Annotated in this window: 53 protein-coding genes, 1 tRNA gene and 1 pseudogene; 27 read left to right on the top strand and 28 right to left on the bottom strand. The window is 54.5% G+C overall.

The features are described from left to right. Positions 1-94: 94 nt before the first annotated feature. The 3 genes from ABDW13_RS09410 (at position 95) to ABDW13_RS09400 (ending at position 2,871) form a co-directional block, all read left to right on the top strand. Positions 95-463 carry a helix-turn-helix domain-containing protein gene (locus ABDW13_RS09410; RefSeq protein WP_101762352.1) on the top strand — a complete coding sequence of 123 codons (369 nt, stop codon included), beginning with the start codon at positions 95-97 and terminating at the stop codon, positions 461-463. A 194-nt stretch (positions 464-657) separates the two neighbouring features. Beyond that, positions 658-1,548, top strand: a complete 891-nt coding sequence (locus ABDW13_RS09405; protein WP_343552296.1) for a LysR family transcriptional regulator — start codon at positions 658-660, stop codon at positions 1,546-1,548. A 111-nt stretch (positions 1,549-1,659) separates the two neighbouring features. Continuing rightward, the gene (locus tag ABDW13_RS09400) at positions 1,660-2,871 is read left to right on the top strand and encodes an MFS transporter (RefSeq protein ID WP_343552295.1); all 1,212 of its coding nucleotides are present in this window, start codon (positions 1,660-1,662) and stop codon (positions 2,869-2,871) included. 58 nt (positions 2,872-2,929) lie between these two features. On the opposite strand, the gene ABDW13_RS09395 is transcribed toward ABDW13_RS09400, so the two are convergent. Together ABDW13_RS09395 and ABDW13_RS09390 are read right to left on the bottom strand one after the other, a co-directional pair. Beyond that, positions 2,930-5,320, bottom strand: a complete 2,391-nt coding sequence (locus ABDW13_RS09395) for a glucose/quinate/shikimate family membrane-bound PQQ-dependent dehydrogenase (protein ID WP_343552294.1) — start codon at positions 5,318-5,320, stop codon at positions 2,930-2,932. Between the two features lie 284 nt (positions 5,321-5,604). Beyond that, positions 5,605-6,204, bottom strand: coding sequence for a hypothetical protein (locus ABDW13_RS09390; RefSeq protein WP_343552293.1), 600 nt, complete (start codon positions 6,202-6,204; stop codon positions 5,605-5,607). A 415-nt stretch (positions 6,205-6,619) separates the two neighbouring features. Between ABDW13_RS09390 and ABDW13_RS09385 the strand changes: the two genes are divergently transcribed. Next, complete coding sequence (locus ABDW13_RS09385; protein WP_343552292.1) at positions 6,620-7,858, top strand: MFS transporter; 1,239 nt, start codon at positions 6,620-6,622, stop codon at positions 7,856-7,858. A gap of 100 nt (positions 7,859-7,958) precedes the next feature. On the opposite strand, the gene ABDW13_RS09380 is transcribed toward ABDW13_RS09385, so the two are convergent. Next, positions 7,959-9,116 carry a Gfo/Idh/MocA family oxidoreductase gene (locus ABDW13_RS09380; RefSeq protein ID WP_343552291.1) on the bottom strand — a complete coding sequence of 386 codons (1,158 nt, stop codon included), beginning with the start codon at positions 9,114-9,116 and terminating at the stop codon, positions 7,959-7,961. Between the two features lie 266 nt (positions 9,117-9,382). Here ABDW13_RS09380 and ABDW13_RS09375 point away from each other — a divergent pair, with 266 nt between their 5' ends. Together ABDW13_RS09375 and ABDW13_RS09370 are read left to right on the top strand one after the other, a co-directional pair. After that, the gene (locus ABDW13_RS09375; RefSeq protein WP_343552290.1) at positions 9,383-10,261 is read left to right on the top strand and encodes a BadF/BadG/BcrA/BcrD ATPase family protein; all 879 of its coding nucleotides are present in this window, start codon (positions 9,383-9,385) and stop codon (positions 10,259-10,261) included. 18 nt (positions 10,262-10,279) lie between these two features. Beyond that, positions 10,280-11,401 carry an ROK family transcriptional regulator gene (locus ABDW13_RS09370; protein WP_343552288.1) on the top strand — a complete coding sequence of 374 codons (1,122 nt, stop codon included), beginning with the start codon at positions 10,280-10,282 and terminating at the stop codon, positions 11,399-11,401. 198 nt (positions 11,402-11,599) lie between these two features. On the opposite strand, the gene ABDW13_RS09365 is transcribed toward ABDW13_RS09370, so the two are convergent. Beyond that, on the bottom strand, positions 11,600-12,691 hold the full coding sequence (locus tag ABDW13_RS09365; RefSeq protein ID WP_343552285.1) for an ABC transporter ATP-binding protein: 1,092 nt from the start codon (positions 12,689-12,691) through the stop codon (positions 11,600-11,602). Between the two features lie 13 nt (positions 12,692-12,704). Next, complete coding sequence (locus ABDW13_RS09360; RefSeq protein WP_343552283.1) at positions 12,705-13,304, bottom strand: GNAT family N-acetyltransferase; 600 nt, start codon at positions 13,302-13,304, stop codon at positions 12,705-12,707. Positions 13,305-13,835: 531 nt separating this feature from the next. On the opposite strand from ABDW13_RS09360, the gene ABDW13_RS09355 reads away from it, so the two are divergent. The 3 genes from ABDW13_RS09355 to ABDW13_RS09345 are packed head-to-tail and all read left to right on the top strand — an operon-like array spanning position 13,836 to position 16,915. Next, positions 13,836-15,176 carry an extracellular solute-binding protein gene (locus ABDW13_RS09355; protein WP_343552352.1) on the top strand — a complete coding sequence of 447 codons (1,341 nt, stop codon included), beginning with the start codon at positions 13,836-13,838 and terminating at the stop codon, positions 15,174-15,176. A 51-nt stretch (positions 15,177-15,227) separates the two neighbouring features. Continuing rightward, positions 15,228-16,100, top strand: coding sequence for a sugar ABC transporter permease (locus ABDW13_RS09350; protein ID WP_343552282.1), 873 nt, complete (start codon positions 15,228-15,230; stop codon positions 16,098-16,100). Continuing rightward, complete coding sequence (locus ABDW13_RS09345) at positions 16,100-16,915, top strand: carbohydrate ABC transporter permease (RefSeq protein WP_343552281.1); 816 nt, start codon at positions 16,100-16,102, stop codon at positions 16,913-16,915. The genes ABDW13_RS09350 and ABDW13_RS09345 overlap by 1 nt, the downstream gene beginning before the upstream one ends. Positions 16,916-17,035: 120 nt before the next feature. Here ABDW13_RS09345 and ABDW13_RS09340 read toward each other — a convergent pair whose 3' ends face one another. Then, a complete protein-coding gene (locus ABDW13_RS09340) occupies positions 17,036-18,106 on the bottom strand; it encodes a tartrate dehydrogenase (protein ID WP_343552279.1) in 1,071 nt (356 codons plus the stop codon). A gap of 85 nt (positions 18,107-18,191) precedes the next feature. Here ABDW13_RS09340 and ABDW13_RS09335 point away from each other — a divergent pair, with 85 nt between their 5' ends. Further along, a complete protein-coding gene (locus ABDW13_RS09335) occupies positions 18,192-19,106 on the top strand; it encodes a LysR family transcriptional regulator (protein ID WP_343552278.1) in 915 nt (304 codons plus the stop codon). A 134-nt stretch (positions 19,107-19,240) separates the two neighbouring features. Here ABDW13_RS09335 and ABDW13_RS09330 read toward each other — a convergent pair whose 3' ends face one another. Further along, complete coding sequence (locus tag ABDW13_RS09330) at positions 19,241-21,196, bottom strand: sigma 54-interacting transcriptional regulator (protein WP_343552277.1); 1,956 nt, start codon at positions 21,194-21,196, stop codon at positions 19,241-19,243. Positions 21,197-21,393: 197 nt separating this feature from the next. Here ABDW13_RS09330 and ABDW13_RS09325 point away from each other — a divergent pair, with 197 nt between their 5' ends. The 5 genes from ABDW13_RS09325 (at position 21,394) to ABDW13_RS09305 (ending at position 26,426) form a co-directional block, all read left to right on the top strand. After that, the gene (locus tag ABDW13_RS09325) at positions 21,394-22,416 is read left to right on the top strand and encodes a Gfo/Idh/MocA family oxidoreductase (RefSeq protein WP_343552276.1); all 1,023 of its coding nucleotides are present in this window, start codon (positions 21,394-21,396) and stop codon (positions 22,414-22,416) included. Then, a complete protein-coding gene (locus ABDW13_RS09320) occupies positions 22,416-23,195 on the top strand; it encodes a TIM barrel protein (protein ID WP_343552274.1) in 780 nt (259 codons plus the stop codon). Before ABDW13_RS09325 ends, ABDW13_RS09320 begins: the two co-directional genes overlap by 1 nt. 91 nt (positions 23,196-23,286) lie before the next feature. Then, complete coding sequence (locus tag ABDW13_RS09315) at positions 23,287-24,201, top strand: substrate-binding domain-containing protein (protein WP_343552273.1); 915 nt, start codon at positions 23,287-23,289, stop codon at positions 24,199-24,201. Positions 24,202-24,405: 204 nt separating this feature from the next. After that, entirely contained in the window at positions 24,406-25,170 is a 765-nt protein-coding gene (locus ABDW13_RS09310; protein ID WP_343552271.1) for a glycosyltransferase family 25 protein, read from the top strand. A gap of 14 nt (positions 25,171-25,184) precedes the next feature. Further along, positions 25,185-26,426 carry an O-antigen ligase family protein gene (locus ABDW13_RS09305; RefSeq protein WP_343552351.1) on the top strand — a complete coding sequence of 414 codons (1,242 nt, stop codon included), beginning with the start codon at positions 25,185-25,187 and terminating at the stop codon, positions 26,424-26,426. Between the two features lie 10 nt (positions 26,427-26,436). Here ABDW13_RS09305 and ABDW13_RS09300 read toward each other — a convergent pair whose 3' ends face one another. Then, positions 26,437-27,363 (bottom strand): glycosyltransferase family 2 protein, encoded by a 927-nt coding sequence (locus tag ABDW13_RS09300; protein ID WP_343552269.1) that lies wholly within the window; start codon positions 27,361-27,363, stop codon positions 26,437-26,439. 236 nt (positions 27,364-27,599) lie between these two features. Between ABDW13_RS09300 and ABDW13_RS09295 the strand changes: the two genes are divergently transcribed. After that, the gene (locus ABDW13_RS09295; protein WP_343552268.1) at positions 27,600-29,051 is read left to right on the top strand and encodes a methyl-accepting chemotaxis protein; all 1,452 of its coding nucleotides are present in this window, start codon (positions 27,600-27,602) and stop codon (positions 29,049-29,051) included. A 32-nt stretch (positions 29,052-29,083) separates the two neighbouring features. On the opposite strand, the gene ABDW13_RS09290 is transcribed toward ABDW13_RS09295, so the two are convergent. From ABDW13_RS09290 to ABDW13_RS09280, 3 genes are all read right to left on the bottom strand, one after another. Next, entirely contained in the window at positions 29,084-29,374 is a 291-nt protein-coding gene (locus ABDW13_RS09290; RefSeq protein WP_343552267.1) for a DUF1330 domain-containing protein, read from the bottom strand. Further along, on the bottom strand, positions 29,374-30,255 hold the full coding sequence (yghU, locus tag ABDW13_RS09285; protein ID WP_343552350.1) for a glutathione-dependent disulfide-bond oxidoreductase: 882 nt from the start codon (positions 30,253-30,255) through the stop codon (positions 29,374-29,376). The genes ABDW13_RS09290 and yghU overlap by 1 nt, the downstream gene beginning before the upstream one ends. Positions 30,256-30,357: 102 nt before the next feature. After that, the gene (locus ABDW13_RS09280; RefSeq protein ID WP_343552265.1) at positions 30,358-31,377 is read right to left on the bottom strand and encodes a LacI family DNA-binding transcriptional regulator; all 1,020 of its coding nucleotides are present in this window, start codon (positions 31,375-31,377) and stop codon (positions 30,358-30,360) included. A 100-nt stretch (positions 31,378-31,477) separates the two neighbouring features. Between ABDW13_RS09280 and ABDW13_RS09275 the strand changes: the two genes are divergently transcribed. Then, the gene (locus tag ABDW13_RS09275; protein ID WP_343552264.1) at positions 31,478-32,482 is read left to right on the top strand and encodes a Gfo/Idh/MocA family oxidoreductase; all 1,005 of its coding nucleotides are present in this window, start codon (positions 31,478-31,480) and stop codon (positions 32,480-32,482) included. Positions 32,483-32,681: 199 nt separating this feature from the next. On the opposite strand, the gene ABDW13_RS09270 is transcribed toward ABDW13_RS09275, so the two are convergent. Together ABDW13_RS09270 and ABDW13_RS09265 are read right to left on the bottom strand one after the other, a co-directional pair. Then, entirely contained in the window at positions 32,682-33,563 is an 882-nt protein-coding gene (locus tag ABDW13_RS09270; protein ID WP_343552263.1) for a sugar phosphate isomerase/epimerase, read from the bottom strand. Positions 33,564-33,579: 16 nt separating this feature from the next. Continuing rightward, complete coding sequence (locus tag ABDW13_RS09265; RefSeq protein WP_343552262.1) at positions 33,580-34,617, bottom strand: Gfo/Idh/MocA family oxidoreductase; 1,038 nt, start codon at positions 34,615-34,617, stop codon at positions 33,580-33,582. A 308-nt stretch (positions 34,618-34,925) separates the two neighbouring features. On the opposite strand from ABDW13_RS09265, the gene ABDW13_RS09260 reads away from it, so the two are divergent. The 3 genes from ABDW13_RS09260 (at position 34,926) to ABDW13_RS09250 (ending at position 38,290) form a co-directional block, all read left to right on the top strand. Beyond that, positions 34,926-35,954, top strand: coding sequence for a LacI family DNA-binding transcriptional regulator (locus tag ABDW13_RS09260; protein ID WP_343552261.1), 1,029 nt, complete (start codon positions 34,926-34,928; stop codon positions 35,952-35,954). A 232-nt stretch (positions 35,955-36,186) separates the two neighbouring features. Then, the gene (locus tag ABDW13_RS09255) at positions 36,187-37,110 is read left to right on the top strand and encodes a TIM barrel protein (RefSeq protein WP_343552259.1); all 924 of its coding nucleotides are present in this window, start codon (positions 36,187-36,189) and stop codon (positions 37,108-37,110) included. Positions 37,111-37,120: 10 nt separating this feature from the next. Then, a complete protein-coding gene (locus tag ABDW13_RS09250; protein WP_343552258.1) occupies positions 37,121-38,290 on the top strand; it encodes a Gfo/Idh/MocA family oxidoreductase in 1,170 nt (389 codons plus the stop codon). A 97-nt stretch (positions 38,291-38,387) separates the two neighbouring features. Here ABDW13_RS09250 and ABDW13_RS09245 read toward each other — a convergent pair whose 3' ends face one another. The 6 genes from ABDW13_RS09245 to nac form a co-directional block, all read right to left on the bottom strand. After that, on the bottom strand, positions 38,388-39,125 hold the full coding sequence (locus tag ABDW13_RS09245; protein WP_343552257.1) for an amino acid ABC transporter ATP-binding protein: 738 nt from the start codon (positions 39,123-39,125) through the stop codon (positions 38,388-38,390). 9 nt (positions 39,126-39,134) lie between these two features. After that, positions 39,135-39,890 carry an amino acid ABC transporter permease gene (locus ABDW13_RS09240; RefSeq protein WP_343552256.1) on the bottom strand — a complete coding sequence of 252 codons (756 nt, stop codon included), beginning with the start codon at positions 39,888-39,890 and terminating at the stop codon, positions 39,135-39,137. A 5-nt stretch (positions 39,891-39,895) separates the two neighbouring features. Next, positions 39,896-40,591 (bottom strand): amino acid ABC transporter permease, encoded by a 696-nt coding sequence (locus ABDW13_RS09235; protein WP_343552255.1) that lies wholly within the window; start codon positions 40,589-40,591, stop codon positions 39,896-39,898. A gap of 12 nt (positions 40,592-40,603) precedes the next feature. Further along, positions 40,604-41,356, bottom strand: a complete 753-nt coding sequence (locus ABDW13_RS09230) for an SDR family oxidoreductase (RefSeq protein ID WP_343552253.1) — start codon at positions 41,354-41,356, stop codon at positions 40,604-40,606. A gap of 107 nt (positions 41,357-41,463) precedes the next feature. After that, on the bottom strand, positions 41,464-41,883 hold the full coding sequence (locus tag ABDW13_RS09225) for a biotin/lipoyl-containing protein (protein ID WP_343552252.1): 420 nt from the start codon (positions 41,881-41,883) through the stop codon (positions 41,464-41,466). A 109-nt stretch (positions 41,884-41,992) separates the two neighbouring features. Continuing rightward, entirely contained in the window at positions 41,993-42,916 is a 924-nt protein-coding gene (gene nac / locus ABDW13_RS09220) for a nitrogen assimilation transcriptional regulator NAC (RefSeq protein WP_343552251.1), read from the bottom strand. Between the two features lie 335 nt (positions 42,917-43,251). Here nac and ABDW13_RS09215 point away from each other — a divergent pair, with 335 nt between their 5' ends. Beyond that, positions 43,252-44,454, top strand: coding sequence for a pyridoxal phosphate-dependent aminotransferase (locus ABDW13_RS09215; protein WP_343552250.1), 1,203 nt, complete (start codon positions 43,252-43,254; stop codon positions 44,452-44,454). 35 nt (positions 44,455-44,489) lie between these two features. Here the strand turns inward: ABDW13_RS09215 and ABDW13_RS09210 are convergent, their stop codons facing one another. The 4 genes from ABDW13_RS09210 to ABDW13_RS09195 are packed head-to-tail and all read right to left on the bottom strand — an operon-like array spanning position 44,490 to position 47,818. Next, positions 44,490-45,260 carry a 5-oxoprolinase subunit PxpA gene (locus tag ABDW13_RS09210; RefSeq protein ID WP_343552249.1) on the bottom strand — a complete coding sequence of 257 codons (771 nt, stop codon included), beginning with the start codon at positions 45,258-45,260 and terminating at the stop codon, positions 44,490-44,492. Positions 45,261-45,280: 20 nt separating this feature from the next. Next, positions 45,281-46,267, bottom strand: coding sequence for a biotin-dependent carboxyltransferase family protein (locus ABDW13_RS09205; RefSeq protein ID WP_343552248.1), 987 nt, complete (start codon positions 46,265-46,267; stop codon positions 45,281-45,283). Continuing rightward, the gene (gene pxpB, locus ABDW13_RS09200; protein WP_343552247.1) at positions 46,264-46,974 is read right to left on the bottom strand and encodes a 5-oxoprolinase subunit PxpB; all 711 of its coding nucleotides are present in this window, start codon (positions 46,972-46,974) and stop codon (positions 46,264-46,266) included. Before pxpB ends, ABDW13_RS09205 begins: the two co-directional genes overlap by 4 nt. A 4-nt stretch (positions 46,975-46,978) precedes the next feature. Then, entirely contained in the window at positions 46,979-47,818 is an 840-nt protein-coding gene (locus tag ABDW13_RS09195; RefSeq protein WP_343552246.1) for a transporter substrate-binding domain-containing protein, read from the bottom strand. 238 nt (positions 47,819-48,056) lie between these two features. On the opposite strand from ABDW13_RS09195, the gene ABDW13_RS09190 reads away from it, so the two are divergent. The 3 genes from ABDW13_RS09190 to ABDW13_RS09180 all read left to right on the top strand — a co-directional run bounded on the left by ABDW13_RS09190 (position 48,057) and on the right by ABDW13_RS09180 (position 49,881). Further along, positions 48,057-48,974 (top strand): DMT family transporter, encoded by a 918-nt coding sequence (locus ABDW13_RS09190; protein WP_343552245.1) that lies wholly within the window; start codon positions 48,057-48,059, stop codon positions 48,972-48,974. Between the two features lie 255 nt (positions 48,975-49,229). Next, a complete protein-coding gene (locus ABDW13_RS09185; RefSeq protein ID WP_343552243.1) occupies positions 49,230-49,595 on the top strand; it encodes a type II toxin-antitoxin system RelE/ParE family toxin in 366 nt (121 codons plus the stop codon). After that, positions 49,582-49,881, top strand: a complete 300-nt coding sequence (locus ABDW13_RS09180) for a helix-turn-helix transcriptional regulator (protein ID WP_343552242.1) — start codon at positions 49,582-49,584, stop codon at positions 49,879-49,881. Before ABDW13_RS09185 ends, ABDW13_RS09180 begins: the two co-directional genes overlap by 14 nt. An 88-nt stretch (positions 49,882-49,969) precedes the next feature. Here the strand turns inward: ABDW13_RS09180 and ABDW13_RS09175 are convergent. The 5 genes from ABDW13_RS09175 to aspA form a co-directional block, all read right to left on the bottom strand. Next, a tRNA-Phe gene (locus tag ABDW13_RS09175) sits at positions 49,970-50,045 on the bottom strand. A gap of 108 nt (positions 50,046-50,153) precedes the next feature. After that, positions 50,154-50,732, bottom strand: coding sequence for a transcriptional regulator (locus ABDW13_RS09170; RefSeq protein WP_343552241.1), 579 nt, complete (start codon positions 50,730-50,732; stop codon positions 50,154-50,156). Positions 50,733-50,798: 66 nt separating this feature from the next. After that, the gene (locus tag ABDW13_RS09165) at positions 50,799-52,499 is read right to left on the bottom strand and encodes a protein-disulfide reductase DsbD (RefSeq protein ID WP_343552240.1); all 1,701 of its coding nucleotides are present in this window, start codon (positions 52,497-52,499) and stop codon (positions 50,799-50,801) included. A gap of 83 nt (positions 52,500-52,582) precedes the next feature. Continuing rightward, on the bottom strand, positions 52,583-53,884 hold the full coding sequence (locus tag ABDW13_RS09160; RefSeq protein ID WP_343552239.1) for an anaerobic C4-dicarboxylate transporter: 1,302 nt from the start codon (positions 53,882-53,884) through the stop codon (positions 52,583-52,585). Between the two features lie 117 nt (positions 53,885-54,001). Then, positions 54,002-55,438 carry an aspartate ammonia-lyase gene (gene aspA / locus ABDW13_RS09155; RefSeq protein ID WP_343552238.1) on the bottom strand — a complete coding sequence of 479 codons (1,437 nt, stop codon included), beginning with the start codon at positions 55,436-55,438 and terminating at the stop codon, positions 54,002-54,004. Between the two features lie 376 nt (positions 55,439-55,814). Here aspA and ABDW13_RS09150 point away from each other — a divergent pair, with 376 nt between their 5' ends. From ABDW13_RS09150 to groEL, 3 genes and pseudogenes are all read left to right on the top strand, one after another. Continuing rightward, complete coding sequence (locus ABDW13_RS09150; RefSeq protein WP_343552237.1) at positions 55,815-56,267, top strand: FxsA family protein; 453 nt, start codon at positions 55,815-55,817, stop codon at positions 56,265-56,267. A gap of 192 nt (positions 56,268-56,459) precedes the next feature. Beyond that, on the top strand, positions 56,460-56,753 hold the full coding sequence (locus ABDW13_RS09145; RefSeq protein ID WP_100704387.1) for a co-chaperone GroES: 294 nt from the start codon (positions 56,460-56,462) through the stop codon (positions 56,751-56,753). 46 nt (positions 56,754-56,799) lie between these two features. Beyond that, a pseudogene (gene groEL, locus ABDW13_RS09140) lies at positions 56,800-56,966 on the top strand (chaperonin GroEL); the annotation flags it as partial.

The raw sequence follows: 56,966 nt of genomic DNA, 5'->3' as shown, positions 1-56,966 counted from the left end.
TTGCTAATTCTGCGCTAATTTTCTGCTAATTAAGGGATAAATTTAACGCGCTATTGTGGCTGCACTGGACATATTGCCAACGCAGGAGAATCCCATGAATCAGCGCGAATTTATCCGTAGTTTGTTGGACTGGATAGAGAACAATTTAGGGCACGATCTGCATCTGGATGAAGTAGCACGCCGCTCGGGATACTCCCGCTGGCACCTGCAACGTCTGTTCCGCCAACACACTGGCTTCTCGCTGGCCGAGTATATTCGTCAACGCCGATTGACCGAATCTGCACTGACGTTAATTAACAGTGATGAGGCGATTTTGCAGGTGGCGATGAGTTATGGCTTTGATACCCAGCAGGCCTACACTCGCACCTTCAAAAACTACTTTATGGTCACGCCAGGCCAACTGCGCCGCCAACGTCGCGTCGAGCCGGATCGTTTGTTGTTCCCATTGGCGATGGCGAGTTGAGATACCTACACCGATATTTCACATCGCACGCTTCGTAGCGGCGCAATTTATTGCGCAATGCCAGGATGGGCTTCATGCCTGATTGGGCAAGGTCAACACAACGCGATAAATCGCGCCGCTACGAAATATGCGGTGACTGATAACCGGTTTTACTTTTAAGCTACTGTTCTCACTTATTTCGTCTGCCAGAGAACATGGATAACAGCGACAATCTCACCGCCATGATGCTGTTTGCGCGCGTTGTGGAACGGCAAAGTTTCAGCGAAGCCGCGCGCACCCTGGGCGTCTCCAAATCGCACGTCAGTCGCGAAGTGGCGCGGCTGGAAGTGCGGCTCGGCATCAAGCTGCTGCAACGCACCACGCGCAAAGTGGTGCTGACCGAACTCGGCCAGGCGTACTATCCGTTTTGTACCCGCATGCTGGAAGAGATGCATCGCGCCGATGCCTTTGTGCAGCAAGTACATCAATTACCCGCGGGCAATGTGCGCTTGCAGGCACCGATCACCTACGGTTGCCAATGCGTGGTGTCGACGCTGAATGACTTTATCCGCCGCCATATTCACATCAATGTCGATCTTGAACTCACCACCAGCGATGATCCGCAACCCAACGCCGATGTGGCGATTGTGATTCGTGCGCGCGCACCGGATGCCCCGAATTATCGTGAACTTAGCAGCATTGATTGGGGTTTATACGCCACGCCGGATTATCTGGCGGCGCATACGCCTATCGACCATCCCGAACGCCTTACTCGCCATGATTTGTTGCTGTTTCACGGCCCGGCGCACACCGCTGCATTGCCGTTCCGCCGCGACAAACAGCGGCTGGCGCTGGATGTGCATAGCCGTTTTCGTGCCAATAACAGCATGGCACTGCTGAATGCCGCATTGGCGGGTACAGGTATCGCTTATCTGCCGGCTTACATGACGCAGGAAGCGTTAGCGCGCGGCGAAATCCAGCAGGTACTGCCGGAATGGCAAATGGATCGTCTGCACAGCTATCTGCTATTGAAAGAGCAGCCGCAACCCTCTTCGCCGGTGACCTTGCTGTGTGATGCATTGATTAACGCACTCAGCAGTCATTGATTGTTGTTGTTTGACAACAATAAGACGCCGCCTGGCAATTATCTGCTTAACCCTGTTTTCTGTGTTGGCTGGCTGTTAGCCTGCTAAAAAAGCAAAAACAGGTATATCACCATGCAACAACCGTCAATCGCGTTAGCGCCCGAACAGCAACATTGGAAGCGAAATTTATTTGTCTGTGTGCTGGGTTCGTTCAGCACCATTGTGGCGATGACGCTACTGTTGCCGTTTCTGCCCCTCTACGTGCAGCAACTCGGCGTGCAGGAACCGGCGGCGATTGCGCGCTGGTCGGGCGCAGCGTATGGCGCCACCTTCCTCAGCGCGGCGTTAACCGCGCCGCTGTGGGGCAAATTGGCCGATCGCTATGGCCGCAAACTGATGTTGATTCGCGCCAGCCTCGGCATGGCGATTGCGATGTCGCTGATTGGCATGGCAACCGCGCCGTGGCAGTTGGTGGCGCTGCGTTTATTGGCTGGTTTACTTGGCGGCTATGCTTCGGGATCGACCATTCTTGTGGCGGCGCAAACGCCAAAAGAACAAACCGGCTGGGCGCTGGGCGTGCTGTCATCCGGCATCATGGCGGGTAACGTGGTGGGCCCGCTGCTCGGAGGCGTTTTACCGCCGCTGATTGGCATCCGCCATACTTTCTGGCTGACCGGCGCGGTGATTTTCCTCGCTTTCCTCGCGACCACCTTTTTACTTAAAGAAGTGCCGCGTGCCGCGAAGAAGAACAACCAACCCAGCGCGGTAGCGGATGAGACACCCGCTAATTTGCCCGTGGTCCGCTTGATGTGGCTGTCTGGCATGTTGCTGATTTTCGCTAACATGTCGATTGAACCGATTATCACGCTGTACATCGGCCAGTTTGTCAGCGGCGATCATGCCGTCACGGTAACGGCGGGATTGGTGATGGCAGCCGCCGCGCTCGGCAGCATTCTCTCCGCGCCGCGTTTGGGACGTTTAGCCGATCGAATTGGACATGGCCGCGTGCTGGTTTACGGTTTACTGGCCTGCGCGCTGCTGCTGATCCCGCAGGCGTTTATCACTGAAGCGTGGCAATTGGTGGTATTGCGTTTCCTGATGGGCATGGCGTTGGGTGGTTTGATGCCGTGCGTCACGGCGCTGATTCGCCACAGCGTACCGCAATCGCAGGTGGGTAAAATGCTGGGTTATTCCACTTCGGCGCAGTATGTCGGCCAGGTTTCCGGTCCGCTGTTCGGCGGCTTCATTGGCGGCGCGTTGGGTATGCGCCCAGTGTTTCTCGCGACCTGCGTGATTATGGCGCTGTGCGCCTTCCTCAATGCACGGGTATTACGTAAGCGTTAAACGCCACAAAAAAAGCGAGCTTTTCAGCTCGCCTTTCTCATCACATCAATGCGAAAACTTACTTCGCATCTGGCAGTGCGTAAGCAATCACATAATCGCCCAGCTTGGTGCCAAACGAACCGTGACCACCAGCCGCGATAACAACGTACTGCTTGCCATCCACTTCATAGGTCATCGGCGTTGCCTGGCCGCCTGCTGGCAGACGTGCTTGCCACAGCATCTCACCGGTGTTGGTGTCGAATGCACGCAGGTAGTTATCGGCAGTCGCACCAATGAAGAACACGTTACCGGCGGTGGTGATTGGGCCGCCCAACATCGGCATACCCATTTTGAACGGTACTGGCACTGGCGCGCTATCGCGAACGGTACCGATACGTTTTTTCCACACGGTTTCGTTGGTTTTCAGGTCAACCGCTGAGACATAGCCCCATGCCGGTTGTTTACACGGCAGACCAAACGGTGACAGGAACGGATTCAGCTCCACGCCGTACGGTACGCCGTACTGTGGCTGGATGCCGGTTTCAGTACCTGAACCGCCTTTGTCGTCAGCCGGTGGCTCGATCGGGTTGCCCGGACCGCGTGGAACCAGCTTCGAAACAAACGGCAGCGCCATTGGGTTAGCAATCGCAATCTGACGATGTGGATCTACCGCGATACCGCCCCATTCGAACATGCCAAGGTTACCTGGGAATACCAGCGTGCCTTGTTCAGACGGCGGAGTGAACGGACCTTCGTAACGCAGACGCTTGAAGATCACGCGGCATACCAATTGGTCATACATAGTCGCGCCCCACATGTCCTTGTCCGTCAGATTCTGTTTCGGACGGAAGGTCAGTTCGGAGTACGGCTGGGTAGGAGAAACGTGGTCGCCTTTGGCTGCGCCCTGTGGAACCGGGGTTTCTGGTGCAGGAACCACCGGCTCACCGGTGCGACGATCCAGCACGAAGATGTTACCGGTTTTCGCAGGTGCATAAATCACCGGCACGGTTTTACCATCTTTATCAGTGATATCGGCCAGCGTCGGCTGCGACGGCAAGTCCATATCCCACAGATCGTGATGCACGGTCTGATATGACCACACCAGCTTACCGGTGGTGGCATTCAGCGCCAGAACGCTACTTGCATAACGCTCCTGCTCTGGGGTGCGATTGCCGCCCCAGATATCTGGCGTTGAAACACCCATTGGCAGGTAAACGGTATCCAATTTCGGATCGTAAACCGCCGGTGCCCACGAGTTCGGTGAGTTCATGGTGAAGGTGTGTTCATCAGCCGGAATCGCGTTAGGATCTTTCGCGCCCGGATCGAATACCCACAGCAGTTTACCGGTGTTGACGTCGAAGCCACGGATGGCGCCAGACGGCTCACGGGTTGAGTAGTTATCGGTGACCGCACCGGCAACCACGATGGTGGTATCGGTGATGATTGGCGGAGAAGTCGGCTCATACTGACCCGGCGTCAACACCGGTTGTTTGTGTTGCAGATCCAGTTCGCCGTTGTTGCCAAAGGCAGGGCAACGCGCACCGGTATCCGCATCCAGCGCGAACATACGACCATCATTCACCGGCAGGTAAATGCGACGTGAGCACAGCGCAGGTTGGGTGTTAGACGCATCCGCCGCCGCTGGCACTTCGTGGTAAGAAACACCACGGCAAGTCACGTGCTGGAAGGTTGGATTTGGCTTCAAGCCTGGATCAAATTTCCACTTCTGCTTACCGCTTTTCGCATCCAGCGCAAAAAGAATCTGGTGTGGCGAGCAGAGGTACAGGGTGTCGCGGATTTTGATTGGCGTCACTTCATCAGTGATTTCGCCCGGATCGTTCGGGGTTTTCAAATCGCCAGTCTGGAACTGCCAGGCAACCTGCAACTCTTTCACGTTACCGTTGTTGATCTGCTTCAGCGGCGAGAAACGCGTACCTTGTTGGTCACGCGCATACGCAGGCCAATCGGCATCATCAATTTTGCTCAGTGGCTGTGCTTGTGGTGCATTGGCCGCTGAAGCCGGGATTTCACCGTTCAGCTCCTGCGGATCGTGGAACACCGCCCACGCCAGCACCAGCACGCTGGCAATCAGTGCGACAACCATCAGGCTCAGCGCACCTTTACCAGCATTATTCAGACCGCGATAAACAAACGGCAGAATCAGCCAGATGCCGAAGATCACCAGCACATCGGTACGCGGTGCCAGCGCCCAGAAGTCGAAACCGACTTCCCACACGCCCCACACCAGCGTTGCCAACAGCAGCAATGCATACAGCAATAATGCTGAGCCACTACGGCGCCACAGAAGAACAGCGGTGATCAGCATGATCACACCGCCAATAACGTAGTACCAGGAACCTCCAATGGCGGCTAACCAAACGCCGCCAACCAGCATAAACGCGCCCGTCAGCAGTGCAAAAAGCACTGTGAGAAAACGGATTACGCCAAAAGATGAGGAAGCTTTCCCCATAATATTGACCTCTTTCTTTGCCATAAAAAAACTAAAAGGAAACAACGCATTGGGCCATTTCCCGACATAGAGTACGAAATAGTAAAAATAATGTGACAACGCGCTTCCAGGCGCGAGTTGATCCCTTTGCGTTAAATTTTATCTTAAAAACGTTAACGGTTTTGATTTTTTTAGTGCTTTGCACTTTAGGAGGGGAAGTACTGCGACATTTTATGAGGGAAATGAGGCGCTATGTCCGGTGAAGTAGGGCCATAACGCCTAAGGGCAACACTTTGTGTAAACGTTTACCCTTCAAACAAGCGGCTGCTGGTGCGTTGTTCTTGCCAGCCACTTAAATTCAGTTCGGCATATTGCGCTGCGGGCAGTGTGAGCTGCTGCGTACGTAATATCACTTCTGCTTCTCTTTCACGACAAGATTCCAGCAGGAATGAAAAGCTGAACTTGAGATAATTATCGTTAAAGAACTCTTCGGTCAGCACAATACCGCCAAACGGAAAGGTGGCGATATTGTTCCAGCAAGTCCCGGGCGGTGCCAAATCATAAAGCCAGAAAGAGAAACGTTCCGCAGCGTGGCGCAGCGCACTATCTCTTTGAACTAAATCGGCGTAATTGATCGCCAGATGCACATTATCGGCTTGCAGATTGGAATAATTTTCCTGGCTATTTAAAAACCTCAATAAGTTATTTCCCGTTAACGGGATAATTATTAATTCGGGTGCATCCGGCAACTGATTATGCAGCGAAATTATGTTGTTTCCGTTAAGTGATGCCGTACTTTCCTGGTCGCAATGCATAAAGGGTGCTGAATAACACACACCGGTTAGCGTGCCGTCGAAACGACGGATGCGCTCTGTAACATAAGGATTATAAGATCTGTTTTCCATTTATCTCTGTGAATAAATTAATTGGATGGAACGTCTTAATTATTATAAGAACGGGCGCCTGGTGAAATCTTAACCCCTCCAATATAAACCCTTTAGTTTATAAAGTTGATCTTTTTTAACTGTCTCTGATAGAGAGATATTGAGTGATGAGTAAGATGCAATAAAAACATAATTAACACAGCGGCAATGATGCGAATATTTTCAATTGAGAACCATCAGCTTGCTAATATTGAGGGCTCTATGCTTAGCGCAATTTCAGATAAGCTTCTGTTTTTAAACAGCACGGCTAGCCATTGTTTGCGTTAACAGGATGTTGCACTCTGTGGCGTGAAAAAAATAAGCAGACCATCACGTGGCTGTAGATCAGGTTGGTGCAACGACGCTAACCAATGAAATTATTTAGGATGGGATAACTATGGGTTCACCGGTATCCGCAGCAGAAGATTCGTTGCTGCGGCACAGGTCGTTCGTCGCCTTTTGGCTGGCGCGCACCTGTTCATCGTTTGGTTTTCAAATGTTCTCGGTTGCCGTCAGCTGGCAGATTTATGCGCTGACGCACAGCGCCATGGCGCTGGGAATGATCGGGCTGATGCAGTTTCTGCCTTCGGTATTACTGGCGTTGCCTGCCGGGCATCTGGCCGATCAGCACGATCGCCGCCGCATTGTGCTGCTTGGCCAGTTAATTGAGTGGGTCGCGTTATTGGGACTCGTCGCTCTAACGCTGATCAACTGGGCGGGAAAGTTTGAGATTTGGGGCTTAGTGTTTCTGATTTCGGTGGCGAAAGCGCTGGAGTGGCCGGCCATCACCTCGATGCTGCCGGCATTAGTGCCGCCGCCGATCCTGGCGCGTGCCATGGCGGCCAGTTCGGTGGGCGGGCAAGCGGCAGTGATCATCGGCCCAACGCTGGGTGGTTTCCTGTATGTCGCCGGTCCGGATGTGGTGTATGGCGTATCGGCGCTGTTCTATCTGATCTCCATCGTGTTGGTCAGCCGACTGCGCTACGAGCGGCCGCCGCAAGCGCGCTTGCCGATGAATCTGCCGAACCTGTTTGCTGGCGTGCGTTTTATCCGTGAGCGCAAAGATGTGCTCGGCGTGATTTCCCTCGATCTGTTTGCGGTGCTGCTCGGTGGCGCGACCGCGCTGTTGCCGATCTTCGCGCAAGACATTCTGCACACCGGGCCGTGGGGATTAGGCATCCTGCGCGGTGCACCGTCAGTGGGTGCACTGCTGGTTGGCGTGTGGCTGAGTCGTCACAAACTGGAAAAGCATGTCGGCATGATCATGTTTGGTTCGGTGGCGGGATTTGGTGTGGCAACGCTGGTGTTTGCGCTCTCTACGCAATTGTGGCTGTCGGTGGTGGCGCTGGCGGCACTCGGCGGCTTCGATATGGTCAGCATGGTGATTCGCGGCGCGTTGGTGCAGTTGGATACGCCGGATGACATGCGTGGCCGCGTTAATGCGGTCAACGCCATCTTCATTAATACCTCGAACCAGCTCGGCGAATTTGAGTCGGGATTGTTAGCCGCGTGGATGGGCGCAGTGCCTGCGGCGGCCATTGGCGGGCTCGGAACCTTGGTGGTGGTTGGCGTGTGGATGACGATTTTCCCGCATCTGCGTAAACGGCAGAAGCTGGAAAACGAAACTGCGGCCTGATGAAAACGGTGCGCATCATCACGCACTGTAGGGTCGCCATTCATGGTGACCTTGGTTCATAACTGCACGAAAAGGCGTCCCGATGGGACGCCACTACCGATTACGGCGCTGTTTTCCCTAGGCTGGCGTCAAATTTTTTCCAGCTATCGGTCAGATCCACCACGGTTTTCGATTTTCGCGCTTCATCGATTTTGATCGCGGTGAGGCCCGCTTCCAGTGCATCCACCACTGACACTTTCAGCGGCGTTCCCTGTTTAATGTGTTTCACAATCTCTTCTGCCATCAACGCATCCGCACCGTAATGGCCATCGTAGGCGTTGCCATCGTAAGCGGTATCCACTTCACGATCGCCGGTACGTGCGTTGTGCACGCGGAAATAGTTGCGCACAAAGTCGCCTTCCGCCATGCCTTCGGTGCCCATGACGCAGAAGCGGCGGAATTCGTCCGGCACGTTGAGGTTGGCATGGAAGGCGAGGGTCGCGCCGCCTGCGTATTCAATCAACGCGGTTTGGTAATCGACGATGTCGGCATCGCCATCAAACACCGCATCCTGGCTGGACCAGCCGCTGGGTTTGACGTGATAGACCTCCGATTGCGCGGTGATCGCACCTTGTGGCGCATGCTGTGGCGTGAAATTTTTACGTCCACCAAAGCTGGCCACGCGCATCGGACGCTCGCCCAGCAAGCCTTGATACAGGTCGATATCGTGACAGCATTTTTCCAGAATATAGGGGCCAGCGTACTTCTCCAGGCGGCGCCAATCGCGCTGGAAGAAAGCGCCGTGGTACGGCTTGATGTGTTCGGTGGCTTCAATCGAGGTGATTTCACCCAGGCGTTTTTCGTCTCGCGCGGCCAACAAATCACGATACAGCGGCGAGTAGCGCAGCACCAAACCGACTAAAATGCGTTCGTGACCGTATTGCCGCACCAGCTGCGCCATCGCCATGGTTTGTTCTTCATTGATCACCACCGGCTTCTCGGTGAACACGGTGTAACCGGCGGCTAAACCCTGGCGAATATGCTCAAGGTGCATAAAGTTCGGCGAACCGACCAACAGTAAATCAAAGCCGCCATGTTGCAGCAGCGCATCCACGCTGTTGAAGGCGATACCTGCGTCAATGCCAAAGGTGTGCAGATTCGGCAGCCCGGCTGGTGCGGGATCGACGTAACCCACCACGGAAAACTCTGCGTCGGCTTTGTTGAACTCTTTCACCACGTGGGAAAGACGAAAGCCCAGACCAATAATGCCCACTTTCATGTTGTACCCCTGAAGCCCGTTGTCTGTTAGCCGCCCGATGATGCGAGCTGCTGATAATCTGACCGCTAACTTATTACGACAGAAAAACTAATGTCAATCCGTGTGGCGGTTCTCAAACTGTGAATAATTGTTAGTTATATGATTTAGTTGGTATTTAATTAACTATACGGATTGCCTATTTATTTGTTATTGCGATTTAAGTTTTTTTCCCCTATCTTTCGCACATCTATAAGCGTCAAACCGTTTGGGCTGGCTGGAGGAAGCGCGTGCAATCACTAATGCTGGGAATTGATGGCGGTGGCACGCACTGTCGTGGACGTTTGACCGACAGCGCCGGACGCGTGCTGGCAGAAGCCAAAGGTGGACCGGCTAACGTTTGGTCGCAGTTTGATGCGGCGTTAGCGGCGATTGAACAAGTCATCGATGAACTGTTTATTCAGGCAGATTTATCGGCTGAAGCCCGCGATCGCACCGTAATGGTTGCCGGTTTAGCAGGCGCGAATGTCGCTTCGGTGCATGCCCGCCTCGCCAGTTGGCAGCCACGCTGTCAGGCGCGTTATCTGTTTACCGATGTCGAAATTGCTTGTGCTGGCGCGCACGCGGGTGCGCCGGGTGCGGTATTTATTATCGGTACTGGCAGTCAGGGTGCGGCCTGGGATGGCGCGCAATTCACGCTGCTGGGCGGCTGGGGGTTTGCCTTATCCGATGCTGGCTCCGGCGCGGTGTTAGGGCAACGCGCACTGCGTTTGGCGCTGCTGGCGCATGAAGCGATTATTCCCGCATCGCCATTAACCCAACACATCATGGCGGGCTATCAAAACAGCCCGGAACAGATGCTGATCTGGTCGAAACAGGCCACGCCTGCCGATTGGGGCCGTGTCGTGCCGGATATTTTTGCTGCCGCGCAGCAGGGCGACCTGCACGGTTGTGCATTGGTGCAGCAATCGGCGGCGGATATTGTGCAGATGGTGCAGCCGTTGTTGGCCCGCAGCCACGGTAAACTGGCGTTGATGGGCGGATTAGCCGACCCGATTCAGGCCTGGTTACCTGCCGATATTGCGGCACTGTTGGTGTCGCCGCAGGGCGATGCGCTGAGTGGGGCGATTCGTCTGGCGCAGCAGTTCAGCTTAAAACGTCCTGCCTAACTTCATATAAAGAGGCTCATGAGCGCTCCCAACGTAACTGCACGCATTCTGCGGCTGATTGTCGAGAATGCGCCGATTAGTCAATCCGATCTCAAAGTTCGCAGCGGCCTGAGCATGTCGACGGTTTCGCAGGCCACCAATCGCCTGTTAACCGGCGGTATCGTGCAGGAGCTGGGGCTGCGTCGCGTCTCGATGGGGCGACCGAAAACCCTGCTGGGCCTCAATCCCGATCACGCCAGCGTGGTGGGCATTCAGCTCAATGCCGAGCGCAATTTGATGGTGTTAACCGATCTCAGCGGCAACATTATTGGCGAGCAACAAATCCCCTCTGGCGCAATGACGCCCAAACAACTCGGCGATGCGCTGGCGAAGTTTCTGCGTGGCGTCGAAGGCAAAAAAGTCGGCGCCATTGGCCTGGCGTTATCGGGTTTGGTCGATGCCAGCAACGGCGTTTGTGTGCTGTCACGCGCGCTGGGCTGGGATAACGTGCCGATTGCGCGGCTATTAGAAGAACGCTTTTCGCTGCCGGTATTTATCGAAAACGATGCCAATGCGCTGGCGATGGCGGCGCTGGTGTTTGGTCAGCTTGGCCACGCGCAGTCGGCGGTAATCGCCACCTTCGGCAAAGGCATTGGTGCGGGGATTTTGCTTGATCGTCAGCTGTATCGCGGCCGTCACGGTAAAGCCGGTGAGATCGGCGTTTCGCTGCTGGGCGATGGTTCTGAACGTTTGCTGGAGGATGTGGCATCGTCGCAGGCAATTTTGCAGCGTGTCGCCGCCACCGCCAAAGACGCCGCGCCACAAACGCTGCGCGATCTGGATATGCATCCAACCGCAGACGTATTGAGCGCGTTGGCTGAAGCCGGGCAACATCTGGGGATGTCGCTGGCGAATCTGTCGGTGGCGTACGATCCGGATGTGGTGTACCTGGCGATGGAGCCGCAAATGGCATCGCGCATTTTGCTCGATCACGTCACGCAAAGCTTTCAGACTTACCGCCTGAAGCTCACACCGCATATGACGCCGCTGCAATTCCTTACCGAATCGAATCGCATGTGGGCGCAAGGCGCTGCCGGATTTGCCGTGAATAAGTTATTGGATTTATTGGCCGCGCAGGCCGATGAAGAGATTGCGTCGTAAGAAATATCACAATCAATGCCCGCACCCTCCGTAGCGGCGCGATTTATCGCGTTGTTTGGATTTTGATCTTCTGAAGCACCAAACTCGCTGGGGGAATGCGCAATAAATTGCGCCGCTACGGTACGGTGCGATTTTTAATTGTTGAACAAACAACTCGCACATCATTGTAGCGGCGCGATTTATCGCGCTTTGCTAATCTCAACGCAAACGCAAACCCTGCTCATCAAACAACAAGCAACTCTCAGCCTTTAACTGATAACTCAGCTTCTCGCCAATCGCGTGCTCCGCCACGTTGCGCTCCTCAATCACTAACAGCTTCTCTTCGCCGATATCGAGATAGAGATAATTGGTGTGCCCCAGCATCTCGCTAAACGACAATTCGCCGTTGAAACTCAACGCGCCATCATTGCTTGTGACCGGCTGGAAGTGCTCCGGCCGTACACCAAGGGTAATTTTCTGTCCTTCCTGGCAGGTCGCGGTAATCGGCATTGTCAGCTGACTGATGCCCAGCGCAGGCACCCGCAACTGCACCGCACCGGGCACAATCGCTGCCACTTCGGCATTAAGGAAGTTCATCTTTGGCGAGCCAATAAATCCGGCGACAAACAGGTTATCGGGATCGCGATACAGCGCCATTGGCGCGCCAACCTGCTCAATGCGGCCCTGACGCAGCACCACGATGCGATCCGCCAGCGTCATCGCTTCCAACTGATCGTGCGTAACGTAAATCATGGTGTTACCCAATGACGCGTGCAGGCGTGCAATCTCAATACGCATCTGCAAACGCAGTTCGGCATCCAGATTCGATAGCGGCTCATCAAACAGGAATATGCGCGGATGGCGAATAATCGCGCGGCCAATTGCCACGCGTTGCCGCTGTCCACCCGAGAGCGCGCGCGGCAAGCGGTCGAGATATTCCGTGAGATGCAAACGTGCTGCGGTTTCCCTAATCGCTTGATCAATCTCCGCTTTCGGACGTTTCATCACTTCCAGCGGATAAGCCAGATTGCCGCGCACCGTCATATTGGGATAGAGCGCATAGGACTGAAACACCATCGCAATGCCGCGCTCGGTAGCCGGTTGCTCAGTCATGTCCGCGCCTTCAATCAACAGCTTGCCGCCACTGATCTCTTCCAGCCCGGCAATCATGCGCAATAGCGTCGATTTACCGCAGCCGGATGGGCCAACAAATACCACGAATTCACCGCTGTTGATGGTGAGATCGATGCCGTGAATCACATTCACGTTCTCATAGGACTTCTTAACGTTTTGCAGATGCAGGCTGGTCATGCGATGCCTCGAATCAGAGAAGTTGGCCCATATAAATGGCGTTGCTGCGCATAATCGGCGTGAAGCCGAGGCGCTGATAGAAGCCACACACCTGCTCGTTTTGCAGGCTAACACCGAGGTAAACGCCCGGTACGCCAGCCGCACGCAAATCATGCAGCAACTGCTCAATCAGTTTGCGTCCCCAGCCACCTTGTTGTGCGGCGGGCAGCAGATTGATATGCAGATGCGCCGGCCACTGCGTCACCAACTGCTCAGCGGCGGCATCGGGCTGATGAATCGCCTCCAGCACTTTACTGTCGAGCGGTGCTTGCGGCGTGTAATCGCGATATTGCTGTTGCAGGCGCGGCCACCACTCCACATCCAGTTGTGCTTCAAACGCGCGAGTATCCGGCGCGGCCACCGCATAGCCGACCACTTCACCATGCTGTTCCAGCACATAAGCAAACTCAGGCGCAAAGCGCGCGTAAGGAATGACAAAGCGCAGGCCTGGCAACGCGGGATCGGAATAGAGCGCGCTGGCATCGGTTCCGGCATTGGCCGTTTCTAAGCAGATGCGCGACAACGCGGGATAATCCGCTGCGCTGGCACGACGAATAACACCTTCAGCCGTCATGGTGGAGCCTCTGTGGTCAGGAGATGAACAGATTTTACGGTAAAGAAAGCCGACTTAGTTTTCAAGGTGTAATAATAGAGCTGGCGCACAAACCTGGTGTGAACCCCAATAACAAATGATGATTCTGGAGCGGGATCGCAACTCTGCAACGCCCGCCAGCGCGGCCTATCGCGCTTTGTTATGCTGTGCATCCTTGGCCTGGCGTAAATAACTATAGGATTTTCATATGCTCTATCAGTGAGTTAAATCACCAACGTTGGCTGAGTGATTTATGCTGATACCTAGCGATTTCATTTCTGGACGCGCTGCTTTGCGCGCTGTTCCGCAGAATGCTCTGCTATTACAGCCGCTTTTTCGCTGACTCTTTGCACTGTATCACAGAGCAAAAATTCCACAGTGGCGATGTTTGACTTTCTTTTGTTCATAAAGTAAGTATGAATTATGTGCGTTGTTGCTGCTGAATCAACCTGCCGGGAATCGCAGGTGTCGAGATGAAGGGATGCCAGTCATCTGTTGGAGAAACCGAGCATGATGTGTGATTCAACCAATCGTCGTTCCCGTTTGAAAAGTTCGCTGCATACCTTGTCGCGTCTGGTTTCCGCCGGGATTTTGCTCGGTGCAACTGTGGGTGCCGCGCAGGCGGTCACGCTCAATGAGTGGGATATTTATAACTATCCGCAACAGACCGAAGCGGTAGATGAAGCGGTAAAAGCCTTCCAGCAAAAGAATCCGAACATCACCATTCAGCGTTCGGTGCACTCCTTCGAAGATACCCGCATTCCACTGAAACTGGCCTTGACCGCCGGTGATGGCCCGCAGATTGCGCAGGTCAACCAGGGCGGTGGCGATATGGGATCGCTGGTGAAAGACAAACTGCTGTGGCCATTAGACGATTATGCCAAAACCTACGGCTGGACCACGCGCTTCCCGGACTCGATCCTGAAACGTAACCGTTGGTCAGATAAACAAGATTTCGGCAGCGGCAAGCTGTATGGCGTCGCCAGCCTCGGTGAGATGGTCGGTTTGTATTACAACAAAGCGCTATTGGACAAAGCCGGTGTGGCGGTACCCAAAACCTTGCCTGAACTCGAAGCGGCGATGGAAAAACTTAAAGCCGCCGGAACACCGCCGATGATGCTTGGTTTGCTCGACGGCAACATGGGTCAGCAACTGTTGAGCACCTTGTGGGAAGCGCAGATTGAAAGCAGCGACCGTAAAAAACTCGATGATTTGATTTACGACGTTGGCGGCACCTTCAAAGACGACAAACTGGTTAAAGCCGCCAGTATGATGAAAAGCTGGAATGACAAAGGCTATTTATTCCCGGGCTATCAAGGCATTGGTCATGATGATGCCGCCACCTTATTCCAGAATGGTCAGGCCGCCTTCCTGGTGAGTGGAACCTGGTATCTCGGTCAGTTCAAAGATAATAAAGATCTGCACTTCGCGGCGATGCCAGCGGGCGAAGGCGTGCAGCATCCGCTGATGGTTGGTGGCACCGACCTGGCGTTCTCGATTACCAGCACCGCGAAAGACAAAGCGCAGCAGGATGCAGCGGCCAAATTTATCGATTACATCGTCTCGGATGAGATGGCTAACCGTTGGCTGAAAGTCGGCTTCCTGCCGGCGGGCACCAGTAAAAATGCGCAGATCCCCGCGGATAATCCGCTGCTGTCTGAAGCCTATCAAGTGTGGGTAACGCTCAACGAGCATGATGGTCTTGGCCATTACCTTGATTGGGCCACGCCAACCATGAACGCCGAGCTGAATCAAAACGTCCAGCTGTTGCTGGCGGGACGCCAAAGCGCCGAGCAGATCGTCGCCAACTTTGATAGCAACTATCAACGCTACCTGAAAACCCTCAAGCACTGATGACGTTCGGCTCGGCGTACTCCGTCGAGCCGCGAACAAGCGAGTACGGTTATGTTGAATAAATCTGCCTGGCGCAACGCGCTGTATCTTCTGCCCGCGCTGCTGGTGTATGCGGTGTTTTTGCTGTTGCCGCTGCTGGCATCGTTAGGGATCAGCTTCACCGAATGGGATGGCACTTCGTGGCCAATCTTTATCGGCATTGGCAACTATTTGCGCATGTTCCAGGATCCGGTGTTCTGGGTCGCGCTGGGCAATAACGCTTTGTTGATGTTGTTCTACACGCTGTTTCCGATTGGCGTGGGTCTGCTGCTGTGCAGCTTCTTGTATGAAACGCGCAATAACAAAGAGCGCAGCGTGCTGCGTATTCTCTTCTTCTTACCGTACATCATGCCAATGGCGGTGCTCGGCGTGGTATGGCGCTGGCTGTATAACCCGGCGTTTGGCCCGATTGATCAGGTGTTGCGCGCCATTGGTTTGCCGCAGCTGGCGCTGTCCTGGTTGGGTGATTTTACCTGGGCGTTGCCGGCGGTGGGATTGGTGGCAACCTGGTATTTCTTCGGCTTCTGCTTAGTGTTGTTTATGGCCGGTTTGCAACGCATGGATCCCTCGTTGCTGGAAGCTGCCGATTTGGATGGATCGTCACGCCGACAAAAATTCATGCGTATCACGCTGCCCTCGTTACGTCCGGAATTGCGCATTGCGCTGCTGCTGACAGTGATCGCCAGCCTGAAAGCCTTCGACTTAGTCTACGTGATGACACAAGGTGGGCCGGGCACTTCCACCATGGTGACCAACATCTTCATGTATAAGCAGGGCTTTGACTTGCACTACTTTGGCTACGCATCGGCTGTGGCGGTATTCAGCATGCTGATTGTGTTGCTGATCAACGCACTAATTCACTTTGCGATTCGGGAGCGTCACTGATGCGCGGTACGCCAACTGTTTCACGCGCGCTGATTTGGATTGTGGCGCTGATGACCATTTTGCCGTTTTTAATGGCGTTGATGACCTCCTTCAAAACCCAGATGGAGCTGTTTCAGGGCGTGTTTACCTTGCCTTCATCGTTTAACGTTAAGAACTACATCACCGCGTGGCAGCAGGGACATTTCAACGTCTACTTCATGAACTCGGTGCTGGTGGTGATTCCGGTGGTGATTTGCAGCATCCTGCTCGGCATTCTGGCGGGATTTGGTTTCGCCTGGCTGAAGATTCCCGGCAAGAAAGTTGTAGCGGCGCTGCTGGGGCTTGGCATGGTGCTGCCGAGCGAAGCCTTTATTATTCCGCTCTATCACGAGTTGAGCTGGATGGGGCTGACCAATACCTATCTGGCGCTAATTCTGCCACAAATAGCGTTGTCACTGCCGTTTACCACGCTGATGATCGCCACCGCCTTGCAACAAGTGCCGCGCGAGTTGGTGGAAGCGGCGGTGATGGATGGATCGTCGCGGCGTAAAATTCTGTGGGGGATTCTGGTGCCAGCGATTTGGCCGACGCTGTCAACGCTGGCGCTGTTGCTGTTTATCTGGACGTGGAACGAGTTCCTTATCCCGCTGATTTTGGTCAACAAAGATGAGCTGCGCACCTTGCCAATTGGCATGATGTTCTTCCAGAACAAAAACACCATTGATATTCCGGTGCTGATGGCAGGGGCGATGATCGTCATTATGCCGCTGGTGGCGGTGTTCCTGATTTTCCAGCGCAAGTTTATTAGCGGCGTCACCGAAGGCGCGGTGAAGTAAGATCGGCACAATTCACATCTATCGCAAATACCGTAGCGGCGCGATTTATCGCGCTCTGTTACAGCGACATCGCTGCTAAACAACGCGATAAATCGCGCCGCTACGAGATTGTGCAATTGGTTACAACGCAGCGGCGATTGCCGCTCCCAACTCTTCAGTTGATGCATTGCCACCCAAATCCCGCGTCAGGTTATTGCCCGCCGCCAGCGTGCGCTCAATCGCATCCAGCACCGCCGCGCCCGCGTCGGCATAACCCAAATGTTCCAGCATCATCGCGCCACACCAAATCTGCCCAATTGGGTTAGCCACGACTTTGCCCGCGATATCTGGCGCGGAGCCGTGCACCGGTTCGAACAGGCTAGGGAATTTGCCTTCCGGGTTGATATTGGCAGACGGCGCAATGCCGATGGTGCCGGTACAAGCCGGGCCGAGATCCGAGAGAATATCGCCAAACAGGTTGCTGGCGACCACCACATCAAACCAATCCGGATGTAGCACGAAGTTCGCCGTCAGAATATCAATATGATATTTATCGACTTTCACTTCAGGATAGCTCGGCGCCATCGCTTCTACGCGGCTGTCCCAATACGGCATGGTGATGGCGATGCCGTTGGATTTGGTGGCTGACGTCAGATGTTTTTTCGGCCGTTTCTGCGCCAAATCGTAGGCAAATTTCAGGATGCGATCGACGCCAACCCGCGTCATCACCGTTTCCTGAATCACCACTTCGCGCTCGGTGCCGGGGAACATCGTGCCGCCCACCGACGAGTATTCGCCTTCGGTATTTTCACGCACCACGTAGAAATCGATATCGCCTGGCTGGCGATTGGCCAGCGGTGCTTTCACGCCCGGCATCAATCGCACCGGACGCAGGTTAACGTACTGATCAAATTCGCGCCGGAATTGCAGCAACGATCCCCACAGCGACACATGATCCGGCACCACGTCCGGCCAGCCCACCGCGCCAAAATAGATGGCATCGAACTGGCTCAGTGTGGCGAACCAATCATCCGGCAGCATTTTGCCGTGCTGCTGCCAATATTCGGCGCTGGCGAAATCAAACCACTGCCACTCCAGCGCAATATCAAATTTCTTCGCTGCCACATCCATCACGCGGATGCCTTCTGGCATCACTTCTTTGCCAATGCCATCGCCAGGGATGACGGCGATTTTGTAGGTTTTGCCGCTCATAGGGTTTCTCGCAGGTTGCTGTTGATGTTCTGTACGCAGTATAACCATGCATCTGTGGGAAATAATTAGCCTGAGCGATAAGCCAATGTTGAATAAAAGTAGAGAATCGCGCACCTCAACCGATGACCTCGCGTTCTTTGTACGCGTCGCGGCGCTCGACAGTTTAACCGCGGCGGCTCGCGAGCTGGGCTTGTCGTTACCGGCGGTGAGTAAGCGCTTGAGCCAACTGGAGCTGCGCCTAGGCGTGCAGTTATTGAAGCGCACCACGCGGCGGTTGGAGTTGACGCCGGAGGGCAAACGTTATCTGGATGGCGCGCGTCCGCTGCTGGATCAACTGGCGGAGTTGGAAGAATCGGTCAGCAGCCAAACGGCGGTGCTGCGCGGTGCACTCAATATCAATGCGTCGTTTGGTTTTGGTCGTCGGCATGTCGCGCCTTGTGTGTCGCGTTTTGCTGCGTTGCATCCTGAATTAGCCATCAGCTTGCAGCTCAGCAGCCAGCCGCTAAATTTTCTCGATGCGCGCGTGGATATTGATATCCGCGTTGGTGAGCCGCCGGATGCGCGACTGATTGCGCGCAAGCTGCGCACCAATCCACGCGTGCTCTGTTGCTCACCGGATTACGCCGCGCGCCACGGTTTGCCCAACAGCGTTGCCGCACTGGCGCAGCACAACTGCATTTTGCTGCGGCAGTTTGACAGCGATTTCGCGTTGTGGCGTTTAGGCGATGGCGAGCAACAGCTGACGCAAAAGGTGCGCGGCAATTTAATTACCAACGATGGCGAAGTGGCGATGCAGATGGCGCTGGATGGGCACGGCATTCTGCTGCGTTCGTGGTGGGATGCGCAGTACAGCATTAAGCGTGGCGAATTGATTCATGTGCTGCCGGAGTGGAGCTCGGCTGACGGCGATATTTTTGCGGTTTGGCAACCGCAGCGACAACCACTGGCGCGCATCAGTGCGTTTGTTGAGTTCTTGCAAGCGGAATTCCCCTCACCCTAACCCTAACCCTCATCCCGCACGCGGGAGAGGGGACGGATCGGTGATGTCATTAATATTGCAAGCTACTTCAAACTCGCTCGGACAGCCCCCTCGCCCATTTATGGGAGAGGGCTGGGGTGAGGGACAAGCCGCACCTATCCCTTACGCAACCCCGCCACATCCACCTGCCATTGATTAAGTTTGTTATACAGCGCCGTACGGGAAATCCCCAGCAGCTGTGCAGACTGACGCAAATTGCCTTTTTGCTCGCGCACCACTTGCAGCACATGCTGGCGCTCATTGGCCTGCAACGAGGTCATTTCTGTGACAACAGGCACGCTGCGCTGCACCATCTCTTCCGGCAAATCGTGGCGATCAATCTCCAATCCTTCACACAAATTCACCATGCGCTCGACCAGATTCTCCAACTCGCGTACGTTGCCCGGCCAGTGCCAGGCTTGTAAACACACCATCGCTTCCGGCGATAGTTGCGGCGCAATGCGTTTTAACCGCGTGCACAGCGCCTGAATAAAGGTATTCACCAAACCGGGAATATCCTCCTGACGTTCGCGCAATGGCGGGATTTCCAGTGAAATGACATTCAGGCGATAGTAAAGGTCGCGGCGAAACGCGCCTTTCTCCACCGCATCAAGCAAGTTGCAATGCGTCGCAGCGATAATGCGTACGTTAACCTTGAGCGGATGCGCCGCGCCGATGCGTACCACTTCGCTCTCCTGCAGCACGCGCAGCAGGCTGGTTTGTGCTTCCAGCGGCATCTCGCCAATTTCGTCGAGGAACAAAGTGCCGCCATCGGCCAATTCAAATTTTCCCGCTGAACCACCGCGCCGCGATCCAGTAAATGCGCCATCGACATAACCAAACAGTTCGCTTTGCACTAAATCACGCGGCAATGCGCCACAGTTCAGCGCGATAAACGGCTCTTGTTGACGCGGGCTGGCGTTGTGGATCGCCTGCGCAAACAGCTCTTTACCGGTGCCGCTTTCGCCGCTCAACAACACGGTGCTGTCGCTGCGGCTGCTGGCGCGCGCTTTTTGAATCGCTTGCTGCACGCGCGGTGCGTGGCCGCGAATCATCTCAAAGGTGTAACTGGCGCTCACGCCCATCACCCGCCGGGTAATGGCGCGAATGCGTTGATTCTCTCGTAGCGACAGCACGCGACCACCGTCGGGCGCGGGCATCAGTGAAATCAGACAAGAGAGGGGATTGATGCCATCGGGGATAAATTGCAGTTCGCGGTCATTGCAGAACGGCATGGTTAGCAAAGATCCACCTTGCGGTTGCAGCAGCACATCGATCGGTCCGGCGTTGGGATCGAGACCGCTGAAGATCTGCCGCGCATAGCGATTCAGGGTTTTGATCCTGCCGTGGCGATCGCAAACGATCACGCCTTCATTCAAGGTTTCGAGGATCGATTGCTGTTCGGCCAGCAAACGACGCAGCATCAACTGCTGTCCCACGGCTTCGGCCGCCGCCTGTACGGTGCCGAGCGTGTGCGCATTAAAATTGTCAGGCGTGGCGGTGAGCGTCAACACGCCCAGCAGCTGGCCGTTGGCGTCGCGCACCGGTGCAGCAGCACATTGATAATGGCGCTTGCGCAGATCGAGCTTCCAGTTCTCGCCGCTCAGCACGTACACCAGCCGCTGCTCAATCAGGCAGCGCGCGGTGCAGTTGGTGCCCAACACATCTTCACGCAGGATGCTGCCGACTGGCGTCAGATCCGCGCCGCAGAAATGCAGCGTCACGCCGTTGGCATCGGTCAAATTGATGTGACCGTCCGGGTTATACGCCAGCAAGTTTTCCATGATGCTACGCGCCGCAAGGATCAGTTCAGCATTGTGCTCAAGGATCGCTGCCAGCTCATCAGCAGGCGGGGAAATATAGGAGAAGGTGGCGGGATCGATAGCGCGCTGATGCGATCGCTGCCACGACTGCAAAATACTGGGCCGCATCCAACCCGGTTGTTCACCGCGCTCAAAGCTGTGCCAGCCTTGCCACAACAAGGTATCCCATTCACCGACCTCCGCGCTGTCCGGCAAGCTGAAGATCGGATCGCTTTCATCTTTAAACGGCAAACGCTCAATGACACGCATGTGACACTCCTGACCAGACTGGAATGTCCATTTTATTGACATGTGAAGTTGACATGTAAATTTTGTTGCCAGTTTGTGAGCTGTATCTGTGTGAGCCTTCACAAATTTGCGCCCATTCCAGTTGGCATCGCCTTTGCACTAGTAGCTGCACATCCCAGCGCTCGAATGAGCATATCCAAAACAATAAGGAATAGGTCATGACATTTCATCACAAGCCCGTTCGCGTCGGCCTGATTGGCGCAGGACGCATGGGCAGCTTCCACGCCGAAAATCTCGCTTATCGTGTGCCGGGCGCGGTGCTGGCGGCCGTTGCCGATCCGCTGCCGGGCGCGGCAGAAGCGCTGACCAACAAACTTGGCGTGGCGGCGAAAGCTTATAGCGATCTGCATGCGCTGTTGCAGGATGCTGAAATCGATGCGGTGGCGATTGCCGCGCCAGCACGCACTCACGCCGAATGGGTGATCGCTGCGGCCAACGCCGGCAAGCATGTGTTCTGCGAAAAGCCGATGGCGGTAACGCTAGCGGATGCCGATCGCGCGATTGCTGCCGCCAAAGCCGCTGGTGTGGTGCTGCAAGTCGGTTTTAACCGGCGCTTTGATTCCGGCTTTGCTGCCGCGATCGCCGCGGTGAAAGCCGGTGAAAATGGCACTACGCAATTAAGCCGATCGCTGACGCGCGATCCGGGCCTGCACGATCCTTCGCGCATTCCGCAATGGACCATCTTCCTTGAAACGCTGATCCACGATTTCGATACGCTGCTGCACTTCAATCCCGGCGCTAAACCGGTAGAAATCTACGCGCTGGCCGATGCGCTGGTGCGCCCGGATTTCAAAGACCAAGGTTTGCTGGATACCTCGGTGGTTACCATCCGTTTTGATAACGGCGCGATTGCGACTGCCGAAGCCAACTTCCAGGCGGTGTACGGCTACGACGTGCGCGGCGAAGTGTTTGGCAGCAAAGGCATGTTGTTAGCAGGCCACATCAACGCCAATCACTGCGTGCGTTATCACCAGGATGGCATCGCCATCGAAACGTCACGCATGGATTCCGATCTGTTGCGCGAAGCCTATGTCGCGGAGATGGCCGAGTTTGCGCGCTGCATCCGCAGTGGCGAAACGCCGCGCGCCACCGGCGAAGATGCGCGCAACGCGCTGGAAATCGCTGTGGCCTGTATCGAATCGGTACAACAGCAAAAACCGATCAAACTGGGAGCGCGCTAATGGCCGGTTATCAACTATCAATTTGTGCCGAAATGGTGTTTCTCGATTTACCGTTTATTGAGCGCGTGAAGCGTATTGATGAATTGGGCTTTGGCGTCGAAATCTGGGGCTGGGCCAACAAGGATATTGATGCGCTAGCGGCGACCGGCGCGCGTTTCACCTCGATGACCGGCTATCTCAGCGGCAATTTGACCGACGACGACCAAATCCAGCAGTTATTGCAAAGTGCCGAAGCCTCGCTGGCGATTGCCGAACGACTCAATTGCCCAGCATTGAATCTGCACGGCACCGGACTGGATGACAAAGGTTTGCCGGTTAAGCCAGTTGAAGTGGTGACTGGCGCTATGTGGCTGAAGGCGGTGGATACGCTGCGCAAAGTGGCGCAGTTGGGCGAACGCGCAGGACGCGTGTTCACGCTGGAGAATCTTAACCTGCCGGTTGATCACCCCGGCACGCCGTTCGCGCTGGCCGCCGATACGTTAGCGCTGGTGGAAGCGGTGAACAGCCCGGCGTTGAAGATGAATCTTGACCTGTATCACGCGCAGATCGGTGAAGGCAATTTGATCGCACTGATTCGTCGCTGCGGTTCTGCGATAGGCGAAATCCAGGTGGCAGATGTGCCGGGACGTCAGCAGCCCGGCACCGGTGAAATCAACTATTACGCTATCGCCCGTGCGCTTCAGGAAGTGGGCTATCAAGGCACGGTGGCAATGGAGGGCTGGGCCAGCGGGGAAAGCAGTGCCGCGCTCAAGCAGTTCCGCGAGCACTTTGCCTTGTAAGTGTTGCACCGCCGGGTATTTGCCTGTTGCCCGGCGCTAAATAAGCTGTTGAATAAAAATATAAAACCTCAAACCCTACAGGATTTAACTTATGAAACTCAGAAACGTGATGCTGTGTGCCTGCTCGCTGCTGCTCAGTTTGAGCGTCAGCGCCAAAACCTTCACCGTCGGCGTGGCGCTGGCTAACTTCGACCTCAACTTTGTGTCGATTCTGCGCACCCAAATGCAGGAAGAACTCAAAGCCAATCAGCTCAACAGCCAGTTTGTTGATGCGAAGGGGGATGTGGCACTGCAAGTGCAGCAAGTGGATGATTTTATTAACCAGGGCGTCGATGCCATCATTCTCAATCCGGTGGATACCCAAGGCGTGTTGCCGATGATCACCGCAGCGAAAAACGCCAATATCCCGCTGATTTTCGTTAACCGTAAGCCGGAAGTGAAGCTGCCAGCGGATATGGCGTATGTCGGTTCCGATTCAGCGCTGGGCGGTGAAATGCAGATGGAAGCGCTGGCGAAGAAGATGAACTACAAAGGTAACGTGGCGATTCTAATGGGCGCGCTCTCCAACGAAGAAGCGCGCGAACGTACCCGCGCGGTGGAAGCGGTGATCGCCAAATACAAAGATATGAAGGTGATTGAGAAGCAAAGCGCCAAATGGCAGCGTAACGAAGCGGTGGATGTGGTTTCAAGCTGGCTGCTGAATCAGCGTCCAATTGACGCTATCGCTGCCAACAACGATGAGATGGCGATTGGTGCGATCATGGCGCTGAGCCAGGCGAAGAACGAGAAGATTTTGGTCGCCGGTATCGACGGCACGCCAGATGGTCAGCAGTTTGTGAAGAACGGCAAGATGACGCTAACCATTTTCCAGGATGCTAAAGGCCAGGCAACCGGCGCGGTGAAAGTCACCAAAGCGCTGCTGGATAAGCAGAAAGTGCAGGAGTTTAACTGGGTGCCGTATCAAACCATCACGCCAGAGAATTACGCGCAGTTCGCGGCGAAGTAAGCTTTTCCCCTCACCCTAACCCTCTCCCACAAGTGGGAGAGGGGACCGATCTACCCTCATTTTCATTCCATTTTTCTTACAACATTTGGCGCCGGCCTAAAGTAAAAGGTGCTGAAAATCGTCGCGTTTCGTGTAAAATTCCCCTCTAAATTTATTTGAACATTGCATAACTTTGTGATTTTCCAACATGATTTTGAGGCTTAGATGAAGGTTTTTATCATCAATTTGGAAAACTATGCAGCCAGAAAAGAGCATGCGTTGCAGCAGTGCAACAGCATTGGATTAGAGGCTGATGTTTTCAATGCAATTGATGGCCGTTTGCTTTCGCCTCAACAAATAAGCGAAAAAACCCATCCTGAATTATCGGTTGGATTAACTGAAAGCGAAATTGGTTGTGCTTTAAGCCATCATGGCGTGTATGAAAAGATGGTCAGGGAAAACATCGAGTTAGCCTTGGTATTAGAAGATGATGTGTTGTTTGACGACCATTCGCGCAATGTTATTGATTATCTGTCCAATCACTTCCCGCAACGACCAACACTTTGCTTATTAAGTGAGGTAAGAAAATACCTGCGTGGCGGAGAAAAGATCCCAACTTCAGACCACAAGATTGTGAATGTTAGCCAGGCTGCACTGGCTCATGCTTACTTTATCAATCTGGCTGCCGCTAAAAAGCTTTACGAATTTATGTATCCCATTTGGCTTGAAGCCGATCGTTGGACATTCCTGATTGAGTCTGACGTGGTCAATATTAAAGCCGTGGTGCCGCCGATAGGGCATTTATCTGAATTAAGCTTTGAATCGACAATTTGGCATGGTGGTGCTGAACTGGAGAGTAAAAAAGTTGTCAGGGAATTACGCAAGGTGACGGTGAAGAAAATCAGAAATAATCGTCCCTTAAAGATTAAACTGAAAAATTCATTGTGGCGCATATTCATTCGACCATTTTTTGAAGTTAAACAGGATTAAGGGTTTTGATATCAGTGTTAAATAGAAATAATCTTCATCTGTTGCTGCCGTGCCTGGCATTTGCTTCATTGGTTTCTATTTTGCCACTCGCGTTTGTTTATGAAAAAGGTGGGCGTGTGCTGTTTTATTATTGCGCCTACTTCTCATTAACTGGCTTGGTGCTGGACGCGTTTAAAAAGAAAACCATTAATTTAAAGAATAGCAAAGCGCTTGCCATGTTAATGTTGGGTGTGATGTTCATCGGCTGGTCTTTATACGCGAAATATTATGATGGCGAAGCTGGGGAGCTCTATTTTACCGCGGGAAAACGATGCGCGCTGGCTTTCATTATCATGACCTATATTTTTTATCTTTATCGCGAAAAAGTCCTTGATAACGCTTTAATAATAAAGTGTTGTGCGATTTCACTGGTGTTAGCCTTTATCACCTCAAGCTCATTTGCATTCATTCAGGCATTGACCTCACCGGAAAGAGTGGTGCTGGGCATTAACCGCGCTACGCTTACCGCCTACGCCTACTCAGCAGTGACCTTAGCGCTGATTACCTGGATTTTGTACTCGGTTGAAAGTCACTATAAAAAACTCTATTTCTTAGCCGTTGCCATAATCTCACTGGGTGTGATTATGTTAACGCAGACGCGTTCTGCAATGGTTATTCATACACTGTTATTGGCTTATTTGACTTTTAGACTTTTTACCTTAACGCGCAATATTAAGTTTATTGGTTTTGTCGCACTGTTAATGCTGGTTGCGGTTGGTTTAAGTTATAAAGTGATTGAAACGCGTTTCGATACTTCCGTTCAGGAATATCACGATTACCAGCAAGGTAATGACCGAACATCATTAGGTTCGCGTTTTACCATGTGGAAAACTGGCATCTTGTCTTTCGAGCAGGCGCCATTTGGTCAGTCGCAAACAGAACGCAATCAGTTCATCACTCATTATTTAGATGCACACAATAATAAAGACTCTTGGGCGATAATTTATATTAAGGTTCATCTGCACAATGAATTTATTCAGTATGCTTCTCTATTTGGTGTGTTGGGCGTGTTGGTACTGCTGTATTTCTTCTACATCTTTATCATTGCTGAGTACAAACGTAACGGCTCATTAACCCCCATCGCCATGGCGGCTATTGCCATATTGCTTTACGGAATGACCGATGTTGTCCTCACCTCAATCGAATTTATTGCCATGTTTAGTGTATTGGTGGTGATGTTAACGTTGATGGGAAATAAAGAAACCAAGCGCCGTTAAGGCGCTTTTTTTAGAATCCCTTCAATTTCATTTTCATAAACTTTTTCTTCAGGCTAAATCTGACTTTGTTATCAACCAGGAAAGAAAAGGTTGGAACATGGTTTATCGCCTGCTTTACCACAAATTTCTCGTGCTCATCACCAATCATCGAATAAAACTTATGTGCCAAATTAATCCAATGGCAGGCAAGCAGGTTGCGGTATTTGTCACCCAACACATTATCCATCTGTTGCATGGCTTTGATCAGCATCGATATCTTATCCGCATCCAGTTTGCTTGAGAGACTTTGCCCGCGCTTAAAATAGAGATAAGGCCCCTGGCTCGCTAACGCGATGTTATGGCTGGCTTTGAGGATTGAGGGGAATAGAAAAGCATCCTCATAACAGGTGAAGTCCGGGAAATGATGATCAGCAAACAGCGAACGCTTAATAAACTGGCCAATGAAATGTGCCTGAACTTCGCGATGGATGAGGAATTTTTCAATAATTTGATGTTGAGTCAATGCGGTCACGCTTAATCCCTGCCACTGCTGTGGTCTGGATTTATTCTCATAAACCTCATTTAGCGGAGCGAGCAGCATATCAGGTTGCTGTTGCTGCAAGAAGCTCACAATATCAGCGAATGAATGCGGCAATAACTGATCATCGCCATCCAACATGGTGATGTATTGACCGCTGCATTGGCTAACGCCAAAGTTTCTGACTTTGCCAATATTACGCAGCGCGACATCAAAGATTTTTACCTGCGGCAGGGCAGTTGAGAAAGATTGCAGTAGTTCAGCAGTATTATCCGTCGATGAGTCATTCACCAAAATAATCTCAACCGCTTGCTCAACGCCAGTACAGGCATTTTTAAGGCTGTCTAATGTGGCGGAAATATAGCGATCGCAGTTATGCGCGGTGACCAGAACGCTGAGAATGTAAGGTGAATCCATCATAAATATCTTTCCGCAGTCGCTCAAAGAGCACTAAATGCGCATAGTACACCAGCTTTCCGGCAGGAATTGAAGGAATTTGGCTAGCCTTAAAGTCGTGAGCAGGGTCGCAGCGTGATCAACAATTAGTTACCGCAATTAAACTTCTTTGCCAATTCGCCGATAGTTTATACACCTAGTCCGTGCGCTTGGCCCCGCGCTTTGGGCTTTCTGATCACCTTTAGGTATGGAAAAAACCGATGATCGCAACGCCCTTGTCAGGTCCGACGGCTTCGCCGGCGGAGATGGTTTCCCTCAAACGCATTGCGCAACGCGCTGATAGCCTGGCGGTGATTTTAAGCTGGGCGCTGTGGCCGATTACGCTCGGCGTGGGCTGGTTCAATGACAACCTGATGGTGGCGGTGATCGCGGGATTACTGCTGGCGCTGCTGGCGACCTTCTTCGGCACCGTGTTACGCGGCACGCTGACTTCGCGTTTGGTGTTATCGACGCTGTTAATTGGTTGGGCGGGATTGTTGATTCAACTGGGCGACGGCGAGACCGAATATCATTTTTACGTGTTTGTGTTGATGTCGGCGCTGCTGGCGTGGCGTGATGTTCGTCCAATAGTGATGGGCGCAGCAGCGGCGGCAACGCATCATGTGTTGTTCAATTATCTTCAAGCCAACGATCTGTTTGGCGTCATCGTGTTTCATCATCCCGGCTGGGACATGGTGCTGTTCCACGCGCTGTTTGTGGTGGCGCAAACCGCCATGCTGCTGGTGATTGCCCGACAGATGGCCGCCGACGCGCGTTCCGCCAGCGAAGTGGCGGAATTGGCGGCGCACATCAATCAGCAAGCCGGTTATTTAACGCTGAGCGCAGACACGCAGCAGAGCGAAACGCCGTTTGCGCGTACTTTCAGCACCACGCTCGGCACCATGCACGGTACTTTGCATCAGGTCAGCGCGGGCGTGGGTTTGCTGTTGGCCGAATCCGACAGCATTCTTGAGCGCAACGCGGCGCTCTCAACGCGTACCGACGAACAAGCGCAGGCGCTGGAAGTGGCGGCCAGCGCGATGACTGAAATCAGCATCGCCGCCAGCTTAACCCGCGATAAAGCGCAGGGCGCACGCGAGTTAGCCAGCGAGACACGCAATGTGGCGACGCGCGGCGAAGAGAATATTCAGTCGGCGATCCGTTCGATGGAGAAGATTAGCGAAGAGTCGCGCCGGGTGAAAATCATCCTTGAACTGATCGACGGTATCGCCTTCCAGACCAACATTTTGTCGCTGAATGCCTCGGTTGAGGCGGCGCGCGCCGGTAATCAGGGACGCGGTTTTGCCGTGGTGGCGAGCGAAGTGCGTAATCTGGCGATGCGCAGTGAAAGTGCGGCGCGTGAGATTCGTCAGCTGATGGATGCCAGTTCTGCCAGTACTGAACATGGCAGCGCGCAAGTGCAACATGCGGCGCAAACCATGCGAGAAATTCACAGCAGTATCAGCGGGTTGTCGCAGTTGGTGACGGAGTTATCGGAGATGAGCGAGCAGCAGAATCTGAGCATTGAGCAGATCCAGCAGAGCATTAATAGCATCGACCATAGCGTGCATCATAACGTGCAGCATGTAGCGGAAACCCTGCAGGTGGCGCAGCAACAGCAGCAACAAGCCAATGCGTTGCAGCAGGCGATTTCATTGTTCAGGTTGGGATAAAAAAGGCGATCCGCGGGATCGCCCCACAACAATTAGGCTACGCCGTTAACCAGCAACACGCGGTAATTGGCGCCTTTCACGCGATGCGCTTTGGCTTCCTGATAGGCCGGGCTGTTATACCAGTCCTTCGCCGCTTCAGCATTCGCAAACTCCAGCACCACCACGCCTTCAGCTTCACGACCTTCCAGCACTTCCAGATCGCCATAAAACGCTAGCGGCGTGATCTGATGATCGCCACGCGCCTCGCCAGCTTTCTGCGCGTAGGTCGCCAGTTGATCCTTATCCAGCGTTTCATCCTTAATCATCACTACATAAGCTGCCATTATTTCTCGCCTCGCGCCTGACGTTTGTCTTCAGTATTGGTATCGAAATCGGAGGCATCGTGGCGCTCCAGCAGTTGATCCTGCGGTTCGGCACCGAAGGCACGATTCACCTTACGGCCACGAATCACCGCTGGACGCTCAGCAATCTCTTTCGCCCAACGCAGCACATTTTTGTACGACTTGGCATCGAGAAATTCGCTGCCGCCATATTGATCGTTCAGCACCAAATTGCCGTACCACGGCCAGGTGGCGATGTCGGCGATGGTGTATTCATCACCGGCGAGGAAGCGGTTATCCGCCAGTTGACGATCCAGCACGTCGAGCTGACGTTTGGCTTCCAGCGTGAAACGGTTTATCGCGTATTCGATTTTCTCTGGCGCGTAGTGATAGAAGTGGCCAAAACCGCCGCCGAGGTACGGCGCGGAACCTTGCAGCCAGAACAGCCAGTTAAGCGCTTCGGTGCGGCCCGCCAGCGAAGTTGGCAGGAAGTGACCGAATTTCTCCGCCAGATACAGCAGAATGTTGCCGGACTCAAACACGCGCTGCGGTGGCGTGACGGAATGATCGCTAAGCGCCGGGATTTTGGAGTTGGGGTTCACATCAACAAAACCGCTGGAGAACTGATCGCCATCGCCAATGCGGATCAGCCAGGCATCGTACTCGGCGTCTTTCGCGCCCACTGCCAGCAACTCTTCCAGCAGAATGGTCACTTTCTGGCCGTTTGGCGTGCCCAGCGAATAAAGCTGAAGCGGATGTTTGCCGACCGGCAGGGTTTTCTCATGCGTCGGCCCGGCGGTTGGACGGTTGGTTTTCGCGCCGTTACCTTTGGCTTCCGGGTCCCAGGTCCAGACTTTCGCGGGCTGATACTGATGTTCCGACATAGTGATTTCGCCTTGTTGTGTTTGCATTTTTTGCTGCTACTGAGTGTAGCAGCCAGGATTACAGGCGATTTAACCGCGCTGGCGGTGCCACGCAAAGTCCGATTATGTAAAGTTCTCTTGCGTAAACAGCATAAAGTCGACTTTGCCGGGCTGATAAGTGTCGGGCGTTTCGCCCTCTTCAAGGTGGCGCAGCAGCAAGGTGAGCGCCAACTGCGCATGGCGGCGGGTGTTTTGATCGAGCGTCAGCGTCAGGACGCGTTTTTCCAATAGCTGACGCGTGGTGCTGTAAAGTTCATGCGTAACGTACACCACTTTTCCGCCTAGGCGATGGCGTGCCAGCGCTTCATCAATCTGCGTGTTGCCCATGCCGGTGTTGTATAAGCCAACAATCTGCTGCGATCCCGCCAGCGTTTTCTCCAGCAGGCGGCTGATGCGCGCGCGTTCATCTTGCCCCGCCAGAATTTCGCGTAAACGTAATTGCGGAAATCGCTCGGCCAGCACTGCCTGGAAGCCTTCAATGCGCTGGCGATGGGCAGAATAATCGGCGCGCCCGCTGATCAACACCACATCACCTGGCTGCGACAGCATACTGCCCAGCATTAATCCGGCGGTGCGTCCGGCTTTGTATTGATCGATGCCGACATGGCATAAACGCTCGGCATTCGGCAAATCAGCCACCAACGTGATCACCGGCACACCACGCGCTTTGCAGGCCGCCAACGCGTCATAAATCTGTGGCGTTTCATGGGCGAAGACAATCAGCGCATCCATCTTCTTGCTGCTGGTTTCAATGTGGCGGGCTAATTTCTCCGGCGCGTTTTCCGGAATGAGGGTGCGATGCAAGCGTAAGCGGCGATAGCCCAGTTCATCGGCCAGCGTGGCGAAATCCTGCGCCAGCTGTTGAAAGAAGAACGAACCATTGCCGCTGAGCAGCACTTCAATCTGCCACGTGTGGCGATGTTCTTCCGGCAGAATGCGTTTTAAACCGGCGTCACGCGCCGCTTGCAGGATCTTTTTGGTCATCGCGGGTGACACGCCACCACGATCGTTGAGTACCCGATCCACCGTGGCGACACCTACACCAACTTGCTTCGCCAACTCGGCGAGCGTCACTGCTTTCATCTGAGTGAATTCCATCAAAAACCGCGTTCAGACAGCCTGCCAGAAAGCGCTATTTTGACAAGCTCGGCTATCCCGAACTGTGAACAGAAGAGGCGTTAACATGCAGACTTTGCAACGTTTTGCATTGATTGGCAGTGGATTTATCGGCCAGGTCCACGCGGCGAATTTGGCGTCGCATCCTGGCGTGGAATTGGCGTTGGTGTGCGACATTGATCATGCGCGTGCTGAGACGGTGGCGCAGCGTTTTGGCGCAGTGGCGGGCAGCGTGCAGCAGGCGCTGAATAGCGATGCGATAGATGCGGTGCTGATTGCCAGCGCTACGCCAACCCACGCCGATTTACTGGAACAGGCGGTGCGCGCGGGCAAAGCGGTATATTGCGAGAAGCCGATCGATCTGTCGCTACAGCGTGCGCGTGACGTCGTAGAGAAGATCTCGCCGATCAAGGTGCCGGTAACGGTGGGCTTTAATCGCCGATTCGATCTCAGCCATCAGCAACTGAAAGCGCAATTCAAACAGGGCGTGATTGGCAAAGCGGAATTGATTCAGATGGCGTGCCGCGCGTCTGAATTGCCGCCGATTAGTTATTTACACGCTTCTGGCGGCCAGATGCGCGATCAGGCGATCCACTTTTTCGATTTACTGCGCTGGCTGACCGAAGATGAAGTGGTGACGGTTGGCGCGCTGGGCGCGGCGCTGGCGATGCCGGAAATTCGTGAGTTTGACGTGGACACTTCGGTGCTGATTATGCGTATGCAGCAGGGCGCGCTGGCGCAGTTGGATAACACCCGGCGTACCGCGTATGGCTACGACGAGCGCATCAGCGTGATGGGCAGCGCCGGCATGCTGGCTTCGGAAAGCCAGTCAACGCGCGGCGCGACCTTGTATCAAGGTAATGGCATTACGCAACCGGGTTTGTATGCGGATTGGTTTAGCCGCGTGCAGACGACCTATTACAGTCATTTGGATGCGTTTGTGCGGCATATAAAGGGTGAGCAAGTGGATGGATTGCCGGGATTGATTGACGGTTTGCGTGCCCAGGCGATTGCCGAAGCGGCGCAGCTTTCGTTGGTTCGCGGCGAGTTTGTGGCGGTGGAGGGGATTTGAATTTTAGAAGAGGAGGGAGGTTTGTGCGCTTTGTCCCTCACCCTAGCCCTCTCCCACAAGTGGGAGAGGGGACCGTTTGGCGCGGCCTGGCAGAATGAGTGCATTCCTTAACAATAGCTCGATCGGTTCCTTCTCCCGCTGGCGGGAGAAGGTTAGGATGAGGGACAGCGCGCACCATCCAACTGTTAGACCTCGCCGATCAGCCCAACAACTCGCGCTCAATCAACTCGCGCGTTTCAACTGCCTGATATTTCATCTTTTCTGGATAGCCAAACAGCGCTGCTGAGATAATCGATTCGCCGCCCACTTTATAACTGCGATTAGCAAAATCCATCTCACGCAGCGCTTCAAACAGCGCATCGAAATTCACCTCGCCTTCGCCGACCGCCACGTGCTGGTGGATGGTGGCATCCACGCCCGGCGGGTTGACGATATAGCGACAATGCTTGGTGTGATTCATGGTATCGGCGATCAACATGTGCGACAGATCGTCGCCAGCATAGTGCAGCATGCTTTTCACATCGCCGACGCCTTTGTCGTAATAGAAGGTGTGCGGCGCGCTGTAAATGTACTTCACGTTATCGCTGCGGAACGACTTCACGATATCTGCGGTTTCGTTGCTCTGCTCGCAGAAATCCCACGGATGTGCCTGAATTTCGACGCGAATGCCTTCACGTTCGAAGATTGGCAGCAGTTCTTCCATCGAACGGTAGAACATCTCTTCACAGATTTCGGGTTCGTTGGGATTGCCAGAAAGCTCGGTATTGATCACCTGCACGCCCATCTCGACGGCAATCTCAATCATGCGTTTCCAGTTCTTCACCGCCGCCTGACGACGCAACTCATCCGGGCCAGACCAGCGATAGACGGTAATAAACGATGAGATCTCCACGCCGGTGGCGTTCAGCGCATTTTTGTATTCGCGCATGATTTCGCGGCTGGCTTTGGGATGTTTATAGAACGGATTGATCTGCGGATGTGGCGATTGCTCAATGTATTTGTAGCCCCATTCCGCCACCTGATGCACCATGCGCGTAATGCCTAAGTCCCTGATTACATCCACATCAAAAGCGATTTTCATTGTTTTCTCCTGAGCGTTAAGCGGTGCGCTCTTCATTGAACACCACACCAATCTGCTTTCTGACTTCGTCCATGGCGCTGAGTGTGGCCAAAGAGGTCGCCAGCGGGCGCACGGGAGAGTCGAGCAGGCCCTGATGAATGCACCAGGCGGTGTGGTCGATTTCATGACTGAGCTGAATATAGCGATCGTTGGTTTCTTCCCAGCGCAGCGTGTGGCGGCCATCGCTGGAGGTAACACGGAAGTTGCCCGGCGCGTAGAACTGGCCGTCAAGGTACAGCGTGGCATCGCAACCGGCGATCACTGCCGTGCCGGGCGTGTTGCTGAACAGCGTAGTGTTCAGCACCGCATGCATGCCGTTGGCGTGGGTAAGCAGCATCGATGTTTGGCCGTTGACGCCGCCCGGCGCGGGTTGGCCTTTAGCGATGATGCTTTCTGGCGCACCGGCGACCAGCACGCTAAAACTCACCAAATAACTGCCGAGATCCAGCATCGGGCCACCCGCCAGTTCGTGATTAAAGATGCGATGATCTGGCGTGAAATGTTCACCATGATCGGCGATCAGCGTGTGTACGTCGCCTAGCGCGCCATCGGCTAATAGCTGGCGAATCACATCGTACTTCGGCGCAAAATCGCACCACATCGCCTCAATACACAAACGCTGTTGTCTCTGCGCTTCCTGTTGCAGTTGCAAAGCCTGCTGCGCATTGAGCGCCAGCGGTTTTTCAATCAGCACATGCTTGCCAGCCTGCAAAGTACGCAAGCCATCGGGGAAGTGGTGATTGTGCGGCGTGGCGATGTACACCACATCAATATCATTGCGGCTCAGCAACGCATCAATACCTTGCACCGCATGGGGAATCTCCCATTTGCGGGCAAAAGCCTGCGCTTTATCGAGGCTGCGCGAAGAGACCGCTACCAGTTGCTGTTGCGTATGGTGGCGCAGCGCGTTGGCAAAGTGGTCGGCAATCCAGCCGGGACCGACAATGCCCCAGCGCAACGCCGGAATTTGGTGAGTGGGATGACGGCGCGGGGCAGGTAAGGTGGTAGGGAACATATCCTCTCCATTTTTTATTTAATGAGGCAGATCGCTTTTCACTATAAGAAGCGGATGCGGCCGCCTCTAACCTTTTGCTGATGCAAAACCATCACTCTGCACCGCGAGCATTGGACAAATAAATATCAAACATATGTTCTGATTAGAATTGAAATGAAATTAACCATTTCATTTTTGCGAGAGTGATCAAAATACTGAGAGATTAACTATCAAAAGTTGAGAATTGATGACGACATGCACGCGCAATTGTTACCGAGTTTAGGTATTATTTTTGATAACTTTTTATCATGGGTTGTTGAGGATATTGGATGAGTAAGATCACCATGAACGCGATTGCTGCCGCTGCAGGCGTCGGCGTGGCTACCGTTGATCGCGTATTGAACCGCCGAGCGCCGGTGCGTGCTGCCACCGAGCAGAAGGTGCTGGAAGCAGCGAATCGGCTGGGATATCGCCTGGATAACGCGCCGTTATTAAACAATAGCTTAGTGGCATCTAACGCCACGCTGCGCATGGGTTTTATCCTGCTATCCAAATCCTACTCGTTCTATCATTCGCTCACCGATGCGCTGCGCCAGCACACGCAGCCTTTCCATCCCGCAGGCAGCGAACCGCGCTTTGCCTGGCACGATATTGATGATGTTGATGCAGTGGTGGCATCGCTGTACGCGCTGGCAGAGCAGGTGGAGGCGATTGGTTTGGTCGCGCTGGATCATCCATTGATTCGCCACGCCATTACGCAGATTTCGCGTCAGGGCGTGCGGGTTTACGCGCTGTTTTCTGACTTCTCACCCTGCGGCCACGCCGGCTATGTTGGCGTCGATAATCAAAAATCCGGACGTACGGCGGCGTGGATGGCCTCGCATCTGCTACATCAGCCGGGTTCGGTGGGCGTGCTGGTGGGGGATCACCGTTTTATTTGCCAGGAGAGTTGTGAGATCAGCTTCCGCTCTTATCTGCGTGAACAGGACAGCACGCGGCGCGTACTCGAGCCGCTGAAAACCAATGAAACCATTGATGGCGGCTATCGCGCCACGCGGCAGTTGTTGGCAGAGAATCCTGATTTGGCGCTGATCTTTGCGCCGTGCGGCGGCATTGAAGGCGTGATTCACGCACTGCGTCAGCAACCGCAGCGCAAGGTGGCGTTGATTTGCCACGGGCCGGTGAAAGAGGGCGAACTGGCGCTGATCGATGGCACTATTACGGTGATGATGCGCAATCGCATTGATGAGATGGCGGCGCGTTTGGCGCAGTTGGTGCAGCAGCAACATGCCGAGCCGGGCGATCACTTCACTCAGGTGATTTTGCCGTTCGATATCGTGACGCGGGAAAACCTGTAGGGAGTTCGATATAGGCACATATTCGTAGCGGCGCAATTTATTGCGCAATGTTGCAACGTTGAGGAAAATCAAAACAACGCGATAAATCGCGCCGCCACAGCATTTGATAGATTACCTATCATTTTTATGATGATAAATATTATGATCGCTATCAAAAAATGAATGTTTCATGGTTGTTGGTGGTGAAATATTTATTTGATACTTGCGCCATCCATCACCGCAAGGAACGATCATGACAATTCACATCGCAAACGCGCCCTGTAGCTGGGGCGTGGATGATCCGAAAAATCCCTTCCTGCCGCCGTGGCAGAAAGTCCTGAGCGAAGCATCGCAGGCGGGATACCAAAGTATTGAGCTGGGGCCGTGGAGTTATTTGCCAGTGGATGCCGCTGAACTGCGCCAGCAGCTCAAAGCCCATCACCTTTCGCTGGTGGCTGGCACCCTCTTTGATGATTTGGTCAGCGAAGCCAATTTCCCGGCGATGGTGGAACTGACACACAACATCTGCCGCAATTTGTCATTGGTGCCTACCGCAACCAAAACCCACGCGGATAATTATCCGGCCCCTTATCTGGTGATTATCGACTTTGGTAATCCTGAACGCGCCAAATATGCCGGGCAATCGGATAAAGCGCCGCGCCTGTCAGACGCGGATTGGCAGCGCATGATGCAGCACATCACAACGCTGAGTCGGATTGCGTGGCAAGAATATGGCGTGCGCGCGGTGATTCATCCGCATGCAGGTGGTTGCATTGAGTTTGCCGATGAACTGGAACAACTGGTGCAGGACATTCCGCATGACGTCGCCGGTTTGTGCCTTGATACCGGGCATCTCTATTACTCCGGCATGGACCCGATTCCCTACCTCAATCGCTACTGGGATCGCATCGATTACCTGCATTTCAAAGACGTTAATCACGCGGTGTGGCGCGATGTGATTGCTCGCGGCGTGGATTTCTTTGCCGCTTGCGCGCAAGGCGTGATGTGCCCGATGGGTCAGGGCGCGATTGATTATCCGGCGGTACGCGCCTTGCTGGCGGAACGCCATTATCAGGGCTGGATCACCATCGAACAGGAGCGGGATCCACGCGATGCCGACACCAGCCTGCGCGACGTCACCGCCAGCCTGCACTATTTGCAATCCGTCGGATTCTGAGGAGAACAACATGATTAACGGCATCAAAGTATTAGATCGTTCACTGCGCTGGGGCATGGTCGGCGGTGGTGGTACCAGCCAGATTGGTTACATTCACCGTTCCGCCGCCACGCGCGACAACAACTTCAGCTTGCTGGCGGGCGCATTTGATATCAACGCCGAACGCGGCCGTGCATTTGGTACGTCGCTGGGCATCGACGCTGAACGTTGCTACGCCGATTACGAGACCATGTTTGCCGCCGAAGCGGCGCGTGCGGACGGCATTGAAGCAGTGTCCATCGCCACGCCCAACAACACCCATTTCTCCATCTGCCGCGCGGCGCTCAATGCCGGTTTGCACGTGGTGTGTGAAAAGCCGCTGTGTTTCACCGCCGCCGAAGCCGACGAGCTGGAAAAACTGTGCGCGGAGAAACAGAAAATCATCGGCGTGACTTACGGTTACGCGGGACATCAGATGATTCATCAGGCGCGCGAAATGATCGCCGACGGTTTGCTCGGCGAGATCCGCATCATCAACATGCAGTTTGCTCACGGCTTCCACAATCAGGCGGTGGAACTGCAAAACGAAAGCACCAAATGGCGCGTCGATCCGCGCTTTGTCGGGCCAAGTTATGTGCTGGGCGATTTAGCTACTCATCCGCTGTTTATCGCCGAAACCATGGTGCCGCAGTTGCAGGTCAAGCGCTTGCTGTGCAGCCGCCAGAGCTTTGTCAAAACTCGCGCTCCGCTGGAAGATAACGCCTTTGTGATGATGGAATACGACAACGGCGCGGTCGGCACCATGTGGGCGTCGGCCGTGAACAGCGGTTCGATGCACAGCCAGAAAGTGCGGGTGATTGGCGAGAAGGCCAGCCTGGAGTGGTGGGATGAGCAGCCGAATCAACTGCGCTATGAAGTTCAGGGCGAGCCAGCGAAGATCCTCGAGCGCGGTATGGGTTATTTGCATGCCAACGCATTAGCTGATGATCGTATCGGCGGCGGTCATCCAGAAGGGCTGTTTGAAGCCTGGTCGAATCTTTATCGCCGTTTTGCGTTGGCGATGGATGCCACCGATCGCGGTGATGACGCGTTCCTGAAAGATTTCTGGTATCCCGGCGCGCATGCCGGTTTGATGGGCGTGCGTTGGGTCGAGCAGTGCGTGAAATCGGCAGATGCTGGCGCGGTGTGGGTGGATTGCTGAGTCCTACTTAGTCGCACGAAATCGTAGCGGCGCATTTTATTGCGCGATTTTAAGGTCAAATACGCGCGATGAATCGCGCCGCTACGGTAATGTGCGGTTAATGTGATCGCAAATCGCTCAAAAATCGCTGCGCGCGCGGGTGCTGCGGCTGGGTGAAGAAGCGCTCTGGCGTGGCTTTTTCCAGAATCTGGCCTTGATCCATAAACCAGATGGTATCCGCCACTTCACGAGCAAAATTCATCTCGTGCGTTACGCACATCATGGTCATGCCTTCCTGCGCCAGACCGCGCATCACCGATAACACCTCGCCGACCATTTCTGGATCAAGCGCGGAGGTCGGTTCGTCGAACAGCATCACCGGCGGCTTCATTGCCAGCGCGCGCGCAATCGCCACGCGCTGCTGCTGTCCGCCGGAAAGTTGGGCCGGATAGGCGTCAGCTTTGTGCGATAAGCCCACCCGTTCCAGCAATTCGCCCGCCTGTTTGCGCGCTTCGGAACGCTTCACGCCCAACACTTTCATCGGCGACATCATGATGTTCTCCGCCACTGACACATGCGGGAACAGGTTGAAGCTCTGGAACACAAAGCCAATACGCGTGCGCAACTGATTGAGGCGCGTGCTGCTGCCGTGAATATCGGTGCCATCAAACACAATCTGGCCATCATCAATCGGTTCCAGGCGGTTAACGGTGCGAATCAGCGTGGATTTGCCGGAGCCGGAAGGGCCGCACACTACTACCACTTCGCCGCTGTTAATCTCGGCGCTCAGGTTGGTCAGCGCCTGATACGCGCCGTACCATTTGTTGACCTGATTAAACATGATCATCGGTCGCATCGTGATTCCTTATTGCGAAGAGGTTTTAGTCAACATCACTGCGGGCGCCAACTGCGCGGCTGCCTGCGACGGTTGACGACGTTTCTGCGCAATGTGCGCTTCGAGTTTATTGGCGAGCCAGGTCAGGCTGAAGCAGATGATGTAGTAGCTCAGCGCCACAATGGCGAACACCTGGAACGGTTTGGTCAGCAGCTGATTGCTCACCTGATTAGCGGCAAAGGTCAGCTCCGGCACGTTAATCACGTAACCCAGCGTACTGTCTTTGATGATCGACACCAGCTGGCTCACCAGGCTGGGCAGCGTGTTGTACAGCGCCTGCGGCAGAATCACCAAACGCAGCGTTTTCAGGTGGCTCATGCCCAGTGCGCGGGACGCTTCATATTGGCCGTGCGGCAGCGCCTGAATGCCGCCGCGTACGATTTCGGCGATGTAGGCACTTTCATAAATCACCAGCGTACACAGCATGGTGGCGAAACCACTGATGTTGTGACCAATCAGCAGCGGCACGCAGAAGTAAGTCCAGAACACCACCATCATCAACGGAACGCCGCGCAGCAGATAGACCCAGCCGGTGGCGGGCCAGCTCAGCCAGCGCCACGGCGACAGACGCGCCAGCCCCAATAATACGCCAATCGGGAACGCCAGCAGTACGGCGAGTACTGAAATCAGTAAGGTACAGAGCACGCCGCCAATCGGGCCGTTGGGATATTGGCCCATCAACAGCAACATGCCGTTGTCATGCAAAATGGTGAAAATCTCAAACATCGCCATTACCTCGCATACACGCGCTGGAAGCGACGGGCCAGCAGCGCGCCAAGCCCCATCAGCAGCAGTGAGAAGAACAGATAGCCAACGGTCGCCACGATGTAGGATTCGAAGGTGCGGAAGGTTTGGTTCTCAATATCACGCGTGACGTAAGTGAGATCCGCCACGCCAATCACCATCGCCAGGCTGGTATTTTTAAACAGCAGCACGGTGTGGTTGATCATCGCGGGCATGGCGTTGCGCACGCCCTGCGGCAGAATCACGGAACGCATTGAGCGCACATAACTCATGCCCAACGCGCGCGCTGCTTCGTTTTGCCCATCGGGAATGGCGCGCAAGCCGCTGCGGATGTCTTCAGAGAAGTACGCCGCCTGGCACAAGCCCAGCGCGGTCAGCGAGAACAGAAATTCGGCGTTGTAGTTGTTGATCCACATTTGCAGCGCTTCCGGCAGCAAGGTCGGAATAGCGAAATACCACATCATCAACTGAATTAGCGTCGGCACGTTGCGATGATACGAGACGTACGCTTTGACCAGCGCCACCGCGATGCGATTTTCTGTCAGGCGGATCACTACCAGCAGCAGCGCCAGCACCATTGCCAGCAGCCAGGCACCCAACGCCAGTTCAAGGGTGATCACCGTTCCGTCAACGATCATCTGGCCGTAATGGCCGGTTATCACACTGCTGAAATCGAGAGCCATACGCTTACCTCGTTATGCGCTGCGGTCGCCGGGACGCATGGTGGAAAGACCGCCCGGCACTTGTAGCGTCGGCGTAATTTCGATGTTGCCGATGTTGACCGCCACCGGCGCGGAGAGCGCGAACGCCACGCAGTCGGCGATATCGCTGGCCTGCGGCAGTTCAAAGCCATCAATGAAGCGGCGGCGCGCATCATCGTGATCGCCAGAGACATTGCCGAAAATGTCGGTGGCGACGCGACCTGGACAGATTTCGGTGATGCGCACGCGCGCGCCGTAGCAATCGACACGCAGCTGACGTGAAAGCGCATGCACACCGGCTTTGGTAGCGTGATACACCGAGTTGCCGTTGAAGTTGTAGATGGCGGCAATTGAGGTGATGTTGAAGACATGGCCGCGATCGCGTTTCACCATGCCGGGCACCAGCAAGCGGCACAGATGCAGCACCGCGCGCAGATTGACGTCAACCTGGCTTTCAATCACGTTCTCGTCGGCTTCGAGGATCGAACCGGGATGCGACAAACCAGCGTTGTTGACCAGAATGTCGATTTCGAGATCTTTGCACAGCGCAGTGAGTGCATTGACGTCGCTGACATCCACCGCATGCGGAATGCAGCCGGTTCGGTCGGCCAGCGCAGCCAGTTGTTCTTTGCGGCGTGCCACCGCGTGCACGGTGATGCCCTCTTTGCACAAGCGCTCAACAATCGCTTCGCCCATTCCCGCTGATGCGCCAGTAACCAGCGCGGTTTTATAATCTGAAAATGGCATGAGCCTCTCCTCGTAATGTCGTCTTTTGACTGTAAGCAGGAATGCCGCAAGGGCATAAGACATAAAAATTTTGAGGCAATAAGCGCCCCTTATAACCGAATTTATTTTTAGCTATCTAATTGAAGAAAAATGATTTCCTCATCGTATTGCACCGGCGCGAGGTGCGCGGGCGTGAGCGTTTGCACGGTACCGCTGGCTGGACTCAACACCGGCACATACAGCGGACCAACCTGCACCAGCGCTACCACCTCATTGGCCTGCACTTGCTGGCCCAAGGTGACAAAATCGTGCTGGCTTTGCGGATGCCTACGCAGCAGCGTGCCGGGCATGGGGGCGCTGATAATGTGCGTGAGAGGAGTGGTTACGGGCGCAGGCATTTCAATTGCAGGCAGCACCGACGGCCGGTCGGCGAAGGTCAGTCGTACCGACCACGCTTTGCCATCCAGCGCCAGGCTACTCAGCCCGGAGGTTTGCATTTTATGCGCCAGCGCGCGCAGCGTTGGCAGCGATACTGCGGATTTATCCATAACTTTCCCGTCGAAGCGAATGACACCCGCCAGGCGGGCAAAATCGTAATCTAGCGCGTTCGTCTGACGGGGCTGTAAGAGGGTTTCGCTTTGCGGCAATAAGCGGGACTTATCCCACTAGCGTCAGCGGATGGTTCTCGACGTTGCGGCGCGACATCAGCGACAGCAAGATCGATTTCACCGCTTCGGCCGGTTGCGACAGCGGCAGATGATCCGACATGCAGAACGACAGTGACACCTGCACATCGGGCTCGACGATCTTCGCCATCCACGCATCGCCGCTTTTCAGCATCGCGCGCGCGGCGGATTCCGGCATGATGGTGGTGCCGAGGCCGGCGCTGAGCGCGGCGTTCAAGGTGGTTTGCGATTCGATTTCGCACTTCACGCGGTACTGCAAATTGTTGTGCACGAAGGCATCGTCGAGCACTTTGCGCATGATGTTATACACGCGCGGCAGGAACAGATCGTGTTTCGCCACTTGCGCCAGCGGAATCTCTTTCACCGGCTGCGCCAGACTGAACGGGCAGACGAAGTAGAGATCCTCTTTCATCAGCGGCATAAAGCGCAGGCCATGAATGGTGCGATGATCGTAAATCACCGCCATATCCATGCGGCCATTCATGATCAGCTCGCTCAGCGTGGTGCCAAAGTTCTCATTGAAGTAGAGCACGATGCCGGGATGCTGCTGCTGCACTTCCATCATCAGCGGTAACGCGAGGTTTTGTGCGGCGGTGCCGGGCGCTAAGCCTACTGAGACGCTGCCGCTCAGCGATGCGCCGACCAACTCGATGGCGCTTTGTGCCTGCTCGCATTGACGCAGAATGGCTTGTGCATGGGAATACAAGGTTTTGCCGGCTTCGGTTGGCGTCACGCCACGCTTGGTACGGATGAGCAGTTGTTGATTCACTTCCCCTTCCAGCGTAGCCAGCTGTTGGCTCAGCGCGGGCTGGGCAATGTGCAAAATATCAGCGGCTTGAGTCAGGCTGCCAACATCAACAATTTTAACAAAGTACTTTAGGCGACGAAGATTCATCAACACTTCCTCCAACAGAACGCATAGCAATCATTAAGCAAGGTTGATGCCAGAATAAGATTTGGTGATGGTAAATCGGCAAAAGGATAAGCGGGCCGAGCCCTTACGGCCAAGACATGATCAATTAATGCTGCCGAATGGCTGAGTTAAATGCTGATGCCTGCACTTATCTGGTGCAGCCAGGCGGGCGGCGCGGTTTAACCATTGTTTTGTGTTATATCGCCACAACAAAGCGCTATTAACCGCCGCTTCGGGCAAAAATTTATTCTCTGTTAAACATCGCGTCTTCAGCTTGCTGAGGACAGTTTTTGCTGACACAGAGCCAGGATTAACCCATGCCCGAGATTGCCGATCGATTAAAGAATGTCACCGTTTCTGCCTCCGTTGCCATGACCCAAAAGGCGCGCGACCTCGCCGCTCAGGGGATTGATGTGGTGACGCTTTCCACCGGCGAGCCGGATTTCCCGACGCCGGAACACGCGATTGAAGCCGCTTACGCCGCCGCGCGCGCCGGAGATACGCGCTATCCGCCGACCGATGGCACGCCAGCGCTGCGCAAGGCGATCCAACTCAAGTTCAAACGTGACAATCAGCTGGATTATGACGTCAGCCAGATCCTGACGGCGGGCGGCGCGAAACAGATCATCTTTAACGCCATTATGGCGACCATCAATCCAGGTGACGAAGTGGTGATCCCCACGCCTTCGTGGATCAGCTATGCCGATATCGTCAAATTCGCCGGTGGCGTGCCAGTGGCATTGCCGTGCGCGCAGGAGAACGGTTTCAAGCCGCTGCCAGCGGATCTGGATGCGGCGATCACCGATAAAACCAAATGGTTGCTGCTCAATTATCCGAGCAATCCCACCGGTTCGGTGGCGAGTAAGGCTGAGCTGCTAGCGCTGGGCGAGGTGCTGCTGCGCCATCCGCAGGTGTGGATCATGACCGACGATATCTACGAACATCTGATTTATGACGATGTGCGCTTCTATACTTTGGCGCAGGTTGAGCCGCGTCTGTATGACCGCGTGTTGACGGTGAATGGCGTGTCGAAAGCCTACTCGATGACCGGCTGGCGTTTGGGTTTCTGCGGCGGCCCGGCAGCGTTAATTAAAGCGATGAGCAACGTAAATACCCAGAACAGCGGTGGCGTTTGTACTTTAACGCAGGCAGCGGCGGTGGCGGTGCTGGAAGGCCCGCAGGATCTGTTGCAGGAACGCGCGCGCATCTACCGCGAACGTCGTGATTACGTGCTGGAACGTCTGACGTCGATTGATGGTTTGCGTTGCCATAAGCCGCAGGGCGCGTTTTATCTGTTTGTGAATATCGCCGGTTATATCGGCAAAACCAGCGCCGGTGGTCGGTTGATCAACAATGATGCGGATTTTGTGTTGGCGTTGATTGAAGAACAGCATGTGGTGACGGTGCAGGGCGCGGCATATGGCATGAGCCCGTTTGTGCGCTTGTCGTATGCCACCAGCATGGAACGTTTGCAGGCGGGATGCGATCGCATTGCGGCGTTTTGTGGTGGTTGCGTGTAAAGCAGATTTGCGCCGCTAGGTAGCGGCGCAATTTTTTATTGGGCAAGAACTTCGCTCGCAGGCGCAACCTGATGGCCGCAGGCTTCGATTTCACTGCGCACGATGCTGGCGAGCGCCAATGAACCCGGCGTGTCGCTGTGAACCAGAATCGAACGCGCACGTACCGTGATCTCTTCCCCTTCAATCGTAATTACCGTGCCGTGCTGCAAGAACTGACGCACGCGGGCACGCAACGCCGCTTCATCTTTGATCACCGAACCCGCCATACCGCGCGGCACTAAACGGCCTTGCGCATCATAAGCGCGGTCGGCAAGAAACAGTGTCAGCGTTTTCAATCCAGCGGCCTGCGCGGCTTGCTCAATCAGCGTATCGGGCTGGGCGAAGACAATCAGATCGCTGTCAATGCGCGCTACCAACGCCATCACTTGCTGCGCCAGGGCGGCATCGCGATTGACGATATTGCCCATCGCGGCGTGGAAGCTGAAGTGCGCCACCTTGGTGCCTTCTGCGCGGGCAATCGCCATCAGCGCGCCGAGTTGGTAAGCCACTTGCTGGCAGATCTCTTCTGCGCTGAACGGCAATTCGCGGCGGCCAAATCCCTGACGATCTGGCAAGCCGGGATGCGCGCCAATACCAACGCCATGTTGCTTAGCCAGTCGCACCATGTTGGTCATTATCGCCGGATCGCCGGCGTGAAACCCGCAGGCGATATTGGCGGATGACACCACTTTCATCAGCGCGGCATCATCGCACAACTGATAAACGCCGAAGCCTTCGCCCATGTCGGAATTCACATCAATCTTCATGGTTGAGTTCCTTGTAAGAATTAAACGGTCAGTGCTTTGCGCAACGGCGGGCAACTGAGACGCAGCCGATCCAACCAGCACGCCACTTGATGTTCGATGGCGATGGCTTCGTGGGCATCGCTTTGGATCAGTTGGATCGATTGGCCCGGCAACAGCTGGCCGAGTCGCCACAGATCCTGCTCGATGATGCCAGCGATCTTCGGATAACCGCCGGCGGTATTGGCATCGCTAAGCTGGATGATCGGTTCACCGCCCGGCGGGACTTGCACAATGCCGGGGATCAATCCGTACGATCGCATTTCAACGGTTTCAGAAGGAAAGATCGGATCGCCCGTCAGTCGATAGCCGGTGCGATTACTTTGATTGGAGATCTGCCACGATTGCTGCCAGAAGCGCGCGGCATCGGCGGCAAACAGCGCATATTCGCCGGACGGAATGGCGCGCAATTGAATTTCACCCGCGCGGTTGCGCGGGAAGTAGTCGCGTAAGGCGCTATCGGGCGGTTCAATGCCGATGCCGCTGAGCGGCAACGCCGGACCGCGACTTGGGCCGAGTGCCAGCCGATCGCCGCGCTGTAACGGACGTCCTTCCATACCGCCGAAGCCGCCGCGCAGCGCGGTGCTGCGCGAACCCAGCACCAACGGCACATCAATCCCACCAGCGATGCAGACATAACCGCGCGCGCCGCTGCGCGGATAACGCAACTCCAGAACTTGTCCCGCACGCACGCCGCAGCCCCACCACGGCGGCAACGGCGCGCCATCCAACGTGGCGCGGCAATCTGCGCCGGTGACGGCGATGCTGCTGTCTTGCAGAAAACGCAGACGAAACGGAAACAGCTGCACTTCAATCGCCGCCGCGTTTTCCTCATTGCCGAGCAGCACATTGCCCGCCCGCAGCGCCAGCGGATCCATCGCGCCGCTGACCGATACGCCGATATGGCGGAAATTAAAGCGGCCGAGATCCTGTACCGTATTCAGCGCGCCGCTCTGTTCAATCTCAATCACAGTTCAATCCTCTGCGGCAGAAAACGAATACGATCGCCCGGTGCCATCAGCGCGGGGGAATCGGCCAACGGATCAAACACATCCAGTTCAGCGAAACCAATCGCGTTCCAGCCATTTGGCCCGGTTAATGCCGAGACGCCCGCTTGCGCGCCGCCGATGGTGACAGTGCCTTTCAACATGCTGAGCGACGGTACTTTTTTGCGTGGCGTGGCCAGCAGTGGATCCAAACCGTGCAGATAACCAAAGCCCGGCGCGCTGCCGAGCGCAAATACGGTGTATTCGCTTTGATGATGGCGACGCACCACTTCACGTGGGCTCAAACCGGTATGACGACAGACCACATCAAGATCGGTGGCATGTTCGCCGCCGTAATGCACCGGAATTTCGATCAGCTTGCCTTGCGGGCCGCTCGCTTGGGCTTGATCCCATGCCTCGTGCAGTAACTGACGCACTGCACGTTCATCGCTGGGGATCTGGCGGAACAGCACCAGCAGGTTGGTGACGCCGGGGATCAGCGCTTCAATCTGATCATCGGTTTGCAGCAGATGCGCCAGCGACCAAATGCGGCGTTGCGCTGGCAGATCGAATCCGCCTGGCGCCTCCACCAACCAGGCGCGCGCGCCAATGGTGGAGAGCCGAATGTTTGAGGAACAAGCCAGCGCAGGTGCGCTGGCGGGCTGGATATCAGAGTGCGACATCACGGGCATGAAGTTATTCCAGTGGTTCAAATTTCAGGCTGGAGAGCGGCTGCACGCGCTCTTCACGCACCATTTTGTATTCGGTGTTCGGTCCAATCCACGTGTCCCAGATTTTGTCGATGGTGCCGTCATCGTCCATGGCTTTCAGGCCACTATTCACGCTGGCCAGCAGCGCCGGTTCATCCCGTTTCATGCCGATACCAATCGGTTCCAGTGCCATTGGCTCTTTGATCATCGCCAGATCGATGCCGTCTTTTTTCGCCTGTGAAATGGTTTTGATACCGGTCATGGTGTTGGTGACGAAGCCAACCGCTTTGTTCTGTTCCAATGCGAGGAAGGCCGAGGCCGTATCCTGGAACGTCACCGCTTTACCGCCTTTGATGTGGATCGACTGCTCTGATGTGGTGCCTTTGGTGGCGCTGATGCGTTTGCCTTTAAAGTAGCTCAGTGGCTGATCGGCCAGCGGCGCTTTCACCAGCAGCATCTCTTTAGCAACGTAATAGGGATCGCTGAACTGAATCTGGTTGCCGCGCGTCTTGGTGTAAGCGAGGTTGGCGATCAACACATCCGCGCGACCGGTGGCGATCACCGCAATGCGCGCTTCCACTGAGGTCGGCACTAACGTCAGTTTGACGTTCATCTGCTTCGCCAATGCGTTACACAGATCGATATCCATGCCGGCTAGCTGGCGCGTTTTCGGATCAGGAGAAGAGAAGGGCGGTACGTCGGAATAGACCGCGCACTTCAGTTCGCCACTGGATTTGATGTTCGCCATCATGTCGGCATGTGCAACCGAAACAGCCAGCAGCGGCAGCAGTGCCAGCCCGATGGTGGTACGTCTTTTCATGGTCATGTGAACTTCCTCAATGATGAATACCACGGCGTCACCGGGACGGAGCGCCTGAAATACGGCTTTTCTGGACTATAGCGAGTTTGTTTTGCGGGGAAAAAGAGGGAAACCCTTGCATGCAATAGCGAAATTATATGGCTGGGGTCTATAAGTTCTTTCTATTCGGGCAGAGCAAAAAAGTGTTATCCAGCGCGCATGCTTCTCGCCACGCTAAGCGCGTGTCCTCTTAGAGAATGAAGCGATGAATGCCCGTCTTGGCGTGTTACTGAAAATATTGGCCGCGTTGTGTGCCACCTTGATGCTGGCTTGCGTGAAGGGACTGAACGGCGCGATTCCCACCGGCGAGGTGATTTTTTTCCGCAGTTTTGTGGCGCTGTTCCCGCTGCTGATATGGCTAAAAATGCAGGGCAACGTATTGGATAACCTCAAGACGCGCAATCTATTTGGACATTTGATTCGCGGCTTCTCCGGCACCGGCGGCATGTATTTTAACTATCTGGCGCTGGTGTATATCTCGCTGGCCGATGCCACCGCACTCAGTTACGCCGCGCCGCTGTTTACCGTAATCATGGCGGCTTTGCTGTTGAAAGAGCGTGTGCGCGTATCGCGTTGGGTGGCGGTGGTGGTGGGGTTATCCGGCATTTTGATCATGCTCTCTTCCAGCCTGGCGGCGAGCGGCGGCGTTTTCTCTGGCAACGTCAGTAATGCGACAACCAGTTTAGGCGTGGCGTTTGCGCTGATTGCGGCGCTCTGTACTGCCACCTCCAACGTGCAAATCCGCTTCCTTAACGGCATCGAAAAGCCGGGCGCGATTGTGTTCTATTTCTCGCTGATGACCACTTTTATCGGCCTGGCGACGGCGCTGTTGGGTTGGATCAAACCCAGCGGATTGCAGTTGTTATTGCTGGTGGGATGCGGTTTATTTGGTGGGCTGGCACAGATTCTGGTGACGCTCAGCCTGCGCTACGCCGATGCTTCGCTGCTGGCACCGTTTGATTACACCACGCTGGTGTGGTCGATGCTGATTGGCTACTTGTTCCTGAATAGCTTACCGGGCAGCACCACATTGTTGGGCGCCTCGATTGTGGCGTTGGCGGGAATCTTTACAGTGTGGCGCGAGAATCGGCAAAGGAAAGTGGCAATGGTGCTGCGGTCTTGAAGCGTGGGTAAAGTGCTCAATATTGCACATTAGGTCGCGTTACAAACACGAAGTCCTTGATTAGGGACTTTATGGAAGCAAATCAAAAGCAAGCAGCTTGCAAACTGTAGGCGGTTTGCTTTTTTTTCTGTTTGGCCCCGCATTTCAGAAATGCGAATTCAGAGTTGGTCAAAATTCATGATGTAAATCATCCTTACAAATATAACTTCTGGTTTATATGCTAAGAATATAAACTACAGGTTATGAGAGGGGATTTTGAACAATTGGGAAGTAGTAACCACCTTGCGTTTCGCTGCATGGTTGCAGGAGCAAGATGACGAAATGGTAGAGGATGTGTTGGCGAGTCTTGAAGTACTTAAAGTGTTTGGCCCAATGTTAGGAAGGCCAGATGTAGATACTGTTTCTGGCTCTCAATTCGCCAACATGAAGGAGCTGCGTATTCAAAGCAATGGTCGCCCTATTCGCGCTTTCTTTGCATTTGATCCTGTGAGGAAGGCGGTTGTTCTTTGTGCAGGTGACAAAACAGGCTTGAACCAGCGGCGTTTTTATCAATTGATGATCAAACTGGCCGACAAAGAGTATAAACAGCATTTAAAGGAGTTAACTGATGCCAAAGCTTGAAGAATTGATTGCGCAGCGTTCTCCTGAGTCCCAGCAGCGCATTAAAAATAAAGCTGAACAGAAAATTATTGAGATCCGCCTGCGCCAGTTACGGGAAGAGATGGAGCTGTCTCAAATGCAGCTAGCGGAAAAGATGGGCATTTCCCAACCGGCTATCGCAGCGATTGAGGCGCGAGGTGATGAGATTAAACTGTCGAGTTTGAAAAAATACGTGGAAGCATTGGGTGGCAAGCTTAGCCTAAATGTTGAGCTGCCCACCGGAGATGGACGAATCTTTGAAATTTAAAAAGGGGAAAGATGGCAGAAGAGAACTGGCATCTTTTTCTGAACGCAGAAAAGCAAAAACCCAGCCATAAGCTGGGTTTTCAGAATGTTGGTGCCCGGACGCGGAATCGAACCACGGACACGGGGATTTTCAATCCCCTGCTCTACCGACTGAGCTATCCGGGCAACGGGGCGCATTAAACCCTAATGGCTCACAGGCGTCAACGGCTTTCGTCAAAAAAGCGTAGCAATCGTGATTGATTGCTTGCTTTTCAGACAAGAAGGATAAAAACCTTACGCCAGCGCACCGTTTTTGCGGCACAGCGCGATGCCGAGCACATCTTCCGCCAGTCGCCGCGCGGTGGCGACATCCTGCACGTTGCGTTTCACCAGCAATTTGCTCAGACAACCTTCGAGAATCAACTCCATTTGATCCGCCACCATGGTGGGATTATCCAGCGCTAAATCGACCAGAATTTCATGGGTAAATTGCCAGGAACTGCGCTTTTGCTGCTCGGCCAACTGATGCACCGGGTGATCGGGCTGCGGATAGAAACTACAGGCGGAGATGAACAAACAGCCGGGGAAGCGGCCTTTATTGACGTGTTCGCTGAGCACTTCATAGCGCGCCAGCAATTTTTGTTCGGCGCTGAGATGTTCGTTGAGCTGAATCTGGCGGCGCCAGCTATCAATTTGCTGGCCGTGATAACGCAGCGCGTCGTACAGCAGGGCATCACGATCGGGCCAGAATCGCATCAGGTGTTCGCTATCAAGGCCGGTTTCACCCGCAAGCTGGGTTAATGATGTGGTGGCGGCCAGGCCGCTTTGTTCGAGCACATTCAACGCATGCTCGAGTATCTGTTCACGGTGCAAGTGACTCTCCTCTGGAATGCGGGCCCGCTCGCGCACGAACGGGCAGTGTCCTGAGACCAGTGTCGTTTAACGCGGCAAATTCTGCAAATGCGTGCGGAAATCGGCGGCGTTGAGGAAACCGGTAACACGTGAATTGGGGATCTCTTTGCCTTGCGCATCGAAGAACAAAATGGTCGGTAAACCCAACACTTGCAGATGCTGTAACAACGCATTGTCTTGCGCGTTATTGGCCGTAACGTTGGCTTGCAGCAGTTGCACCTGGCTCAGCGCGCTGCGCACGCCATCATCGCTAAAGGTGTACTTCTCGAACTCTTTGCAAGCCACACACCAATCGGCGTACAGATCAACCATGGTGATGCGGCCTTGCGCCTGTTGCAGCGCGCTGTCCAGTTGGGCGCTGCTGGCAATGCTTTGGAAAGGCAGATGCGCCACGGTTTGCGCGTTATTGCTGCTGCCAAACGCCCAATCCTGCAATGGACGCGCGACGATTAACGCCGCACCTAGCATGATGATCGGCAGCACGCGCCATTTACCGTTAGCGCGCAGGCTGAGGCTGAAGGCCCAGGCGAAGAACGCCACGCCGAGCAGGCTCCACAAGCGTAAACCCCAGACATCGCCAATCACGCGTTCCAGCAGGAACACCGGCAGCGCGAGAATCACAAAGCCGAAACCTTCTTTGACGGTTTGCATCCACGGGCCGCTTTTTGGCAGCAGCTTGTTGCCAAACATCGTTGCGGCAATCAGCGGCAAGCCCATGCCGAAGGCATACAGCCACAACGTGCCCGAACCGGCCCACATATTTCCGCTTTGCGCGATGTACAGCAAGATAGCGCTCAACGGCGCGGTGGTGCAGGGCGAGCAGATCAATCCCGCCAGCGCGCCCATCATAAACACGCCCGGTAGCGATCCTCCTTGCTGGCGATTGCTCCATAGCGTGAGGCGCGTTTGCAAACCGGAAGGCAGTTGCAGCGTGAATAAGCCAAACATTGACAGCGCCAGCAGCATAAACAGCGCCGACAAGCCAATCAGCACGTAAGGGTGTTGCAGCGCCGCCTGGAAGCGCAATCCGGCGGCGGCAACCACCATGCCGAGCACGGTGTAGGTCAGCGCCATGCCTTGCACATACACCATCGCCAGCGCGAACAGGCGACCCACCGAATAGCGGCGCGGGCCACCCAAAATGATGCTGGAGATCAGCGGATACATCGGCAATACGCAAGGCGTGAAGGCCACGCCAATACCAATCAGCAGCGCCCACAGCGGAGAAAATGGCAGCGGCGTAGATTGATTTGTCGGCTGTGCACTGACAACGGGCGCATCAGCATTGGCGGCAACAGCATTTAACGGCACTGAACGTGTTTCCGGTGGATAACAGAATCCCGCTGCCGCGCAGCCTTGATAGGTAACGGTAAGAGTTGCGCCGTTATCGGCCTGATGCAGCGTAATCGGCAGCGTTAAATCCTGCGGATAGATTTCACTTTTGCCGTAGAACTCATCTTCATGTGGCTGGCCGGGTGGCAACGCCAGCGGCGCGATCTGCGCTTTTTGTGGCGTGACATGAATTTGCTGGCGATAGAGATAGTAGCCATCCTTCACCTTCCAGCTCAGCGTAAGCTGATTACCTTGCTGGCTGAAATCAAAGCCAAAGGCCTGATCAACCGGCACAAAGCGGCTGTTGTTGTTGGGTGAAAACAGGGAGGCTTGCGCCGAAAGGCAGAAAACCAGCGTCAGGCACAAACCTGCGAGGCGGAAAAGTCGTGCGGCCATAACCAATGAATCAGCTCCGGTGGCGAATAAGCCGCGATGATAGCACGGCCGCCTCGCCACGAGGTTTTCAGGATGTAACGGCGCTACAAAATCAAGCTACCAAACAGGAAGCCGAACGCCACGGAGAAGGCTATTGCCAACACGCCGGGGATGATAAACGAGTGATTGAAGACGTACTTACCAATGCGGGTTGAACCGGTGTCATCCATTTCAACCGCCGCCAGCAAGGTTGGATAGGTTGGCAGTACGAACAGCGCTGAAACCGCAGCAAACGAAGCAATCGCCGCCAGCGGCGAAACGCCCAGCATCAACGCGGCGGGCATCAAGGCTTTGGTGGTGGCCGCTTGCGAATAAAGCAGCGTGGCGGCGAAGAACAGCACCAGCGCCAGCATCCACGGATAACCTTGCAGCATGTCGCCCGCCAGCGTTTGGATATCTGTCAGATGCGCTTTGACGAAGGTATCGCCCAGCCACGCCACGCCCATCACGCAGATACAGGCGCTCATGCCGGATTTAAACGTGCTGGCACTGAGGATTTCGCCGGTGTCCACTTTGCAGGTTAGGCAAATCAGCGTGGCAACCGTCAGCATAAACACCACAATGGCTTCGTTGCGCGGCAGCACCGGATTGCTGATCAAGCCCACGCTGTCGCTGATCGCGGTGGCGTACAGCACTACCGCTGCAATGCCGATCAGGAACAACAGCACCGCGCGTTTGGCGCCGGGTTTGATGTCATAAACCTGCTCGCCGCGCAGTTTCACTTCACCTTTGGCTAAGCGTGCCTGGTAAACTTCATCATCTTTCAATTCTTTACCCAGGAAGCTGGTAAAGATGGCGGCGCAGAAAATCGCGGCCATGGTGGAAGGGATCGCCACGCCAAGCAGCGCCAGATAACTTACGCCGCGCGGTTCAAGAATTGAGGCGAAAAACACCACCGCAGCCGACAGCGGCGAAGCGGTGATAGCAATTTGCGAGGCGACCACCGCAATCGACAACGGACGAGAAGGGCGCACGCCTTGCTCTTTTGCCACTTCAGCAATCACCGGCAAGGTTGAAAACGCGGTGTGGCCGGTGCCCGCTAGCAAGGTCATTAAGTAGGTGACCAGCGGCGCGAGGAAGGTGACGTAGCGCGGATGACGGCGCAGCAGGCGCTCCGCCAATCCCACCAGATAATCCAGCCCGCCCGCGATCTGCATCGCGGCAATCGCGGCGATCACCGCCATGATGATTTCGATCACATCGAAAGGAATCGCGCCCGGCTTTAAGCCGCAAAACAGCGTCAGCGCCAGCACACCTAATCCGCCAGCGAAACCAATGCCGATGCCGCCTAAACGCGCACCGAGCCAGATCGCTAGCAGGACAATAATCAATTCCATTACTACCATTCGTTCCGCTCCCTGAGTCGTTGATCAATTTCGACTCTTAAAGTTGTAGCCGCCAAAATGAAAAAAGCACGCCGCATTGTATCGGGGCGTGCTTTTGGCAACTTGATCCGGAGCGGATTACTGTTCGTTTTCGTCCGTATAACGTTTGGCTTTATAGGCCGGATGCATCAAGTTCTGGATGGAGAAGATATCGTCCAGTTCGGTTTCGGTCAGCAAACCGCGCTCCAGCACCACTTCGCGTACGCTCTTCCCGGTTTCAGCACAAATTTTACCGACGATGTCGCCGTTGTGATGGCCGATGTACGGGTTGAGGTAGGTAACGATGCCGATTGAGTTGAACACGTAAGCTTCACACACCGCTTTGTTGGCGGTGATGCCGTTGACGCATTTCTCCAGCAGGTTGAAGCAGGCGTTGGTCAAGATGCTGATGGATTCAAACAACGCCTGGCCAATCACCGGTTCCATGACGTTAAGCTGCAACTGGCCGGCTTCGGACGCCATGGTGACGGTGATGTCGTTGCCGATCACCTTGAAGCACACCTGATTGACCACTTCCGGCACTACCGGGTTAACTTTGGCTGGCATGATCGATGAACCGGCCTGCAATTCCGGCAGGTTGATTTCATTCAGGCCAGCGCGCGGACCGGAAGAGAGCAGGCGCAGGTCGTTACAGATTTTCGACAGTTTCACCGCCAGACGTTTCAGCGCCGAGTGCACCATTACGTAAGCGCCGCAGTCGGAGGTGGCTTCGATCAAATCTTCCGCAGGTACCACCGGCAGATTGCTGACTTCCGCCAGGCGCTGCACGGCTAATTGCTGATAACCATCCGGCGTGTTGAGGCGTGTACCGATGGCAGTGGCGCCAAGGTTCACTTCCAGCAACAGTTCAGCGGTGCGCAGGATGCTGCGGGTTTCTTCGTTCAGCAGCACGTTGAACGCATGGAACTCCTGGCCCAGCGTCATCGGCACTGCATCCTGCAACTGGGTACGACCCATTTTCAGGATATTTTCGAACTCAACCGCCTTGCGCTGGAAACCTTCGCTTAGCTGGCTGATGCCATCGAGCAGTTTCAGAATCGAGGCGTAAACCGCGATACGGAAACCAGTAGGATAAGCGTCGTTGGTCGACTGACACTTGTTCACGTGATCGTTGGGATTGAGGTACTGATATTCACCTTTCTGGTGGCCCATCAGCTCAAGTCCGATGTTCGCCAGTACTTCGTTGGTGTTCATGTTGACCGAGGTGCCCGCGCCGCCTTGGTAGACGTCAACCGGGAACTGATCCATGCATTTACCGTTATTCAGTACTTCATCACAGGCCTGAATAATGGTGTTTGCAATGTTGCGAGGAATGGTTTGCAGCTCTTTGTTGGCGAGCGCGGCTGCTTTCTTCACCATCACCATACCGCGAACGAATTCGGGTATGTCACTGATTTTGTTGTTACTAATGTAGAAGTTCTCAATCGCACGCAGAGTATGAACACCGTAGTAAGCGTCTGCCGGAACTTCGCGCATGCCTAACAGGTCTTCTTCGATACGAATGTTATTCGCCATGATTACCTTCTTATTATTGCTGCCTTGTTACTGCCGGGCGTTCGCATGGACGGGCGGCAAATAACGTGCAGGTGAAGCGATTATATTGTCGTGGAATGTCAGCACCGACATTTTATCCATCTTCGGGCTGGCGGGCACGATCATATTCTGTTGTTACAGAATTGTTTGTGCACAGATCACTTTACGGGCATTTACTGGCCCAGCGGTAATAACGATATGTGATGTAGTTCTCAGTTTTAAGTCTGACAGATTAATTTGGCAGGATCGGTTGAAATTTCCAGTCCAGATGCCCATCTCTATCAATACGGTCATGCAGACCATCCCTTTCTGCTGTCTGGCAAATTTGCCGGGCAGCTCCAACACACAGGAGAATTCGGTGCGCTGGTTACCGTTAGTGATATTTTTCGTATTGGCCTGGATTGAGATCTCCATCTTCATCCAGGTTGCGCATGCGCTGGGCGTGCTGCTCACCATGTTGCTGGTAATTTTCACCTCATGTATCGGTGTGTCGCTGGTGAAAAATCAGGGCATGAAGAATTTCCGGCTGATGCAGGAGAAGCTGGCGCGCAATGAAAGCCCAGCGGCGGAGATGACCAAAAGCGTTTCGCTGATCATTTCTGGCTTCCTGCTGCTGTTGCCGGGTTTCTTCACCGATTTCCTCGGTTTGCTGCTGTTGCTGCCACCGGTGCAGAAACATCTAACGCTGAAACTGATGCCGCATCTGCGCGTGTGGCGCGGTCCTGGTGCGGGACCGGATAGCGGCTTCACCATGGACGGCGAGTTCGAGCGTAAGGACCAGGATAAAATAGGCCACGACAAGGACCAATAATCTAAACAAGGCGGCATTAGCCGCCTTTTTGCTGCATTTTTCGCCATCTGTTGCAAAAACGAAAATATTTATATTTTTTGCCCTTGAAAGCCCACTTATCGCCCCTATCTCTTCCAGCACGAGGCCGGAAGCCATGCAGTCCGGTTCAACCCCAAAAATGAATGATTGGACTTCTCAAAGGAGAGCTATCAAATGAAAATTCGTCCATTGCACGATCGCGTCATCGTCAAGCGTAAAGAAGTTGAAGCTAAATCAGCTGGCGGCATCGTGCTGACCGGTTCAGCTGCGGGTAAATCTACCCGTGGTGAAGTCCTGGCTGTTGGCAAGGGCCGCATCCTGGAAAACGGCGACGTTAAACCACTGGACGTGAAAGTGGGTGATCTGGTGATTTTCAGCGAAGGCTACGGTGCTAAAACCGAGAAAATCGATAACGAAGAAGTTCTGATCATCTCCGAAAGCGACATCCTTGCGGTTGTTGAAGCGTAATTTACGCGTAATTCACTGAACGAAACGAATTTAAGGGATATTTGAAATGGCAGCTAAAGACGTAAAATTCGGTAATGACGCACGCGTAAAAATGCTGCGTGGCGTAAACGTACTGGCAGATGCAGTAAAAGTTACCCTGGGCCCGAAAGGCCGTAACGTGGTTCTGGATAAATCTTTTGGTGCACCGACCATCACCAAAGATGGTGTTTCTGT

The sequence above is a fragment of the Pantoea sp. genome (assembly GCF_039594315.1).
GTDB lineage: Bacteria > Pseudomonadota > Gammaproteobacteria > Enterobacterales > Enterobacteriaceae > Pantoea.
This window is presented reverse-complemented; position numbering and strand designations above follow the sequence as displayed.

Excerpts from the sequence above, each read along its gene's own strand:
- ABDW13_RS09410 (WP_101762352.1), top strand. The coding sequence starts at position 95 with ATGAATCAGCGCGAATTTATCCGTAGTTTGTTGGACTGGATAGAGAAC.
- ABDW13_RS09405 (WP_343552296.1), top strand. The coding sequence starts at position 658 with ATGGATAACAGCGACAATCTCACCGCCATGATGCTGTTTGCGCGCGTT.
- ABDW13_RS09400 (WP_343552295.1), top strand. The coding sequence starts at position 1,660 with ATGCAACAACCGTCAATCGCGTTAGCGCCCGAACAGCAACATTGGAAG.
- ABDW13_RS09395 (WP_343552294.1), bottom strand. The coding sequence starts at position 5,320 with ATGGGGAAAGCTTCCTCATCTTTTGGCGTAATCCGTTTTCTCACAGTG.
- ABDW13_RS09390 (WP_343552293.1), bottom strand. The coding sequence starts at position 6,204 with ATGGAAAACAGATCTTATAATCCTTATGTTACAGAGCGCATCCGTCGT.
- ABDW13_RS09385 (WP_343552292.1), top strand. The coding sequence starts at position 6,620 with ATGGGTTCACCGGTATCCGCAGCAGAAGATTCGTTGCTGCGGCACAGG.
- ABDW13_RS09380 (WP_343552291.1), bottom strand. The coding sequence starts at position 9,116 with ATGAAAGTGGGCATTATTGGTCTGGGCTTTCGTCTTTCCCACGTGGTG.
- ABDW13_RS09370 (WP_343552288.1), top strand. The coding sequence starts at position 10,280 with ATGAGCGCTCCCAACGTAACTGCACGCATTCTGCGGCTGATTGTCGAG.
- ABDW13_RS09365 (WP_343552285.1), bottom strand. The coding sequence starts at position 12,691 with ATGACCAGCCTGCATCTGCAAAACGTTAAGAAGTCCTATGAGAACGTG.
- ABDW13_RS09360 (WP_343552283.1), bottom strand. The coding sequence starts at position 13,304 with ATGACGGCTGAAGGTGTTATTCGTCGTGCCAGCGCAGCGGATTATCCC.
- ABDW13_RS09355 (WP_343552352.1), top strand. The coding sequence starts at position 13,836 with ATGTGTGATTCAACCAATCGTCGTTCCCGTTTGAAAAGTTCGCTGCAT.
- ABDW13_RS09350 (WP_343552282.1), top strand. The coding sequence starts at position 15,228 with ATGTTGAATAAATCTGCCTGGCGCAACGCGCTGTATCTTCTGCCCGCG.
- ABDW13_RS09345 (WP_343552281.1), top strand. The coding sequence starts at position 16,100 with ATGCGCGGTACGCCAACTGTTTCACGCGCGCTGATTTGGATTGTGGCG.
- ABDW13_RS09340 (WP_343552279.1), bottom strand. The coding sequence starts at position 18,106 with ATGAGCGGCAAAACCTACAAAATCGCCGTCATCCCTGGCGATGGCATT.
- ABDW13_RS09335 (WP_343552278.1), top strand. The coding sequence starts at position 18,192 with ATGTTGAATAAAAGTAGAGAATCGCGCACCTCAACCGATGACCTCGCG.
- ABDW13_RS09330 (WP_343552277.1), bottom strand. The coding sequence starts at position 21,196 with ATGCGTGTCATTGAGCGTTTGCCGTTTAAAGATGAAAGCGATCCGATC.
- ABDW13_RS09325 (WP_343552276.1), top strand. The coding sequence starts at position 21,394 with ATGACATTTCATCACAAGCCCGTTCGCGTCGGCCTGATTGGCGCAGGA.
- ABDW13_RS09320 (WP_343552274.1), top strand. The coding sequence starts at position 22,416 with ATGGCCGGTTATCAACTATCAATTTGTGCCGAAATGGTGTTTCTCGAT.
- ABDW13_RS09315 (WP_343552273.1), top strand. The coding sequence starts at position 23,287 with ATGAAACTCAGAAACGTGATGCTGTGTGCCTGCTCGCTGCTGCTCAGT.
- ABDW13_RS09310 (WP_343552271.1), top strand. The coding sequence starts at position 24,406 with ATGAAGGTTTTTATCATCAATTTGGAAAACTATGCAGCCAGAAAAGAG.
- ABDW13_RS09300 (WP_343552269.1), bottom strand. The coding sequence starts at position 27,363 with ATGATGGATTCACCTTACATTCTCAGCGTTCTGGTCACCGCGCATAAC.
- ABDW13_RS09295 (WP_343552268.1), top strand. The coding sequence starts at position 27,600 with ATGATCGCAACGCCCTTGTCAGGTCCGACGGCTTCGCCGGCGGAGATG.
- ABDW13_RS09290 (WP_343552267.1), bottom strand. The coding sequence starts at position 29,374 with ATGGCAGCTTATGTAGTGATGATTAAGGATGAAACGCTGGATAAGGAT.
- yghU (WP_343552350.1), bottom strand. The coding sequence starts at position 30,255 with ATGTCGGAACATCAGTATCAGCCCGCGAAAGTCTGGACCTGGGACCCG.
- ABDW13_RS09280 (WP_343552265.1), bottom strand. The coding sequence starts at position 31,377 with ATGAAAGCAGTGACGCTCGCCGAGTTGGCGAAGCAAGTTGGTGTAGGT.
- ABDW13_RS09275 (WP_343552264.1), top strand. The coding sequence starts at position 31,478 with ATGCAGACTTTGCAACGTTTTGCATTGATTGGCAGTGGATTTATCGGC.
- ABDW13_RS09270 (WP_343552263.1), bottom strand. The coding sequence starts at position 33,563 with ATGAAAATCGCTTTTGATGTGGATGTAATCAGGGACTTAGGCATTACG.
- ABDW13_RS09265 (WP_343552262.1), bottom strand. The coding sequence starts at position 34,617 with ATGTTCCCTACCACCTTACCTGCCCCGCGCCGTCATCCCACTCACCAA.
- ABDW13_RS09260 (WP_343552261.1), top strand. The coding sequence starts at position 34,926 with ATGAGTAAGATCACCATGAACGCGATTGCTGCCGCTGCAGGCGTCGGC.
- ABDW13_RS09255 (WP_343552259.1), top strand. The coding sequence starts at position 36,187 with ATGACAATTCACATCGCAAACGCGCCCTGTAGCTGGGGCGTGGATGAT.
- ABDW13_RS09250 (WP_343552258.1), top strand. The coding sequence starts at position 37,121 with ATGATTAACGGCATCAAAGTATTAGATCGTTCACTGCGCTGGGGCATG.
- ABDW13_RS09245 (WP_343552257.1), bottom strand. The coding sequence starts at position 39,125 with ATGCGACCGATGATCATGTTTAATCAGGTCAACAAATGGTACGGCGCG.
- ABDW13_RS09240 (WP_343552256.1), bottom strand. The coding sequence starts at position 39,890 with ATGTTTGAGATTTTCACCATTTTGCATGACAACGGCATGTTGCTGTTG.
- ABDW13_RS09235 (WP_343552255.1), bottom strand. The coding sequence starts at position 40,591 with ATGGCTCTCGATTTCAGCAGTGTGATAACCGGCCATTACGGCCAGATG.
- ABDW13_RS09230 (WP_343552253.1), bottom strand. The coding sequence starts at position 41,356 with ATGCCATTTTCAGATTATAAAACCGCGCTGGTTACTGGCGCATCAGCG.
- ABDW13_RS09225 (WP_343552252.1), bottom strand. The coding sequence starts at position 41,883 with ATGGATAAATCCGCAGTATCGCTGCCAACGCTGCGCGCGCTGGCGCAT.
- nac (WP_343552251.1), bottom strand. The coding sequence starts at position 42,916 with ATGAATCTTCGTCGCCTAAAGTACTTTGTTAAAATTGTTGATGTTGGC.
- ABDW13_RS09215 (WP_343552250.1), top strand. The coding sequence starts at position 43,252 with ATGCCCGAGATTGCCGATCGATTAAAGAATGTCACCGTTTCTGCCTCC.
- ABDW13_RS09210 (WP_343552249.1), bottom strand. The coding sequence starts at position 45,260 with ATGAAGATTGATGTGAATTCCGACATGGGCGAAGGCTTCGGCGTTTAT.
- pxpB (WP_343552247.1), bottom strand. The coding sequence starts at position 46,974 with ATGCCCGTGATGTCGCACTCTGATATCCAGCCCGCCAGCGCACCTGCG.
- ABDW13_RS09195 (WP_343552246.1), bottom strand. The coding sequence starts at position 47,818 with ATGACCATGAAAAGACGTACCACCATCGGGCTGGCACTGCTGCCGCTG.
- ABDW13_RS09190 (WP_343552245.1), top strand. The coding sequence starts at position 48,057 with ATGAATGCCCGTCTTGGCGTGTTACTGAAAATATTGGCCGCGTTGTGT.
- ABDW13_RS09180 (WP_343552242.1), top strand. The coding sequence starts at position 49,582 with ATGCCAAAGCTTGAAGAATTGATTGCGCAGCGTTCTCCTGAGTCCCAG.
- ABDW13_RS09165 (WP_343552240.1), bottom strand. The coding sequence starts at position 52,499 with ATGGCCGCACGACTTTTCCGCCTCGCAGGTTTGTGCCTGACGCTGGTT.
- ABDW13_RS09160 (WP_343552239.1), bottom strand. The coding sequence starts at position 53,884 with ATGGTAGTAATGGAATTGATTATTGTCCTGCTAGCGATCTGGCTCGGT.
- aspA (WP_343552238.1), bottom strand. The coding sequence starts at position 55,438 with ATGGCGAATAACATTCGTATCGAAGAAGACCTGTTAGGCATGCGCGAA.
- ABDW13_RS09145 (WP_100704387.1), top strand. The coding sequence starts at position 56,460 with ATGAAAATTCGTCCATTGCACGATCGCGTCATCGTCAAGCGTAAAGAA.